Raw genomic sequence first — 55,598 nt, forward strand, 5'->3', positions numbered from 1 at the left:
CCCCGTTCCTGTCGAGCCCGCAGAGCAGGCGGCGGTCTACGGGGATGCGGCCTACGGTGCCGGGGAACTGCTGGAGCGACTGGACAACACCGATATCCACAATGGACTCAAGGTGCAACCCCCGGCAGCGGTGAAAGGTCACTTCCCCAAGGACCGCTTCGACATCGACCTCGACGGTCAGACCGTGACCTGCCCTGCGGGCAACACCGTGCCCATTCGCCCACGGATGAGCAAACGTCACACCGGACAGGCCTTATTCGGTGCCCTGTGCGCCCACTGCCCACTGGCCGCGCGCTGCACCGCGGCCAAGGACGGCCGCAGAATCACCATCGGCCCCCACGAAAGGCACCTGGTCGCCGCCCGCGGCCGTCAACACGACCCCGACTGGAAGGCCGGCTATCGAGCCACCCGCCCCAAAATCGAGCGCAAGATCGGTCACCTGATGCGCCGCCGCCACGGCGGACGACGCGCCCGCGTCCGAGGACTGCTCAAAGCAGCCGCTGACTTCTGCCTGCTGGCCGCTGCGGCCAACCTCGCACGCCTCAGCGTGCTCGGGATCCGGAGCACGACAAGCGGATGGACCACCGCAACCGTCTGACAGGCACCAGACCGCCTGTCACCGCACGCACGAGCCCGCCAACGAGGCGGCCAAACCGGTCAGGATCATGCCAAGCCCCCAACCGCCGATCAAGCTCGATGAGCAGGTCAGCGGCCATACCACCCTGTTCAACAAGCGCAAGCCGGTCGAGCAGCCCGCAAGACCCCGTTCGACACCAGCCACCTAGTGCGAATTTTCACGGTAGTTGGCCATTGAGCACGATAGTTGGCAGTGATCGGCGACCGGCCTTACAGCGTGCGGGACAAGTCCGCGAACTTCTGGCTGCTGGCCATCGCCGGGATGGGCGAGTCCTGGCGCAACTCCCACCAGGCCGATCCCACCTGTGGCCGTCACGGGGTCCGGCGCGGGCAGATCGACATCTCCGCGCGCCTGATCTGGGCCTTCGAACGGCTCGGCGGGGCCACCAAGGTCCGCTGGCCCCGCCCGGAATGCCTCGCCTGCAAATCCACCACCGCCGCCATTTGATGCCCCGGGTGGGAGACCACGCCGCGGGGATTAGTCGTTGTGTCCTGTGGTGGGACGCCCGTTGAGGGGTGAAAATCGGTGTTGGCTGCCCGCTGACGTCGTCGTCTCTGTGGTCGTGTGAGGCCGTGGGTTAGTCGGACGCTGGGAGCTGTTGCTGGGCCCTTGATTGTTGCTTCGAGCACGCGGATCAGATTCCTTGTTTGCCTGGGCTCCTGCGGGCAGTCGCTTGAGGTGCTGCTGGCCAGGGAGAGGCGATGTTGAAGCCGACGCAGGACAGTGAAGAGATCATCGAGCGGGTGGCCGCGCTGGATATCGGTAAGGCCGAGGTGATGTGTTGTGTCCGGGTGCCGGACCAGGCCCGTCCGGGGAAGCGGTTGCAGGAGGTCACGCCGTACTCGACGATGACCCGGTCGTTGCTGCTGTTGGCGGACCGGCTGGATGCGCTGGGAGTGACACGGGTGGTGATGGAGTCCACCTCGGATTACTGGAAGCCGGTGTTTTACTTGCTCGAAGCCCATGGGTTCGAGACGTGGCTGGTCAACGCCAAGGATGTGAAGCATCTGCCGGGGCGGCCGAAGACGGACAGGCTGGACGCGGTGTGGTTGTGCAAGGTCGCCGAACGCCAGATGATCCGCCCCAGCTTCGTGCCCCCACCACCGATCCGCCGGCTGCGGGATCTGACCAGGTACCGGCGGGATCTGGTCGAGGCGTGCACGGCGGAGAAGCAGCGGGTGGAGAAGCTGCTCGAGGACGCTCAGATCAAACTGTCGGTGGTGGCCTCGGACATTTTCGGGGTCTCCGGGCGGGACATGATGGCCGTGCTGGTCGCCAGTGAGCGGGATCCGAAGGTGCTCGCGCAACTGGCTCGCACGTCGATGCGCCGCAAGATCGCCCGGCTGGAGGAGGCCTTCACCGGGCATTTCACCGACCATCACGCGTTCCTGCTGTCCACGATGCTGGCACGGGTGGACACGATCACCGCCGACGTCGCCCGTATCGACGGCAAGGTCGAGGAGCTGATCGCCCCTTTCGCGGGGGCAGTGGACCGGCTCGATGAGATCACCGGAGTTGGCCGCACGGCCGCGCAGGTGGCCATCGCCGAGATCGGGCTCGACATGACGCGTTTCCCCACCCCGGGACACCTGTGCTCGTGGGCGAAGTTCACGCCCGGTGTCTCGGAATCGGCCGGGAAGAGGAAAGGTGCCGACAGCACCGGTCACGGCAACCCCTACCTGGCCCGGGTGCTTGGTGAGGCCGCCGTCGCCGCCAGCCGCACTAACACCTTCCTCGGCGAACGGTACCGCGGCATCGCCCGTCGCAGCGGCGCGAAGAAAGCCAATGTCGCGATCGGCCGCTCCATCCTCGTGATCATCTGGCACCTGCTCTCCGACCCCAACACCCGCTACCAGGATCTCGGCACCGACTTCTATCCCAGCCACACCAACACCCAGCGCAGAATCCGTAACCACATCGGCCAGCTCAACGCCCTGGGATACCGAGTCACTCTCGAACCCGCAGCCTGACCCCAACATCACCGGGCTGAACCCGGCTCCGCCGCGCTCCGCCGGGTGCTGACGCCTGCCCACTCACCTTCGATTTTCGGATCAGCGGAAACGATCCTCGGCGTCGGCGTCGATCGCGGCCAGTGCGGAGGCTCGGGTGGCGTGCAGGGAGAACAGCCCCGGCGCGGTGAGGATTTCCAGGGCGCGGCGGACCGCGCGGGTGTCGACGATCAGCTCCAGGGGAACCGCGGCGGTGTTGGTGCGTTGCTGCAGCGCCAGTAGCGCACCCACACCGCCGATCGAGCAGAACGGGACCCGGGACAGGTCCAGCACCAGGGCGTCGGTGTCCCGGCTGGGCTGATCGGCGAGCTCGTGATCGAGCAGAGCGAGCGAGTTGGCGTCGATCTCGCCGACGACGGCGATCTGCGTGCAGCCAGCATGGTTGCGGGTCACGGTCACGGCGAACCGGTGCGCCGCCACCGGAGGCCCCTTCAGCTGGGGCTGGGCTTGGGTACTCACGATGCGCCCCTGCTCCCGACCGCCTCGGCCCCGGGCGGGTGCACCGCGTTCGGGTGCTCGGCCAGGACCAGCGGCCATCCGTGTGAGAAGGGCAAGGTCTGGACCCGTGTCCCTCTCACGCTACGCGCATTGAGCCGGATGGACTACACCCATGCTGGGAAGCCCGCCGCCGGAACAGGATCGGTGGCCAGCGCCGGGTAACCGGGGCGCGCGACAGGCGGTCGCGGGTTGGCCCTGTGCGCGGGTCAGTGGGTGCGGGGGCCGGTGTGGCTGGTGAAGCGGAATTCGATGGTGACGGCCACGGTGTCGAGGTCGAGTGCCTGACGCAGCCGGGGCAGGGCGTGGGTGTGGAGTTGCTGGCGGATGTCGGTGAGGTCGGCGTCGTGTTCGGTGGCGATCACCAGCGCCAGCGCCGGGGCCTGCTGGGTGCCGGTAAGGGTGGCGCGGGCCGAATGCACACCGGGGTAGCCGCCGACCTCGTCGATCAAGGGGGCGACGGCGGTGGCGGCGGCGAGCTCGGTCCGGCCCCGGTCGGGATCGTGTTCGAGGCGCCAGGTGTGCGTTTTCGGTCGGCGGGCCAGTTGGGTGGCCAGCCAGCGCAGGCACAACAACCCCACGAGCACAGCGACCACGGTGGCGGTGTAGAGCACCCAGGTGGGTGGCTGTTCGGTGCCGGGCACGAGCGGGGAGTCCGGGTCGAGCATGCGCAGCCAGCCGGCATGGGTGGCCAGGGTGAACCCACCAACGGCCAGCAGCACCAGCCCGGTGATCGCGAGCAGAATCCGGTTGAGCCGGGCAGGACGGTTCACACTGGTCACGACGCGCTCCTCGTCGTGGTGACCTTGACGCGCACCGTGGGCCGGGTAGCGGGCGCGATCTGGTCGAGCCGGTGTTCCAACGCGGCGCGCACCGCGTCGGGGAGGCCTTCGGTGGTGGCGCGATCGGTGCGCACGGTGGCGGTGACCTTCCGGCGCCGCAGCGCCAGCCTGCTCACGCGCACCCCGTCGACCGAACTGGCGGCGGCACGCAGGGTGCGCCGCACACTCCGGCGCGACGCCCCGGAATCCAGGCCGACGCCCTCGTCGCTCAACGGAAGGACAGTGGCCTTGCCGGGCAGGACCGCGCCCAGCAGCACGACGAGCCCGAGCAACGCCGCGCCACCCCCGGACACCCCCACCGCGAGATCGCTCCACCGCGCGCCGTGCAACGCGTGCGCGATCGCGGCGTAGCTGATCAGCGGGCGTTGCCCGGCCAGCATCTGGATCGCACCCGTCGCGACCAGCACACACACAGCGAGCACCGCGAGAGCGGTCAGCGTGGCGGGCAGGCTGCGGCGGGAACGGCGAATCATCGCACCCCCCTTCGCCCCGGGGTGTCGCTGTGCAGGGCGGTGACCCTGATATCCACCCGTGTCACCGCCAGCCCGGTGAACTGGGCGATGCGCCGCATCAGGTGGGTGCGCGCCTGATCGGTGGTGCGCGCCACCGACGCCGGGTAGATCACCGACAGCCGAACCTCCAAGGACGCGGTGTCACCGGTGACGCGCGCGTGGACCTGCGCGGCACGCTCCACGCCCTCGCCGCCGACCGCGACGCCAAGCATCCGGTGCACGGTGCCGCCGACACCGTCGACCTCGGTGACCGCGCGGGCGGCGAGGCGTTCGACCACCCGGTCGGCGATCGTGGTCCGGCCCCGCACACCCATCTCACCCCGCTCGTGGTCACCGGCGGTGCTGGTGTGAGGTGTGGTGCTGAGGGCGGTCATGGTCAGCGCCGGTCGCGGCCGGTGAGCTGGGACAAGTCAAGCTTGCCGTCGGCGACCCGCCCGGCGAGCAAGCCGAGCGCGCCGAGGACCAGGACGATGAGGAAGGCGCTGAAGCCACCGAACGCCGCGGCCAGCCCCAACGCGATCCCGGACAACAGTCCAAGTGCGGTGAAGTTCACGGGAATCTCCTTGCTGTGCCGATCGGCCAAGGTCGAACCGGTCGAAAAAGTGATCAGTCTGTCGGCGGGCCAGGTGCGTCGCCGGGTACCGCGATATCGAGAACCGTGACGTGCACGGGCCGATCGAGGAGACCGACCGCGGCGCGGACGGCGGCGTCGATCTCGGTGATGGTGGCCGGGTAGCGGCCGATAACCCCGATGGTGACCTCGTCGGGGCCGATCCGCACGCCGCGGACGCGGCGGCCGGGCAGATAGGTGGCGATCTCGCCGAACCGGCCTCCGTCCAAACCCGCGACCGCCGGGATAGCCCGGACAGCGGCAGCGATACTGTCGGCGTCGATCTCGACGCCGCCGCTCACTGCACCCGCCCCGGCTCGGTGCCGGTGCCCTCCTCGTCGCCGGGGATGTGCACATCGTTGACAGCGATGTTCACCTCGACCACCTCCAGACCGGTCATCCGCTCGATCGCGGTGATCACGTTCCTGCGGACCGCTCGAGCCAAATCGACAATCGCGACCCCGTACTCCACCTGGATCTCCAAATCGACCGCGGCCTGGGTCTCCCCGACCTCCACCGACACCCCCTGCCCGGCGCTGGCCGACGCACCGGGAATGCGCTCCCGCAGCGACCCGAACGCCCGCGCCGCACCACCACCCAGCTCATGCACACCACTGACCTCACGCGCGGCCAAACCCGCGATCTTCTGCACCACCGTGTCCGCGATCGTCGTCGACCCCCGCGCCGTCACCAACTCACCACCCGACTTCTCCACGTCACCGCCATCACCGGCCGCGCGGCTGGTGCTCTTCTGAGTACTGGGACTGCTCATCACCTGCTCCTCACCATGCACAACAGTTTCCCCGGACTGGACACCCTCCCGCGGAACTAGCCACGGACCCGGCACCCGCACACCACCGACCGTGCGACCCGCCCGCAGCGGCCAAACCCGGCCGTGCCAGCCGTCCCGCCGCCGCAGAGGACACGGTCGATAACGGGGGGATACCCACTAGACCCACGGATACACCTGCAAGACCTAGCACGAGACCGCGCGGCAGCCGCTCAACTCCTCCTCCACGCCAGGCCCGGCTCCCCCGGCGGGCACAGAAGGCCAGCGCTGCCAGCTACGCAGCGCAGGCTGCATCAAACTCGGCCACCATCCCTGCACAATCCGGCCAAGTATCTGCTCAGAATTCAGTATCAACGCTGATGACGGGCCACTCGCTGGCCAACTAACATGAAAAGTCACAACTAGACGCTGTCGTTTGGCGGTAAGAGCGGCTAGGGGACGCAAGGGTGCATGGTTGCATGGTTGCCTTGCAGGACACAGCTTGTTTCGTGGACAATGCGGTAACTAACGAATACGTCTGCCGATGTGGTGTCGGCAGGTCGTTATGATGACGAAACCGTGATGTCCCAAGGCTGCCCGGCGCGAACCGCCAGAGGCTCGCCGTGACACAGCTCGGGCGCACACCAACAACCAAGGGCTTTCGCCCGAAGCTCACCGAGCGCGGCGAGCAGCGTCGGCTGGTACGGAAGGTATTCGAACTCGAAGCGACGAACCACGGTGTCCCGATCACCGTCGCGGCCCAGCACGAACGGATTCCCCCACTTCGATGCCCGATCGATCCGTACGAACAGGCCATGGTGCTTGGCCCACGCGATGAGATGCGGGTGCACGCCGCGCCGCATCGACACACAGACCGTCACTCCAGCGTCCAGCAGTTCCCAACGTGCAAGCTCGTCATCGGACCATTCCGTCATCACTGGTTGTGCCTCCTCAGGGTGCGGTGGCGGGTGGGGCGCGGCGCAGCCGTAGCGCGCCTCGACCCGGGGCGCCGTCAGGCGATGGCCCCGGGTCGAGGTGTGCTGAACTTCAGGCGGTCCACCCACCCCCGCGCCTGGAGCTCGGTTGTTTCCGTTGCACGAGTGGGTTCGTGCGCGGTGGCGGGGTGCTAGATGGTGGGGTGGAAGCCGGAAACCGCGCGGCACAGACGGTCCTGGGCGGCGGGACCGGTGACGCCGTCGCGGAGGCAGGTGGCGATCGTGGTGGCCACGCGATCGCGCCCGGAATGGCTCAGTGCCAGGGTCGCCAGCGCGGTGTTGCCGCGGCCGAGCGCGCTGGCCGCGACCACGGTGGCCAGCCGGGGACGGAGATCGACCGGCGCTGCGCGGTGGAGCGCGAGCCAGACCTGCTCGATCCGGAGGGGGTCGTACCGCGGATCGGGCACGACGCAGGAGGCGTAGACCGATCCGGTGCGCAGCGCGGTGAGCAGGGCGTAGGCGGTGACGTCGTCGGGCATCTCACCGAGATCAACGCGGTGGCGGACGGCGTCGACAAGATCGAGGGCGTGCTCCAGATCGGACGTGACATGGGGAATGACGGCTTCGGCGAACCGTGACAACCGGCGAGGCGCCCGATAGCCGTGGGGTTGGAAGGGCAAGCCCCAGTCGGGGACACGGTGGGTGTCGTCGATGCCGAACGCCAGTGCCCGGACCGGGCCACCCAGCATCGGGTGGGTGACCAGACCGGTGCGACCCGGCTCGCGGTCATCGGCCCAGCGGGCACCGGGCTGTACATGCGTCGTCCAGAACGTGTCCTGCACGACGAGGCCGCGTTCGGCCAGTGAGGTCTCCAAGGCAGCGATCGCGACCCGGTGCCGCTGCTTCGTCACCTCCGTGGTGTCGCCGACGGCGACCAGCGCGAGTTCGGCGCCCACCGGGACCGAGATGGACCGCAAGAGCCGATCGGTGACGTCCTGAGTGGACTGGCGACGCAGGCTGCTGAGCGGCAGCACGCCGATCGGCACCTCGGGCCAGGCGCTGGTGCTGAGGATGTCGATGGCGGTGGGCACGAGGCAGAGCACGTCCGAGGCCAGGGGATCGGGCAGTGACTGGTGCAGCAGGGCGATGAGATCACCGGGGCTGTGGCGGTGAGACATGGTCGTCCTCCAGGACTCGAAGCACGGCCAGCTGGGCTGGCACCCGCACGGGCGGTGGGGCGTACTCGTCGCCGCCGGCAGCGGGGTAAAGCGGGGCAAGCCCGCGCTTTTCGGGCTTGCCCCCGGCCCGCTGCCGGGGCAGAGTGCGACCGGCCCACCGCCCGTGCAGCGGATCCGCCAGCGCCCCACCCGCGCCGCTACGCCGTGCCGCCGCGCCGCTCGCGGTGGGCACCCACTTCCGCCCAGCCGTGATGGGACAGCGGATCGATGCGCGCGCGGGTTTCGCGCTGCAGCGCGACGCGTTGAACTCGGCAGGTGCGGGCGGCATGGCCGAGCACGGTGGTGGCACAGGCCAAGCCCCAGCACCGCCGCCGCCCGGCCAGGAGGTGGGCCTGTCCTGCCACAAGGCGGGTTACGGCTGGTCGGGGCGGTGCAGGCCCCAGGCGCGGTGCGCAGCGGCGACCTCGTCAGGCTCGGGATCGAGCTGGTATTCGGCGTCGGCGGACGGGTTCGGGCGCGTGAGCGCGGTGGGCTTGACGCCGTCGAAGGTGCCGTCGTCCATCTCGATCACCTGGAAGCAATGGCCCTCGGCGTGGACGATGTGGTCAGTGGTCGTGCCCACGGTGGGCCGCGGGTCGTACCAGGCGTTGACCTCGTCCGGGTCGCCGACGTAGCGGGCGAGCACTCTCGTGCCGGGCGGGACCAGGTCCTCCCGGCGCAGGTCGACGTAGTGCGGGTTCTGCCGGTCGACGGGGATGCCGGGGCGATCCAGATACAGGCCCATGCCGGGGCTGTATCTGGCCTCGGGCGCGTCCGGGTCGCCGGCGAACGCGATGTCGATCGAGCCGGGCTCGGTGAGGCTGATCTGCTCGCCGTCCCGTTCCGCGGCGAGAATCAGCTGGTAGCGGGTGATCCAGTTCTCCTGGACTCGGCCGATCCGGGAGCCCCGGACGGTGTAGGTGGCCCCGTCGTGCCGGATGCGGTCGCCGGGCGCGGCTTCGCCGGGGTCGCGGGCCAGAACATACCCCTCGGCGTCGCGGATGCCGCCCACGACCGGGCGGGGCCGCCGCTGGCCGCGCAGGTAGCCGTTGGCGTAGTCGACACCGTGCCGGGCCGCCCACTCGGCGATGACCGGGGTGGCCGCTCCCGCGATGCTCAGCGCGTTCTCGCCGCGCCAGCCGAGCGGCCAGTCGCGCCGCGGGCTGGCCCACGGCACGAGCCGCCCCTGACCGTCCCGCAGGCCAGCGAGCAGGTCGGCCAGTTCGGTCACCGCCCGGATTCCGGCTGGCTTGCCCGGATAGTCTGTGCCGCCGGGCACGCGGAAGTCGACCCCGCGCACGACGAGCAACCCGTTGCGCGCGGCCAGCGCCCATCGTCGGGTTCGGGGGCGCAGGTAGATCAGTTTCCCGTCGGCGAGCAGGCGCGCCTTGCCCAGCTCGATGTCCGGGTGGTCGGCCGCGAACGTGGCGAGGTCGATCCGGTGGGGAGCGGCGGCGATCGCGCTGTCCGTGTCCGTGGTGGCCGCGTCGTAACCGTCTCGGATCTGCTGTTCCCTTCGGCGATTGCGCCAGCGCGACCGCCGGGCCTCAGCGCGCAGGTGAGCCTGCTGGAACTGGACCGGGGTCAAGCCGGTGCCCTGGTGGGTCGGCTCGGACACCGCCGATGGTCCGGCCGAGGCGGCCGAGGGAGTGGTGCACATGATGAAACTCCTGAGCATGTAGCCGGACAAAGGGAAAAATCGGCGGGAGGCCGCGCGGTAGTACCGCGCGGAGCAGCTGACGCCCGGAGCGGAGTTCCCGCATCAAGCGGAACGTGGCTTGCTAGGCCAGGACGTGAGCCCGCAGCTGGATGAACAGCACCCGGTCGGCCTGGGTCACCGATTCGCCGGTCTCGTAATGAAAGTCGGGCCGGATAAACGGGTTGTATTTGACGGGTCGCCCGCTGACTTCGGCCGGATTCGTGTTGACGGATTTCACAATTCCGAGCGCGTAAGCACAGACAGAGCGGACACCCTCTTCCCGGATACGCCGCACACACGCGGGTTGGTAACGGAAACGCACGGCGGTTAAGGTGATGTCATCGACGTAGCCGATGACCCGACCGCTGCGCGGATTCACGACGGATAGCCTGCGCAAATGTAAATTGACGTGGACGCGTACCCGTTGCCCCGGCGCGATCTCGCCGCTCATAGTGGCGGCTGCGGATCTTCGATGCTGGTTGGCGCGGCCTGCTGTGACCGCAGGGCCTCGGCCTCGTGGCGTTGGGGCGGCGATGTGGTCACGGCGCGGTCAAGCAGGCGCACGAGGTCGTCCGCGATCGCGGGGACGATGTGGGCAGCGATCTGCTCGGTGATGGCGCAGGCCGTGCGCCACAGTTCGTTGAACGCCTCCTGGCTGGCGGCGTCCAGGCCGTCGTCGTAGCCGGGCAGGTTCGTGATCGCGTGAACGTCCTTGCCCTCAGCCGGGCCGAGGATCCAGGTGTCTGCTTCCCGGGCGAGCGTCAGCTGCGTGCCGTCGTGGAGGTCCACGGTGACGCGCGGGCCTCCGTTGTCGAAAGTCATGCCGGTGACCTGGCCGTACGGCTGCAGGAACGACGGGGTGTCGAGCGCGATCGTGACTTCGGTGACGGGGATGGTGAGTTGCGCGTGCACGGCGTTGTCCTTGCTGTTCGAGTGGATGTGGCAGGCAGCCGTTCAATCGGGGCGATGGTGTGCAGGAGTGGCCGCGGTGGCGGCGGGGTGAGCGACCGTGCGGGTGGCCCACCCCGCGGCGGGCCACCCGCACGGTCGGCGCGGCGGCTAGCGGAAGAGAAGGCTGCCGAGGTGCTGTCGCTGGTCGAGGATCTCGTTCACATCGGCCAGGGCGGGCCGTGCCCGCTGATCGAGGTCAGCCATGGTCCAGGCGAGTTTCAGACACCGTGACGCGGTGACGGTGGTGATCCCGCCCCGGTGCACAGCGTCGTCAAGCCGATCGGTGACCTCGCTGGGAACACCGACGGCGACCTGAGCGTCGGTGATCTTGCCGTTGTGCCGCTTGCGTGCGTCCCACCGGTGCGCTGCCCGGTCCTGTGCTTGGACCACGGAGGCACGCACGGCGTCGAACGAGGGCACCGGCGAGCCGGGCTCCAGAGACGACAGCCGCTGCACAAACAGGTCGGTTCGAGCGACCAGCCACAAGGGAATCCGCCGACGATACCGGGCCCGTTGGAAGGGGGTGCAGGTGCAGTCGTGCGCGGACGCGCACCCGCCGGGGCAGTCCCGCGCGGTGAACACCGCCCGGACCGCGGCGGGCAACTGGACGGTGCGATGCGCGCGAGCCAGGGCGACCTCGCGGTGGTCGAGCACCGCGCGCAGGGCCTCGATGGCGGGGCCGGGGAACTCGGGCAGGTCCTGCAGGTGCAGGACACCATGGTGCGCCAGGGTGACCGCACCGGGCCGTAGCGGTGCGCCCTTGCCGAGCAGCGCGGGCATGGAGGTGGTGTGGTGCGGGCAGGCTCGCGGCGGCCGCATGATCAACCCGCTGGCGGGAAGCTGTGCTCCGGCCAGCGAATGCAACGCGGTCACCTCCCGTGCGTGAGCGTCGGTGAGGTCGGGCATCAGCGCGGTCACCAGGCGCGGCAGCAGCGACGCCCCGGTGCCTGGTCGAGCGAGAAACAGGGTGTGGTGCCCGCCCGCGGCCGCGAGCGCGGCGGCCCGGACGGTACCGGGATCGAGCCGGGCCCAGGTGTCGGCGGCCCAGAGCTGGTCGACCGCGTCCTCGTCAACCTGTGCTGTGGGCACGGCTGCGGGGATCTTGCCGCCGGTGAGCCAGGTGATGACCTCGGTGAGGTGCGCGACCGGCACGATCGTGATGCCGGGTGCGTGCGAGGCTTCGGCAGCGTTCGCAGCCGGCACCACAAGGTGGGTGCACCCGAACTTCGCCGCGGCCATCGCGCGCGGCAGGACGCCCCGGACGGGCCGCACCCGGCCGTCCAGGCTCAGCTCGCCGATGAGCGCGGTGGCCAGGAGCCTGCGCGCAGGAACCCTGCCGGTCGCGAGCAGGATCGCCACGGCGACGGCCAGGTCCACATCCGACTGGGGATGCGCGGTCGAGCAGGTGACGTGGACGGAGCGCTCGGGCCACGGCTGTGCAGCGTTGCGCAGGGCAGCTCGCACACGATCGCGGGTCTCGCGCGAGACCTGCTGGCTGAGACCGTGGATGTGCAGTTCCGGCGTACCGGCTCCGAGGTCGACGCGAATATCAACGATCTGGGTGTCGAGATCCTTCAGGGCGACGAGGCGAGTGTGTGCTTGCACGAGGAGTCCTTTCACGACGGACGGAGAGGAAAGCGGTCGGGCGTCTCGGGACGGCGTGACGCGCAGAAGCGCCCCGGTGCACAGAGGTGAGGGGTTGTACGAGGTCAGGTGCGGCCGCGGCGAATGTGTGGGTGTTCTGTGGGTGCGCCGTGCGGCGTCGGGCTAGTCGTTCAGCCACCAGCCACGCTGGTCGCCGAGCTGGCGCAACCGGAACGCCGCGAAGTCCGCCACATCCTGCGGATCGGCCTGGCGCTTGCTCGACGGACCTGGGGAGTGGGGCACCGTCGCGACGTCGAGGCTTTCCAATTCGCCGAGGAGGGTTCGCAGAGCGTCCTTGTCGGTGCGCAACGGTGGCACCTCGTGCGGCTCCCACGCGTACGTGGCGACCACGGTGCCGTCGGGCTTGGTCGCGTGCATCACGTCCACACTCCAGTCGCTGACCTGAAACCGTAGTTCCACAGGGCGGCCGCCGTCATCGAAGACCGGCCTGCCGCCCAACACCTGGTCGTTGGTCTTGGTGTCCCATGCCGTCCCGGTCTCCGGATCGCGACGCACCCACTCGCCCGGCTGCGCCTTGCGGCAATCCTCGGGTGCGGGAAGCGGGAAACTCCAGGGATGGCCGTCGCTGACGCGGTTCTCGTACCGATAGCGCACGGCATAACGCTCGAGCAACGTGGACGTGAAGTACCCGCTCAGCGCAGTGCGCGCCAACGATTCCAGATGTGAGGGCGCGTGCTCGATCCCGACCACCCTCGCCGCTGCCCGAAAGAATCGGTAGGACGCCTCGGCCAGTTGCAACTGCTCGGGTCCGGCGTCGGCGAGGTGCACCACGACGCCGGTCGGTTCCAGGATCGGGTCGACGAGTTCGACGAACGCGCCAGCCCCAAGCCCATTCGCCGCTCGCCGGCCTACCACGATGTGCTTTCCCTCCAGGCGTTGTTTCCCGTCCGGGTCGCACACCCGATAGCTCCACTGACTGTCCATAGCGGACACTCCCTTTCGTTGAGGTAGTGGTGTGATCAACTGGTGAGCGGCTACTCGTCGGGGGTGCCGTAGAGAGCGAAGGCGCGATCACCGAGCAACTCGGCCAGGGCGAGCGCGTGGGCCGGGGCCGCGTCGATGCTGAACCGCACGATGTGCTCACTGGAGCGCCAGGTGGGCTGAAGGACTTGCGCGGTCGCGTAGAGGGGGCGGCCGAACTCTCCGACGGCGACGGTGTGCGCCCCCGGCTTCGGATCGGCCCCGAGGCGTGCGGCCACCGACTCCAGGACCGCACGCAGAACGTGCGCGTCCCGACGGCGTTGCTCGGCAAGGTTGCGCGCGCCCTCCAGGAGGTCACGCACCTTGGGCAGCAAACGGCGTCGCAAGTCCCGGGCGACCTGCTCCGGCGGGCGGGACCGCGCGACCGTCACGACCGGGCGAGTGGTGCCCGAGGGCTGATGAACAGCGAGGCCATCGATCAGCCAGGTCTCGAACACCAAGCGGTCGCCCGCGGGGTGCGAATCGACGGTCACCGAGACCCAGCTACCCTGCGGACCGACCAGAGCACCGTCCTCACCCGTGCACTGCGGCGGTGCACCACGCCACGGTTTTCCCAGCAGCGCCGCGACCTCACGTAGATAGTGGTCCAGATCGTCAGTAGACATGCCTACTCCCTTCCCGGAGTCTGGAAACAACGCAGCACCCCACCGCTGAGCCAGGCGCGGTGCGGGGCGCGTCCGCCAGAAAGCTCGACGCGGCCACGGCGGCACCCCTGAACCCAGCAGGGCACGACCCGCGCACGGCCGGCCGCCGTGGCGCCGTCGAGCTACGGTGTGCGGCGCCCCGCACCCGCCTGGTCGTCGACCGCGGTAGGCGTCGAAGCAGCAGTGGATGCCCGAGCTCGACGCTCGGCGCGGGCCGCGTCGACCCCGGCCTGCCATCGGCTCCACCGGCGCCCCGCCTGCTTGGCCTTGAAGTGCGCGATGTTGTTGGCCGGGATCCCCACCGGCGCCGGGCCGATCACCGCCAGCAGATCCGATTCCTCCTGGGAATGCCACCCCGCCGCCTCGATGGATTCCTCGTCGGGAAACACATCAGCGACCCGATCGACCGCGGGATCCAAACTGGCATCCTGCGTCCCGCCATACGAATAAACCCACCAGAAATTAGGTGGCGGATCAGGCTCAACCAGCTCACGAAAAACCGAAACCTCTTTCGTGTAAGCATAGAACCGGGTCCGAAGCCGAACACGCATCACCTCAAGCCATGCCGACAAATAATCCCGAGAGAAGAAATCTCCACTATCATGTATCCTGACCCATGCATCGATGAACTTCTTGTGCGCCAGCTCATCGATCATGGCGCGCTTCCATCCGGGGAGGTCGTCGAGGACGAAACGCAGATTCTCCTGATGGCGGGCCTTCACGTTAGGGAAAAGGTACGTTCCGTTTCTTGCGTAACAGGCTTGAGCGCAAATTCCCGCCGAAGGGCACGTATTGTAGTTGCGCCCATCGGGTAATTTTCCGGCGAAGGCTGGCAGTGACCAATTCCAGATGTCCAGCCGCTTCAATTCCCTGTTTTGCCGTAACAGAGTCACCGTGACCTCCGTCCTCATGCCACTCGATGCACATGGGGAGGCCACATCAAGATCCCGTCTCTTCCACCGTACACCGCCGAATGCGCCACTGGCCCGCCTGCGCGGGTGGGCGGCGTCGACAAGCACCGCCCACCCGCGGACCGGTCAGGACGACGACGTGGTGGACGGCCCCGGGCTGTCGAGATGGGATAGAACGTCCTTGGTACCGGTGACGAGGTGTGCACCGCCTTGAACCAGCTGATGCGGCCCGGCCGACTGAGCCGCCGTGATCGGACCGGGAACGGCCATCACGGGCCGGGCGAGGTCGGCAGCGTGCCGGGCGGTGTTCAGTGCACTGCTGCGGACACTGGCCTCGACAACCACCACAGCTGCCGCCAGGGCTGCGAGGAGTCGATTCCTAGCCACGAACCGATGCCTGGCCGGTGGGACACCGAAGGGGTACTCGCTGACGACCAGCCCCTGCGTGGTGATGCGTTCCAAGAGCGAGACGTGACCAGCTGGGTACCCGACGTCGAGCGCGCAGCCCAGCACTGCCATGGTGTCACCGTCGGCTGCCAGCGTACCGCGATGCGCGGCACCGTCCACTCCGTACCCGGCACCAGAGGCCACGGCGATCTCGTGCTGTGCGAGGTGGTAACTGAGCTCAGCGGCGACGTGCTCGCCGTACCCGGTCGCGGCACGTGACCCGGTCATCGCGACCGCATTCCGCGCTAGGTCATCAAGCCGCCGCGCACCCTGAACCCACAACGCGAGCGGCGGCGCCAGATGTGACATCCCGTGGGCATCGGCGTCGACCATGGCGGAGAGTTGAGCTGAGGGCCATTCCGGGTCTTCCGGGATGACGAGGCGGGCGCCGTAGCGGTCAGCCTCGGCGAGATCGCGCTCAGCAAGGTCGAGATGCCGACGCGACTGGGTTTCCTCACGCACACGAGCAGGACACTCGCCGTGGTGTACCAGCCGGGCGGCGTCAACCGGCCCGACCTCGGCGACAAACCGCGCGAGGAACGGCGCGGGTGGCTCTGCTACCCGGAGCAGGAACGCACGAGCCACACGGACATCCGACGTGGACGACATGATTTCTCCTTCTGGCGTAACGAAAAGAAGACGGTCAGGACGGAGTTGACGAGGACAGTGGCTATCCGGCGCGGCGCACGTCGTGCTGCGGCTGGCCCGACACGCCAACGGAGTCGGCAACTGCGGTACGGGTCGGTGAGGACGCCCGGAACACCCACGTCGTGATCCCGGCTCGGCGCGCGAGATCGGCGGTGTGGCTGGCGCCGGGGGAATCGTCGAGAATGAAGGCCAGGCACACGTCGGCTCCGGCGCGCACCATCTCCGCATTACGCACGAAACCCGCACGGCGGCCGAACTGCCGCCACCGAGCCGGATGCCGCTCGACGCGGCCGTCCCAATGAGTCCAGCACGCCTCACACAGTGCGTCCGCGCCACGCGGGCAGGCCCCGGACACCAGGACTGAGTCGGGATGCCACACCGCGGCGAGAGCCCGCCGGATGACCGCACGGTCGAACCAGGCGCGAGAACCAGTAATCAGAATCCGATGCACCACCGCATACCTCCGATCTCGGGGCGTCCCGCGCGGTGTGCGCGGGCGCCCGCGAGATCGCCGCCGCGGTGGGGGTGTCCTGGCCGGGGTGTGGCCGGACACCCCCACCGCGGTGGCACGCTGTGCCGCCCCGCGCATCACGCGGCGGGGCGACACCACGCAAGCCAGCGCCGTCCGACTTCGGCGGCTGCAGCGGCGGAGGCAGTCAGCCGTGGTCGGGGTCGATCACGACGGCAGTACCGCTGTCGGGCACATCGCGGGCAGCGGCCGCTCGGGACGCCAGCTCACCGGCACAGGCACCGGGGTCGGTGTGCTGGCGGACGATGTCGGCGAATTCCTCGGCGGACAGTGCTGCGTGCACCCCATCGGTGACCAGGACGAGGCGGCCGCGTCGCCGCAGCGTGCGGATCGTGGAGGGGCGGTCGTGGCTGAGCAGGCTCGCCGTGGGAACGAGGCGAAGCCGGGGCAGCATGTAGCCGTCAAACTTGTCGGCCAGCTCTTCTGGGGAGCACTCGGATGCGGGGACGGCGTGATCGGTGGTGAGCTGGGCTACCGCGCCGTCGACGAGCTCGTAGGCGCGGCAGTGCCCGACCCACGCCAGTTCCCAGCCGGCCGACAGGGAGTCTGCTCGGGCGACGAGGAGGCAGGCATTGCCCGCCTGATGGGCGGCGTTCTCCTCGGCGGCGGCGTTGACCGCGGCCAGCACTCCGTCGGTGGCGGCGGTCTTGGCCGCGACGTGGGCGGTGACCGAGGCGATGCAGTGGGAGACGTGGGAGTCGGTGACATCGTCGGTGATGGCCCACGCGGCGGCTCGGTGGTCGATGGTGTGGTGGGATGCGTGTCCGTCGCCGTTGTAGGAGCCGGAGAAGGTCGTGGAGTAGCCGGTACGCATGAGCGAAAACCTTTCTGTCGGCACAGTATTTGTGGAGGTATACGGAGTGGGAGTCCGGGTGATGCGTTGGTAGAGGACGCGCGAGATGGGGTCGGGCTCGACGCCGCACGTGGGCGGCGAGTGTCGCCCGGCTTGGTGCTTCCAGTAGATGGCTCCGTCGTGACGGCCCCAGATGTCGGCGGGAACCCCACATCGACGACAGACGAAACGTGGGCGAGGCCGCGGCGTCATTGCGAGCCAGGAGAACGCAGGACGCGAAGCTGGGCCGGGGCATGCGGGGTGAGTGCGCCGTTGTCCCACTGCACCGCGACCACGCCGCGCGAGCTGATGTAGCGAACGGTGCCGAGAATCCGAGCCCGAACATCATCGACGCGGCACACCCGGTCGCCTTCGTCCAGCGAGGGCTCACCCGTTGCAGTCTCGGCGAAGTCGGCAACAGCTTGGCCTCCGGGAAGGAGACGTTCGCGTTCCTGACGAAACCACGCCTCGAAGTCCGCGCCACCGGTGATTCCGGTATCGGCCATGCGGCCGAGGTAGGCGGCGAATTGCCACGGCGTCAGCTCCTGGAGACGTGAGCACAGAACCGGATGGGAACGGTTACCGGTGACACAGCGCAGCCAACCCCGCATCGCGTGGAAGCCGAAGGCGAGACGGGCGACGCGATCACTGTGCTCGGCGCGGTAGGACTCGGGTCGACAGGTGGCCTGCCACACCTCGCTCCACATCGCCTCGTGGTTCAACTCGTCATAGGGAACCGATGCCTCATCACGGACATCGTTGAGCCGGTACCACCGGGTCTGAGGCAACAGCCGGAACACAGAGCGCAGCTCGGCAGCGAGCTGCTGGCCCTGGGTGAACTGAGTCATGTCCATCAAGGACTCCTTATGGTTTGCTGCGAGTGCCGAATCGTTTCCTCACCGAGGGAAATCCCGTTGGTGGGTCATGGGGTCGGGGCTGCGCGGAGGGTCCGCACGCTGACGCCTTCCCGGTACTGGCCGAGGCAGCCGGTGCATCGGCGTGCGAGGCTGATGTCTCGTGGGTGAAACGGTTGGTTCGCACGGTGCATTCGCTTGAGCGTGTGTCCGCATTCCAGGGTGATCTCCTCGCACGCCATCCGGTGGTTTTCCACTTCGAGGAGGGTCACGGTGCGTTCGGGGCGGCCGTCGCAGTGATTGCAGTACATCGGTCCGGTCTCCCAGTACGCCTGCGGCGCGAAGAACAAACCGTTGAGGTACCGGTGTGTTTGTCCGGTCAGTTGCTGCGAGGTCACGTAGAAGGTGTGGACGTGTCCGCAATCCAGATGGATCCGTTCACGGTAGTAGTCGCGGGCCTCGCGGATGACCCCGTCGGCAACCATCCAGGTCGAGCCCACCAGGCCGAGTAAGCGGGCGTAGAGCCGTTCCGGATACCCGGCACGGAAACGGCGCTGGTACTCGGCGCGATCCTCGTCGTAGAGCCGCTCGAAGCGGACGAACAGCCGCGCCAGCGCGGCGATCCGTTTCTCGTGTGCGTTCATGCGAACCTCCTTGCGGGCTTCAGGTGGTACGTGCCTACGCGCTCGATTCGGCCGGTGGTCAGCCAGGAATCACAGGGTGGACGAGTCGAACAAGGTCTCGCCCGTGATGGCGGCCCAGTGTTTGGCGAAGCTGGGGCGCTCTTTGTCGTTGGTACCGGCCAAAGTCATGCCGATGAAGTGTTCGACTCGGGGGTAGACCTTGGTGGGTTCCTCGCCGCGCAGCCACAGACGGCCTCCATTGTCTGTGGCAGTGCCGACGTGAGTGCGCATCCAGCGCTGCGCCTGCGCGCGGGTGCCAGTGAAACTGGTTCGGACGGAACGCCAGCCGGGCCCCTTGCTGGTCGGATCTCCCTTGCGTGCAAAGAAAAGTCGCCGGACCTCGTACACTGTCCACTGTGCTTGGTTGAGCCTGCGCTCGAACCGCTGCAACGCGGTCGTGTTCCCGTCTTCGACAAGGCGCTCGTACAGGCTGTGTCGACCGAACATCTTGCTGCGTGGGTTGAAGAACAGCGCCCGGTACTCAGTAAGCAGCGCCTCAACAGCGCTGTCGGGAAAGCGCCGCATCCGTTTCATCAGTGCGGGCAGCGAGGCAGATGACCCGGCGAAAGGACAGAACGAACAAGCCGATTTCTTCCATATAATCCCAAATTCGTTGTACAGGCGACGCAGGCAGCGCACGCGCGACCAGTTCCATTCGATCAAGGGGTGCACCGGATCACGGGTCTGCGTCGCGTAGACGTCATCCTTCTCGGCACGGGGCCATTCGTCACGGTTGTACCCGATGACATGCGTGTATTCCCTTCCTGGGAACTCGGTCAGGATGAATCGATCGAGCACCCAACCCTTGAACAGCAACGAGCACTTACGGTCGGAGAGCTGAGGGGTGATCCCGTTGACCTCGTTGTGCTGCGCCAGCGTCCAGGGTCCTTTGTGGTGCATCACCTTCGGCCGGGTGGTGTCGTCGAGGATCTCGATCCCGTCTCGTTCCCGCGGGCCCCGACGGGCGAGTTGCACTAGCCGAACTCCGCGGTCGCGCAGCAACGGCAGGATGAACCGTTGCGAGTCTCGCAGAGTGTCATCGAATTCGGACCCGACTACGGCGTGAAGCACCACCATGTTCGAGGGATCGACGCCGTGCTTGTCGGGCTTGGTCAGGACCTCGGTCAGGTACGCGCCGCTCTCGACTCCGGCACCGAAAGACACGATGTCCAGTGGTGGCGCGTCGGTGTGGGCGAGATCGAACAGGGTCGGCGTAGTCATGGGCGGTCCCGAGCGGTGTCGGCTCGGCGCCGGGAGGGTGCGGAGGTGATCGCCCTGGGCGATGGAGGCTTCGCGTGGTGCTGAGCGGAGGTCGAATCGGAGTCGGGTGTGCTGGGCGGTGCCGTGGGGGTTAAGGGGGACTGGAGTTGCGCGCTGGTGGGTTGGGGGCGGCCTTGGAAGATCCCGACGTGGTAAGCGATCGCGACGGCGTGCGCTCGGTTGCGCGCGCCGAGTTTGCGCAGGATGTTCTTGACGTGAGTACGGATCGTTTCGGGGGATCGGACCAGGATGGTGGCGATCTGGTGGTTGTCCCGTCCCCGCGCGATCTCCTGCAACACGAGGAGTTCGGTCGCGCTGAGCTTGGTGGTGTTGTTCATCGTCGACCTCCGAAAGCGACAGGCACGACCGAGAGCGCTGCGGAGAGAGGGAAGCGAGGTCAGAAGAAGAGGGGTCCGGTCGGCCGCCGCGGCGCGTGCGACGGCCGACCGGACCCGAACCGGGAACCGGCGCGTCGGGGGCGGACGCGCCAGGCTCGGGATCCCGGTTCATTCCGGTGGTCTCGGGTCGTGCGTGGACGTCCGCGGATCACCAGGCCCTAGCGCAACGGCGGTCAAGGCCCCCAGCACAGTCCGGGTGCAGATGCTCTGGGCGCTGGGCCTTGACCGCCGGCGCGGGCCTGGTCGCGTGATGACGTCCACGCCGATACCGATGACCACCCCGCCGGGCCCGCCCAGTGACCGCCGGGGAGCAGGGGGTCAGGGTTGTTCCCAGCCAGTGCGTGCGGCCCACGTGGCGAGCGCGTGCGCGGCCTCGTGCGGGCTGCTGTAGGTGGGTTCCTCGGAGAGGGGCAGGTCGGGACGGATCGTGCCGCCGGTGAGATCCCGCGCGAGATAGCGTTCGTGTAAGCCATAGGTCGTGCGCCGCACGAAGCCGATCCCGAGCCCCTTGACCGAGATACGCCAGGCGCGGTCGAAGGAGTACGGCGTCGGAGAGGGGGCGGTGGCCGGATGGTGCTCGGGCCAGCGGTAGGCGGCCCACCAGTTGATGAGCGTGACGTCGATGACGCGGTCACCGGCGTTGATGATGTCGGTGACGGCGTCGCGAGCCACGGCGGCACCGACCAGGTCGGCCAGCCTGGCGTAGGCATCACGTGCCGCGGTGATTCGCGCGAGGATCGGGGCGGCCTGGGCGCGCAGGGTCTGCGCGTCCATCTGCCCGATCTCGCGGTTACGGGCCTCGTAGGCGTTCCGGTCGGTCATGCCGGGCACCCAGTGCGGTGCTAGGGCGTTGATGCAGTCGAGGCAGGTGTGACACCGGTAGATGTTGGGATGGGACACGGCGATGGAGATCCCCGTGCCGGTGTTGTCGCATCCGGCGGTGCCGCACTCGGCACCGATGGTGTTCGTGCTCATGACTCGCGACGTCCTTTCTCGGTGAGCTTGATTTCCAGGGAAATGGGGCTTGGGGGCGGAAACGTGGCAACCTGACCGGGTTCGCCGCTGCGGCGTGGATCTACGCAGAGCTGCGGCGGCGCGGTGAGGCAACTTCGAGCGCTGGGTGGCGGCCGGGGCTAGCCCGAGCCAGCGGTCGGCATGCTGAAGCGGCGAGGGAACTCGCCGCGGCCCTGGGCCCGCCCCATCAGGGACGGGACCAGGGCCGTGCGCGGTGGGGAGATGGTCGGTCAGAAATTCAGACCGAGGCCAGCACCTTTCCGAGGGTTGAGACCGTGCTCTGGTCGAGTTTGTCGATCTTTCCGTCGACGGTGCGGGACATGTTGCGTTCGGGCCGCGAGGCGTTGCGCACGGTCGCTTCGTGGTGGGTGAAGGTGTTGACCGCTTGCACCACACCCCACGCGGTGCCGCGCCAGGGGCTGACTCGGCTGTCGCTGGTCCACAGCCGAGTCAGGGCGGAACGCTGCTTGAGCGCGGTGGTGCGAGAGCGGCCGTCCTCCTGCGGCACCGGGGTATGGGCGTCCAGGAACGCCCGCCACGCCCGGTCGGTCACGGTCGTTGCGCACAGTGCCTTGACCTCCGCAGCGAAGTCCTCGGCCACGGTGTGCACCATCGCCAGGGCGTCGCGCGCCTCGACGATCCGGAACCCGCTGTTCGCACTGTGCCGGACGGAGAACTGCTGGCCGTGCTCGCGCAGCCCGGCCGCCATCGTGTTATCGCACACGACATTGGTCACCACACGCTTGTACGTGGTGGACAGGCTGCCGTCGTGGCTGGTGCAGGCGAGCAGATTCGGCCGGAACTCCACCCCTTCGGGCGTGGTGATGGTGTCCGGGACCTCCACGCTCACCCACGCCTGCTTGCGCTCGCGCAGCAGCCCGGCGGAGCCGATGGCGAGCCCGTCGTCCAGGATCAAGCCGACCTTGTGCAGAAGCCAGTCCTGGTACTGGTGGATGTCGTAGGTGTCAGTGTGGATGCCGAGCACGTCACCGTTATCGGACGCGGTGACGGCGATCGTGTTGGGCACCTGCCGGAGGCCGAACTTCCCCTGAACGAAGACAGGTTCGGGCTCGGCGGTCCAGTCGAACAGGCGACGCCGCACGTCCGGCAGCGGGATGGCACCGGGGTAGTGATTGGGCTCGCTGCCCTGATCCGACGCGCGGTAGTGCCAGGCATGCCCGCGCTTGTCGGTGAATCCGATCAGTACGTTGGTGTTGAGCCACTGACTGGTCTCTCGGGACATCACGAACCGTCCTCTCGTGAACATCGGGAACCGCGGGCGCCTCGAGCGCGGAGCAGAAGCGCGTCCAGGGTGTCCGGCGGGTGCCGGGATCGTGCGTGGACGACTGCGGATCACCAGGCCCAAGCGCCGGCGGTCAAGGCCCCCGCAGTGCGAACGGACACGAAGGCGGGGACTGGGCCTTGACCGCCGGCCGCTGGCCTGGTCACGTGGGGGCGTCCACGCCGAGCCCGGCGACGGGAAGACGACCCGCACCGGTCAGCGGTGTGGCGGGGACGGCGTCGTCCTCAACGCCACGACAGCCCTGCCTGGAGCTATGTGCCCCGGAGCCCGTGCGCGTGTCGGTCCGCTACCAAAGCCCGTTCACCGCCAGCGGGGCCGAGGTGCGGCGACGTGCCTGGGAGCGAGTTGGCGATTCTGGCCAGGGCGCGGGCACGGTAGGGTCGCCGCGACGTTGCCGCTGCCGATCGACCTCTGCGGCGTGATCCACTCGCGCTTGATGCCAAGCACAGTCGTGTTCGGACGGCCGAACACAGCGCAGGCGCCCAGCAGGCACATGACAGTGCGGGCAGGCAACCGTGGCAGGGCATGTTTCGCCGAGTGTGCTCAGTCCGCAAGTTGGGCAGTCCCGCGATACCAAGGGACGACCCGCAAGATCGATCAGTACACCGCGTGCGAGCATCTCTTCGACCTCACGGGTAAATCGCGGTGGGGCAACGGGCTGTGTCCGGGTAACCGGAGGCTTCGACATGCTGGTGACCTTCCTGTGCAGCCGAGTATCTGGGTGGGAGGCGAGAACTCGAGGCGAGAGCGCGGGAACGGGCCGTCCCTGCACGGTGGAGGCGGCCCGTTCGGCTCGGACTGGTCTGGCGGTGAGGTAGTGACGTCAGTCGACGGTCACCACCGCGCGGCATTTCTTGGCGGCGTGCACCCAGCCGGAGCCGATCAGCCCGTCCTGGACATCCCAGCGCTCGAACTGGGCCAGCTTGGCCCGCGAGCCGACACCGCACTGGCACCACATGTGGCCGTGGACAGGACGCTCGTCGCCGCACAGCAGGAAATGGGGGGCTGTTCGGAACGCGCGGACCGGCCCGGTGATATGCATGCCGTCTACGGGACCGAAGCGGCCGAAATACGGCGGGCGTCCCGCCGCCTCATACGCGGCCTGGATCGCAGCAATCCGTGCTCGCATTTCATCGCTGGTGACCTTCTGCTCGGCCAGGAAAGGGCGCCATTGGCGGCCGTCGTACATCTGCCAGATGCCGTCGAAATGCCGACGCGTGTCGGTGTCATCGTCAAGCTCGGCGACAACGCTTTCGCGGGCGGGGCGGGTGTGCGCGATCGTGTTGAGGACGATCACGGCACCACGATGAGCCCCCAGGCCCCCGGGAGTCTCCTCGGCAAATTCACGGACCAGCATGGTGTGTTCCTTGCGCATCCGGACGACTTCGTCTGCAATGTCCTGCTCGGTCATGACTGCGTCGAGCAGCTGCTCGGTCCCCAACGGCAGCGGGTCACCATCGATGCGGCACTGGCCGACGTAGGCGTTCATCTCGCGCCACCCGAATCGATCGAGGTCATTCGGCGCGAAGCGGGTGGCGCCGCCCACCCCCTCGTTCTCCAACCATCCGATCATGCCCAAATGGGGATGGTGGAGCTCAGCACGAAAGGCGACTCCGCGGCCGTGCTCGAGCTCGGTGCGGTTGCGGTAGGCGAGTGTGGTCGGGGCCTGGATACCGGTGTGTGGCCACAGAACGAGCCGATCACCGGACTGGACATGATCGTTCGAAGCGGCGTTGTTCATAGCGAACTCCTGATCTGGTGGGCCAGCGGGAGGTTTGGATACGGGTGGCCGCAGGGCAGCGACGCCTACCGGACGCACGGTGCTGGTAGAGGCCAGCACCGTGGCCGGTGATCGCGGAGACAGCATGCGCCGGTAGTGGAGCGGTGATTACCGTGCAAGGTGGTGGTGTGGCACGGGGGAGTCAGGACCCGGATGCGCGGTAATAGCTGTCGTAGTAGTCACGCCAGAACTGCCCGCGCGGTGAACGGCGGAAGTCAGCCCACAGCGAGCGATCCCACCAATTCAGAAGGCAGTAGGCGGGCTCGCCTGGCCAGTACTCGACGGCGAACGCAGCAAGCGAGGCTGCCCGCGCTGGGGACAGACCGCGCTGCAGGCCGCGCCTTTGTACTTCCCTGAAGGGATGGGCTCCGGCGACTGCCGCTGGCTGGTTGGTGCGTCCATTGGCCAGGAAGTCGGTGACAGGTGTGTCGTGCAGGTCATGACGTTCCTTGAAGATGGAGCGGACCCGCATGAGGGCGAAACCGAGCAGATTATCGCCACGCCACAGGTTGGGGTCAGTGATCCGCGGATCGTCCGCGGACAACGCGACACCCCACACCTGATCGTAGGGCGACGCCTCCACCAGGACCGCGTCCTGTGTAGACAGGAGAACGTCCCGGCAGTGGTCGTGAGCCAGGAACTTCGCGAGGTTGCCCGCAGTGACGATGTCGAGACGGTGGCGCCGCCAGAGGGCTTGATCAAACCCGGAAACGCTGCGGCCCAACGACTTCGCAATGCGGGGGTGCGATGCCCGCAGTATCCGAGCTTCGGACGCGGTGTCGCCAAACAGCCGGGCCTTCGCGGCCATCATGTAATGCTCAGCCGTGGCATAAGCGATGCCGTCCACGGTGAACGGGCTGTGCTTCCATTGGCTCAGGCAGCCGAGGTCAAGCGCGTCGGTGGGTCGGGACCGTGCACCCCAGAACGGCAGGTACCGCGGCTTCGCGCCACGCCAGACAAGATCGGCCAGCGTATACCGGTTGAGGTCACGCGGAAGGGTACGGAGTTCGTCATCGAGGGAAGTAGGCTGATACGAGGACACGAGGTGCCTCCTTCAATGTAGTGCGGTGGCAGGTTTCGGTGCCGACGGCCGCGCTGAACCGCTTAGGTCTGGGATAGGTAGGGGACTAGCTATCGAGAGGTGCGCACAGCCGGCCGCGAAGCGGTAGCGCCGACACCGAGAGGTCGCCCCCGTGACAGTGCGGTCCCTGAAAGACGACGACGTGTCGAGACCGGCACTGCACCGCGTGCTTCCTCACGCCTGCGCAATTCTGACAACGGCAGCGGACGCCCCTGGCCATTGCGGGTTTCCTTGAGAATCGCGAAATCCCCGTGAACTGCCCGAAAATCTTCCTCTTGGCGCTCGTACCACGCGAACCGATCCGGAAACACCCGAAGTAGATTCCGCCAGTGCTCGTGCCCACCTCGCACGCAGAGTCCGGCGCAATTATTGTGTAAGAATCCTGAACTGTACAGCCGAGGTGGCGTGAGACCGACCCTCCGGCACCATGCAAGCAGATCCTCCTTGCTCAACAGCGGATGCCTCATCAGAGGAAATTCGACGTGCCACGGCTTCCAGCCGCCTACGACTCCCGGGATTCGACGTTGTTCGGTAGCTTCGAGGCCGACATACAAGACGGTGTCGCGTGGGTCGGCGTTCTGCTTGAGCCAAGCGCGACAGGGCTTCTGCTTCAACACCTTGGAACATGGAGCAAGTCGAGCATTCCCGAGAAAATGCTGCTGCCAGAACAACTCGAAAGGCTTACGGCCGTCGCACACTCTCGTGATCGGTATCCCGAGCCGGGCAGAAGCCTCGTCATTGAATCTATAAAGGTCCTCGTCTTCGATCAAAACATCTGCGAATAATAGAGTAATAGCATCATTGGGGTAACGTCGAACAACGATCTCCGCGCTCGCCCAGGAGCCTATTCCTCCAGACCATTGGATAACTCGATGCATTACACCTCCTCCGTTACCGGAGCTCCGGAGACTCGATGTCGTCGCCGAGGCCCGACCGCGGCGTGGACGCCCGCGACTTCACCAGGCCAATGCGGCGCGCAGTCAAGGCTGCGATCGGACAGCGACGGTGCAGGCCGGACAGCGCCTTGACGGCGTCGCCGCTGGCCTGGTCGCGTCAGCGCGTCCACGCAGCGGTGGTCCGAGATCACGCAACCAAAACGAGGCACTTCGGTAACGCACGCGGTGCGCGGCGAGCGCGATCACTGATCAAAATGGACGGTCAGCCTCGACCGCGTGCGCGACCGGCAGCCCACCGGCCGGGTCAAGCTCGGCTTGCCGATCATCGTCAACCCATGAAACTCACACACTCTGCGGACACACGTTCGGGTTCTGTTCGTCACCTTCACGTGGCCAACCGGGCGGCGTCGACCTTCACACGCACGAGAAAGACGGCAACATCACCAGCTGTGACTACGAACGACGCACCAGACCCCGCCAGCACGCTGGCCGATGCCCAACGACGCTGGCGCAGCGAGCCACCGATCACCCTGACCATGCCGCGCGGGGACGCCTGGCTGCTGCTGACCGCGGCACAACTGCGCCGTCGCGACTTCGACATCGCCTACAACCTGGTCGAGGATCTGCACCGGGTCGGCAGGGTGATACAGGACGCCGTCTGCACCCCCAGCGACCCGGACCTCTACCGGCTGGCCGAAGCCGGGTGGAACCCCGCCAGTGACACGGCGCTGGCCAGCGGCGAACACACCCAGCACACCACCCGATACGCGTACCTCATCGACGACAGCCACAACGGCGACACCTGGGTAGAGAGCAGCAGCACGGACGACCGCCCGACTGCCGGTGTTGAGCAGGTCCACGACCTCGGCCCAGCCGATTACGCCCGCCGCGTTCTCACTCGCTGGTTCGCCCAGCTCCACCGCGACGACTCCTACGACTGGCAAGACGACTCGTGGTTCCGCTGCAGCATCTGGGACATCGACCACTCCATGGACTACCGCTGGGGCAGGCGCCCCGCCGAACCCGCCCCGGAGCTCGTTGCACGGTGGTTGAAAGCCAACGGCTGCGCCCCGCACGCCGTGGAAGTCCGCACCCCCACCCAAGCCGCCCGCGACATCGAAGGCAGCCATCACCATCCCGCGCCCGCGCAGTAACCCCGGGCACCGCGCCATCGTCCAATGCAGGTCGCCCGGCCTGAAAGGCTGCGGCGATCTGGTGCAACACTGGCGCCACCATGGGCGATCCGCGACGGCGGTCGTCACCACAACCGAAGGGACACGGCAGTGGCTCCAGGGGTGACCGGCAACGAAAAGAAGTTCAGGGCGCTGGTGGAGGACTTCGTCACCACCACCGCGGACCTCGGCGGCACCATCGACCCCGAAGTCGTGGCGACCGAGCTGCACGAACGTATCCGGGCCATCGCCGTGCAGCTCGGCGTCACCGAAGCGACCGTGCTGCGCAACTACATGCCCGACGACTGGGGCCGGGACATGGCCCGCCAGACCTACCGGCAAATCCAGGAACGCGACGCCCACATCGACGCCGAACCCGACCAGGAACTACCACTGCACGCCGTCGGCCGGCTGATCGCCGCGCTGGGCCAGGCCCAGCTCTACTACACGGTCAACGACGGCGCCAACGATCCCACCTGCAGGTTCAACGCGAAAGAAGCCAGCGAGGCCGTCACCGGCCTCGGCCTCGCGCTCACCTCGCCCCCAGCCGACAGCCTCATGGTGACCGTCGGCGGCAACATCCTCGCCTGGACCCAATCCGCCCTCAGCGTCTTCCGCGACAACCTCCAGCAACAGCACTGGACCAGCTGCCCGTGCGGCGAAGACTGTGGCCAGCAGCAGCGCGATGCCGCCGTGCTCCGCGCGGTCCGCGACGACCTCACACTCCTACCCGAAACAACACTTGCTTAGTCCGGAAAAGAGCACGACATCGAAGGCGGCTGGCAGGTCTTTGGCCACCACACGCCCGGCGGGAACGGTCGCCCGTCCTTTGACCTGACGCCGCCTCGAGCCAGCATGTCGACGAGTGGGGTCCGAGGGGCAGCGGTACAGGACCGCCCCGTTAAAGCCCTAAACCCCGGTTACGCTGAAAAGTTGGCGTGATGTCCGCACGAGCCTGGCGGGCCGGCGGGCCGTTGGCGATGGTCATCGGCGCGTCGCCTGGTGTCGATGCCGGTGAGACTTGGCTGGCGGGAGGGGCGTTCAGGCGTACCAGCAGATGTCGGTCCCGTCGGTCCACTTCTCCCGGTCGCCCAGGCCCAGCCGCGGCGGATGCGGCCAGAGTTCGTCGGGGATCCAGGCACCGCCTTCGGCTATCGCTTGGTCGACGGCCTCGCCCACCGTCGGCACGGGGATGGCCAGCAGCCGCGAATCCGGTTGTGGAGGTGGCGGTGGCGGGTTGAGCCATCGCTCGTAGAGCGCGTGCGGTTCCAGTTCGGGCCCGTACGGTTCCTCGTCGATGTCTGCCCGCCAGAGCTTCAGGGCGGCGTCGACCACGGGGTCGTTGAAAGTGCCATGGTCGCCCATGCTGGGGTGATCGCCCCAGCCTCGCCGGATGCTACATAACGTCACTGACGCGTGGTCGAATCTGACTGTGTGCTACCAGGGCTGTCGGCGCTCACGTAATTCGTGAGCGCCGACACAGGGCGTCGCCGAAGGGATCGGCGCCGAGCCTTAGACGCTAGACGGGGCTCGAAATCCGAAGGTGCTCGGCGCAGCTGCGGCAGACCAGATCGCCGGATCGTGTCGCGCGCCTGAACGCGGGCCGACTGGCCCCAGTGGTAACAATATGCACATGACCAGCTACCGCAAGGTATCTGAGGTGGGGCCGCATTAGCAGATCCGGATGTTCGTGGACGAGTGGATCCAGGAAGGTGACGCCAGGCCGGTCACGTGGATCCGGGCGCAGGCTCGTCGGCGCGTGCTCAACGCCCGCGCCGACGAACTGGAGTCGGTCTACCCCAGCAAGTCGCGGGCCTCGCTGTTCGCGTGGGCTGGCAAGCAGCTTGAGGAACTAGCGGACGACGCCCCGTGGCCGGAACTGCCCGCCGTTGCTCCAGACGTGCAACCGCGCCAGGGCCGCCGTGCGAAAGCGCACGAGCATGCGTGCCCCACCTGCGGTGCCGGACCATCCGAGCCGTGCCGCGGCCGCCGCGGTCCGCGTGCTTCGGTGCATCAGAGTCGCCTCGACGTGTCGAGTTCGTGACCGCGGGTCCAACTGCACGATCCGCTGCAGTACCGGTCCGCGCGACGAAGCCCATAAATCGGAAACAAAAGTTGACTATCTTGCCACATGGAGGCATATTGGTCTTAGAAGGTCAACTAACGTGGTCCAGTCGGGAGGGATCGCGTGGGGCCTTCGGAGCGGTAGTCCGGCAGACCCCCAGCCGGTTCACACCGCTCGGCCCGGGAGGCGGTCGCAGGGGAGGGCACCGCTTCCCGGGCCCCTCGGGGTTCGTCCTGCGACATCAGTCGGTCAGTCCTACAAGGTCATCTGCGTGAGTTCGGCTGGCGTTAGCTCTTCGCCGGGGAGTGGTCTGCGGCGGGCCCTAGGTCTGCGTGCGGGCCGATAGGGAAGATCATTCATGGGTCGGCGACGGCGTGAGAGCTCGCCGGTAGTGCGGCGGTTGCCTCGCCGAGCGTGCGCCACTCGCCGAACACGGTGAGGACGGTGAGCCGGTAGGTTCCTGCGGGGAAGGGGCGTGAGGCGCACCAACGGCGCAGGAGGTCAACACCGTTCGCGTCGAACCGCTGCCTCCCGGGCCAGGGGGCGTACCAGACGCCGATGGCGGACCAGTGGCCGGCGTGCTGCATATCGACGCACCACGCCACGTCATCGGGGTTGAGGGCGCTACGGGTATCCACTTGCGATGGCTCATCCATGGGTTTGAGTCGCAATCGGCATCGCAAGCTCCCTGCTGGTGGATGGCCTGGTGCCGGTCGAGGACGCGTTCGACGGACGCCCCCGACCGCGCTGTGTCGCCTTCGGACTTCCCCTCCGGGCGACAGCACCAGTGCCAGCATTGGAACACATGTTCGATCAAGCTGGCAACTTCGACATGGTGTCTGACCTGCAGTAATTGCGTGATCACGGTGCCCCTGGATGGCTCATCAACCGGGCGAGGGCACCTCGCTGCTCACGAGTGAGATTCCGAGCCGCCTCGGGCTCCTAGCGGGCTCGCTCGTGTCGGCGCGGGTCGTCCTCCTTCGGCAACTTTTCCGGTTATCGATATATGGGTTGGGTGATGCGGGCGAATCCTTCGCGCACCGGGTCCCGCCCGGCAGGGGTGGCTGCCATGCCCGGGTCGGGGCGGGGGCCGCTATCGGATTGGCGGCTGAGCCACAGCAGGTAGCCGTGAACGGTGGACGTCGCTTCGCGCCGCACCGGGTCCTGAACGTGGGGCGGCTGGTGGTCCCAGTTTCCTGGAGCGGTGTTCCTGGTGCGGTAGAGCGCTTTCGCGGCTTCTTCCAGGCCAGGGTGGTAGATGGTCACGGCCTTCCACTCCTCGGTTGGATTTCGGTGGTGGGTGTGCGCAGTCATTGCGGTTCTGTGGGTCGGGGGTGGTCGAACAGTGCGCCGAGGTCGCCGAGACCCTGGCCGGCGGACAGGTCGGCGACGGTGAGGCAGATGCTGAACGCGTCAACGCCGAGGCGCTGGGCCGTGTGGTCGCGGCCCAGCGCCTCGGGCCGCGGTCAGGCGCTGCCGGTGCGGGCGACCTGGTAGATGAATTCCCGGAAGTCGGGCTGGCTGGTGTAGACGTTCGGCGAGAGGCCGCATTGCTGGTCGGCGTTACGGCTGGCGCCGCCCACGAGCTGGAGCACGCCGTTGATGTTCTTGTAGGCGGGGCCGCCGGAGTCGCCGTAGCACGAGCCGTCCGTGCCGCTGGGGTTGTCGGTGCAGATCTCCCCGGCCGACATGGAGGATTCGGCGCAGCGGGAGGGAGCGGTCACCGAGGTGTCGAGTTGCTGGAGCTGGATGGGCAGCGTGGTGCTGTTGCTGTCGGGTTCGGTCTCACCCCAGCCGTAGAGGCTGATCTTGTCGCCGGGTCGGGCTGGGGTGCGGGCCAGCTGCACGGTGGGCTGCTGGAGCAGGTGGTCCAGCTTGAGCATGGCGATGTCGGAGACCGGCCTCTTCTCGGGGGCTCCCGGCTTCTTCGGCGGGTCCTGAGCCCAGTTCCAGTCGGGGTGCACCACGATCTTGGTGACCCACGCGGTCTCCCCACCTTGGGTCCGGTTGGTGCCGCCGACGCGGACCTTGAACTTCTTGTCGGCGGTGGGGATTGGGGGCGCGGTCCAGCCGAAAACCTGGTGCGCGACGGGGGATCCGGCGGGCGGGTCGGTGACGCAGTGCGCGGCCGTGACGACCCAGCCGCGGAACACCAGCGCGCCACCGCAGGTGTGGTAGTCGATGTACTTCTCGCCGTGGCTGGCCGCGTCGTACTGCAGCGAGGTGATCCCGGGCGGCGCGGCAGCGGCCGGATGGCCGCCGATGATGTAGGGCTGCACCTGCGCCGGTGAGCCGTCCGCGGCGAGCGCGGTGACACCGGCTGCAACGGTGGTGACGGCGGCCATGGCCGCGCCCAACAGCAAGGTCTTTCTCTTCACGGGACTTCTTTCCTCTTTTCGCTCTGTTGCACGTTTGTCTACTTCGGACGATGTGCTGCCGATGTGGGCTGGCGCGCCGTACGGCTCACGGCCTTGGGGTTCTGCCCGGCGGGTACCGCGTTGAGGTGGCGCGCCAACCTGACCCTCCGGGCGGGTGGCGCGGAGGGCGTTACCGCACGAGTCGTAGTCGTGGGGGTTGAGGGATGTACTGCGGCGGCGTTGTCGGCCTCGGCGAGCAAGGAACGGTCACCGCAGTCATGGAAGGTTGTTAGTCGAACAGCAGTGGAATTCCGAAGATGAGGGCGAGTACGCCGAAAAGGACCAAGGCGTGCCCGATCGCGCGCTGCGGTCGATGGGGGTACTTCTTGCGTTGCCGGTGTCCCACGATCACTGATACGGCCGCGGCCAAGAACACGAGCCCGAGCATGATGTCTAACGGCACGCCGGACCAGTAGGTTTCGGTCATGATCAGAACCGGTCCTGGAACCAGAGGGAGCTTTCAAGCCACCGCTTGTTGCGCGGCTTGCGGATCATGGTGGCAATGACGGCAGCCAGGAGCAGGAACGCGATTCCAAGCCAGATTGCTTTCTTCATTTCTTACCGACCTTGATCCACGCGATGACGCCCAGCATGATCACCGCACTCAGTCCTGAGTACACCCACACCCATGCCCAGTCGATCACGCTGGAACCCCGATGCCCTTGTCCGTCCGGCCCCGGTGATGGATATCGAGGTGCCGCACGTACGTGTCCACGTTGTACAACAGGGAAATCCGCTTTGACATCCACTCGGCGATAGCCACACTCCGATCATGGCCGCCGGCGCAACCGACGACGAGCTTGACGAAGTGGGGTCCGGGAAGCCGGCGATAGCGGGCGACGTCCTTTCCGATCTCCCTGGCTGTCCGCGTGGCCCACTTCTGCGCGTCCTGAAAGGTCAAGACGTAGTGCTGCACGGGCTGGTCCAAGCCGGAGAGATCCCGTAACTCAGCGGTCTTGAAGGGGTTCCGAATCCAGCGCGCGTCCAACATGTAGTGCGCGGGCGGGGCTGGCCGATACTTGAAGCCGAAGCTGTGGATGACGACGAGCGGAGGAAGGCGGTTCACATCGTCACCTCAGCGGACGTGAGCGCGGGTGATTGGTCGTTACGGGGGTCATCCGTCGCACGAGGTGGAGGGAAGCTCCCGGCGACCAAGTGGGCGCCCAGCCGGTAGGTCGCGTACTCGTAGGCCACCCGATACATGACCCTATGACGCTTCACGTCCAGATCCGCCAGGAGCGCATGCCACCGGTTTAGGTTGGCCCAGGTGAAGGCATCGACGGCCGCGTCGGTGGCGGCCTCCCACGCGGGCAGCTTGGCTACGGCGGCTTCGGCGCTCTCGATCGTCAGGCCGTACTCGATACAGCGGTTGAGCAGCATCGCCGCTTCGATGAAGGCCGCACCCCGGCAGGCCGTGGCCCAATCGAGCACGTAGACCAGGCCCTCTCGAAGGAGAAAGTTCTTCCAGTAGAAGTCAGTGTGGAGTAGGACATCACCGTCCAGCAGATCAGGGTCCGAGGGGTACCGAACGAAGTCCCTCCACCGGTCGGTCGCGGTGGGGAGGATGCTTCGCTTGCACTTGAGAGTGGGAATTTTCCGAACAGAGCGCAGGATTCGGCGCATGTCCTTCGCTTGCGTGAAAAGCGGGTAGCGCGCATCACTGATGTAATCGAAGAGAAGGATATTCCAACCGGCGCGGACGATCCGGGAGCGATAGCCAGGAGTCACACGCCGCACGAACGGGTTGATCCGGCGCTCCAGATCCAATCTATCGACCTGATCGTGGACCTCGGGGAGGCCCTTCACGAACAGGCGCTTGCCGTGCGGCAGATGTAGAGTCCCCAGCAACGGCGAACGGCCGTCGCCCGTCGGCTCGAACGCGGTAGGTGCACCGAATCTGTCCATGAATACCTGCTGGATTGGCTGCGGCAGTGCGAACCAATCCATTTTCGGGAACCCCATGACTTCCTTTCTTGCAAGCGCATCGTGTGATCGTTTAGTTTGTGGTCTCGCTCAAGAATGACGTCGCGAGGCGAGCACCCTCTAATCCCTACTGAGCTTTGCGGCATCAGGCCCTTTGCTCGGAAATTCCTCTTGGCGTCCTGCGGGGTACGGAGGTAATCGGACTTCATCGGTTGGGGAAGCCGGTTGGGCGAGGGGTGTCGGGGTTGCCGCGTCCGCACCCAACCGGCTGAGCCTTTCAGGAATTGAATCGGTACTGTGCCCACTCGACTGTGGCATCGGTGATCTCGACAGAATGACCACGATGCAGATGCAGGCCGAGGATAGAAGTTGCCAGTGCGGTCTTGGTCCGGTTCGACAGGTTGGACCATGCCTCGGCCTCGTCGGCGAGCTGTTCGGCCGACTCGGGGGTGTGCCCGGCGACGATCAGGTGAGGGATGAGACGAGCTACGTCCACGACCGCCGAGCCCTTGAACGTGCCGGTCCAGTCCACGAACTTTACCGTGCCGTTCACGAGAATGTGCTTCGGGCACAGGGCATTGTGGACCGGAAGAGACCCCACCATCGCGTCGATGGCTGTCAATTCAAGCTGTTTGAATGTCAAGTGGTGCTTCTTGAACCACGCCCGTACCGGATCGGGATCGTTCTCGGGGACCTTGAACTTTTCCCAGGGCCTTTCCGCGTTCCAGGCATCGGCAAGGGAGTGCGCCACGAACGGTAGTTCGTAGCCGCGGCGGTGCAGGCCGTTGAGGGTGTGCATGACGGCCCAGGCATCCGGCGAGCCGGGCGAGAGGTCCGCGCGGCGGCCGTCCAGCCAGTCGAACACGCTGACGCGCCAGCGGTCCTCGGACGGAACCTCGTAGGAGATCCCGGGGGCTACGGTGCGCGGAAGATGCGGGACGACAAGGGCCTCAGCCTGGTGGAACGGGGCCAGTTCTCGGTCAAGTACGACACCTTTGGCGAAGTACTTCCGGCCGTCCACGAATGTCAGGCACGCGGCCAGATCCGCGTTGCTGCCACCATCGACCGATTCAGCCTTGAGCACCGCGCTTCCGACTCGGCGCTCGACCGCTTCACGCACGGATTCCGGGACCGCTTCCCATTCTCGTCGGATCATGATTCCCTCTTCTCTTGTCCTGGCAGGATGATCGAATTTCCCGTGGCGTCCTTGCGCTCGATGCCGATTTTCAGGAAGAGGTCGTGCGTTCTCCGATTAAGGATGCGCCACACGTGCTCGCGAGTAGCACAATTCGCTTGGAGGATGTTGTACCAAGCATGATCGCTTTCCTGCCTGATTCGGCTTTTCTTGATGTAGGTGAGCTGTATTAGGTAGAAGCCCACCATGTCTCTGCCTGATATTTCCCACCAATAATCAGCGCCATGAGGAAGCCGAGGGAGCTGTCGGCCCCAGTGGTAGCATGCCCGGATAGCTTCGTCATATCTCAAGCAGCCCCCTCGATGGTGTTCAATTCTGGCGGATCGGTTTTGATCCATTCGGATTCCGGGACGAGAAGGTCCTTCGAGAGCATCAACGTTTGCCCCGTGTAGTGGTACGTGTGGATATTCACGATGATGACCGGAAACTGGCGGCTGTTGTAGTCCCACTCGTACGGACCGACGTAGCCGTACCGTATGCGGCCGTTGTAATTTCTCTTGGTCCACACGAACCACCCGGGACGCGGGCGACCATTCGTAGGTTTTGCTTTCGTGCATCCCGGTTTACCCTTCTTCTCGGTGAACCAGTGGTTCTTCGCGTAGATAGCTTTCGGCCTAGTCGGTTGCATGACGAGGGGGCCTGTTCCGCTCGGCCAGGCGGGATTGAATCCAGCGGCCGAGGTAGGAAGACCGAAATTGCAGCTCGTTCAGCCACTCCTTGAGCTGCATCAGCGATGCGGTGCTCATGGCCTCGTCGTAGGAGACCAGAAGGAGCAAGCCGCCGGCCGGAATGGCGATGGCGCGTCTGTCATCGGCAAGGGTGATCACCTCGGGCAGTTCGTCCCGTCGAACCGTCACAGGGTCGAGCTGTTCCCACCGTTCTTGCTGACGCTCGTCCATCTCGGGCCCATCCCGTCGTCTCGTCCAGCAGGGGGCGACGGGGGAGGAGCGTCGGCACCGCATACGGCCGATAGCGGGACGTGGCTCCTCCCCCGCCTGCGGACCTCGTGCTGCACGGAGACGCCTACCCGCTACCGCGGGGGAGACGGCCGTAGTAGGTGTCTCCGAGTCGGCGCTGTGCAGCACTTGGCCCGCACCACAGGCCACGGTCCCCCGCACACGAGGACCTGTTGACCTGTAGCTAAGGTGATCTCCGCACCGTGCGTAGGCGGTTGATCACTAGCTTCAGACCGTACGCTTGAAACTTGCAAATCAGAAGTACGCCAAACGAGTGAACTTTGAAAGTTGCAAGCTGCCGCCTGCTGGGCCGGTCCTACGGGGGTCACCAGCACACTTGGGCGGTAAGGTTCGCCGCATGGCGACGGTGGACGCGATTCAGGCATTGCCCAAGCGGCTCATGGGCGAGCATCTGAAGATGCTGCGCGAACAGGCCGACCTGACGCTGGAGTACGTGGCCGGAAGGCTCGGCAAAACGAGTGGAACGCTCAGCAGGCAGGAAAATGGCTACACGCTTTGCACGTGGGATGCGCTGAATTCGCTACTTTTGCTGTACGGAGCTTCCGACGAGGACACAAAGGAAGCGCAACGACTTTGGAAGCTGGCTAAGCAGCCGCGTGAGAAGCTGAACGTTTCTGGTCGAAATAAGCTATTTCCAACGTTGACCACGTCTGAGAGGTATGCGCGGGTCATGTCGGAGGTAACTCTGCTTCTCGTGCCAGGTCTCTTGCAAGCCGAGGAGTATGCGCGCGAGATTTTCCGGATCGGTGTTGGGGGTACCGATGAAGCTCTGGTCGCCCAAGCACTGAAGGCCCGGTCCGACCGTCAGAAGGTTCTTATCGAGGGTGACCAGGTGCCGCAGTTCAATGCGTACTTGGATGAAGCGGTGTTGCATCGAACGGTTGGTGGCCCTGATGTGATGACTGCTCAGTTCGATCGCTTGATTGAGCTTGGGAAGAGGCCGAATATCTCGATTCGTGTGGTTCCGTTCTCTGCTGGCATGCACGCGTTCAATAACGGGAACGTCATCATGCACGAGTTCGGTGGTAACAAGCCACCGTTTATCTATCATGAGCATATGTTTGGAGGTGTTGAGACAGAAGACAAAGACTCGGCTGTTAAGGTGGTCGCTCAATTCGACCAACTTGCAAAGATGGCAGCAAGTGAGAAGAAGTCTGCCGAGATGTTTCGGCATCACCGTAGATTGGTGAAAGGTTAATGAGCGAAAGCCTGCCCTGGCGAACAAGTAGTTACACGGGTGGGGGGACAGATGATCAGGCGTGCGTCGAACTAGCTGTGCTGGAAGAGCAAGGTAAGACCCTAGTTCGTGACACTAAGAACCGACGAGGCGGGATTCTAGATTTCTCGTCCGAAGCGTTCGGCGCACTGCTTAACCGAATCAAGGCTGGAAAGGCTGATTATCTGCACAGCTAAACAGGGTCAATAGGAAGGCCCCCGGAGGGACGCACACTCTCTTTCTGGGGGTCTTTCTATGTGCAGTTTTTCGTATCCGCCTGGTCGGAGAGCCGACCGTTCCTCTTGAAAGATGCAAAAGTGCTGCATTGGGGTCTCTGAGAGGTGCAAGTGTCATTGCAGGATGACGGTGCTGGACGCTCTTGCGAGGATGCTTTGTGTTCGGACGGGTAGCCCGAGTCGGTTCCAGTGGAAGATCACCAGATAGCTGATGATCTCGCGGAGTCCCCGTTGCAGCGTTCCCTCGCGGGCGGCGCACCCCAGCGTTTGGCCGGCTTGGCGGTACGCCTCGGCCCAACTTGCGATGGAGGCGAGCGGGCCGTTGGTGCCGAGCAGAGGACCGTTCGGTGTGGTGTCGGTGAGCATCAGGTGCTTGAGGTCGTCGGCCATCGCGGTCACGTTGGCCGTTGGGATGTCGGTGGGCAGGGGCCGCTCCTGGGCGACGCGGTGCCAGACGTCGCCTTGTTCGTACCATTCCAGTCCGGCCGCGCGCATCAGGATGCTGCACAGCAGTAGCGACAGCTCGCGGCGGCCGAGTGCTGCTTCGGCGTTGCAGAGCAGGTTGAGGATGCTACGGCTGTCGTCGCAGAACAGGTCGTGGGCGATGTCCATGCCTGGGGTGCCGCCGAAGGCGGCTGTTTCGGCTTCGTAGATGCCGGGCCACCAGCCACTGATCAGGCCGTCCGCGGCTAGTTGGTCAAGGTCTGCAGTGAGGTCGGTTGTCATGGCGTGCCCGGCGGGGCCTGGTCGGAGCCGGATCCGCCAGCAGGGGTGTTTGCGCATGAACCACCACGCGGCAACTACGCCGCCGGTTTCGGCGCGGAGCAGCAGCGGCGCGAGGTGTTCGGCGACGGTGGGCTCGGCAAGGTTCCAGTCGGGGAACCGGACATAGATTTGCCACCAGCCCGGTGTGGTGTGCTCGGCGAGGGCACGCAGACCGGCCTGCCGGTAGACCTCGACGGCGTCGGCCAGCTCTGCGGAGTCGAGCCCTGCTATGGGGGCGGCCTCGCCCAGCGGCGTGCCGGTCAAGACCTTGACGATGGTGCCCTCGAGTATTTGTGCGGGGGGCGAGGCGTGTGCAGTGTCGGCGTCTTCTGCGGTGGGGAGTGTTAGGCGATCAGCAGGCATGCGTCCCATCCGGAGATCGGCGGTTCGTTGCGCGCGGCGGTGTGGAGGGCGAGGGCGACGCCTGCGGCGCCATCGAGGAGCCCGGTGTCGCGGTTGTGGTCATGGTCGGCGTGCTGGGTGAGTGATTCGGCGAGACGTGGCAGTTGTCGGCCGATCTCCGGGCTGAGCGCGTCGTGTGCGGCTCGCCAGGCGGTTTGGTGTAGTCCGGACCAGCCGTGGCAGAGGCCGGTGTCGGTGACGTGGGCGAGTTGGGCGGGGTCGGACAGGCACGCGGCCAGCGCGTGTTCTGCCATCGTCTGCCGCGCCGTGTCGCCGGTGGCGAGGGCGGCGATCTGTTGCGCGCGGGCGATGCCCGGGGTGCCGTAACACCAGCTGGGCCGCAGCGGGCCAGGCTGCCGCGTCCGGCCGGTGCGCAGCTCGTCCTGGGTGATCCATTGCGGCCACCAGGGTCCGGGCTCGTCGTCTTGGCGCCAGGCGTCCAGGTGGGCGCAGATCGTCGCGATGGCCTCGGCGTGCCCGTCCACACTGGTGCCGCGCCGGAGTGCGGCGCCGAGGAAAGCCAGAACTCCGGAGATGCCGTGGGCGAGGCCAAGGTTCGTATGCCCGCCGGGGGTGGGCAGCTGGGGATCCGGGTGATGGGAGACCCACCACCCCGGTTGCTGATGGTCGGCGCGGGAGGGCCGGGTCAGTCGGACGAGGTAGTCGAGGATGCGTTCGAGCGCGTCGTTTCCGGGCGTGTGCTGGAGGAGGAGTTGCCCGATTCCGGTCAGGCCGGAGAAGAGGTCGTATTCGGCGAACGTCGCGGTGTCGCCGCGGTCGGTGCGCGCGAGCGCGGCGTCGACCCGTCGGTGGGCGAGCAGGGCGACGTGAGTGCCCAGAGCGCTCAGGGCCGGGCCGTAGCGGCGAGTGTGGTCGGCTTGCGCGGCATGCAGGATGAACGAGATCGCCGGTGCGCCGAGATAGAGACCGGTGTCGTCGGCGGCGCTGACCGCGCGAGTGGTCGCCGTGGCCACCCAGGCATGGGCAGTACTCCACGAGCCCAGACCGAGCAGGGCGCGCTCGATGTGCAACAGGGCACCCCCGGCAGCCCCATGGGCAAGGGATTGCTCTCGTCCGCTCCGGTCGTCGGCGTCGAGCGTCGGGGTGGCGAGCCTCGCGGCGATGGCTTCGGCGAGGCGGGTGGGCTGGCCGACGGTACGCGTGGTCACGATGTGCCCCGGTGGCTGAGAGCGATGCGGCGCTGGGCGATGGCGCGGGCGAGACGGTGGGTGACGCGTTCCGCGCCGGGATCGACGCTGACGGCGCGCAGATGGTGGTCGTGCAGCAGGGTCCGCAGCAGGAGCGCGGAGTCCCGGTCCCGCAGGCACCGGTCCCGGTATGCGGCGAACGCGGCCCGCCGCTGGTCCCACGCGTTCAGCACGGCGCGGCCACCCGGAAAGCTCCCTGGCGGCGGCACCCCGGCGGCGTCGGCCAGTTGCAGCGCGCTGTCACCGAGTGCACGGTCCAGTTTTCCGTGTTCCTGGGGCAAGAGGTCGAGCAGACGGAGGTGCCCTTCCTGCGGAGTCGCGGCAAGCGAGGCGGCCAAATCCACCATGGACGCTGCGGCGATCGCCTGGTTGGGCATCCCGGTATGAGTCGTCCACCGGAGTTGCGCGAGGGCGGCTGCGGAGTCGGTGGCGAACACGTCTTCCACCGAGTCCTCGGTCGCCGCGCCGTGTCCATACACACCTTGTGGTGGCTGGTAGCTGCCGAGGTTGAGATCCGCGAGCAGGCCGGACTCGCGCAGCCGTGCCGCCCAGTCCGCGAGGCGGGCGGCGACGGGCCCATATTCCTCGGCGGCACGCAGTCGCAAGCACAGCACCAGGTGCTGGCCACTGTCGGGGCGAGCGCTGTCGTAGTGGCGCCAGAACCACCACCGGCGCACCCGGTTCTCGGCATCGGCGAGCAGGCTGGGCAGGTGGTCGGTGAGGATGTCGTCGAAGCGCAGCGGGTGTGCGTGCAGGTGCGCGCGCAGCACCGGCGAGCGCCCGGGGAGCAGGACGTCGGAGCAGGTCACGATGTGCCGTGACGGCACCTGCGGGCGTGGTGGCTCCTCCGGTTGCGGGACGGCACGCAGCGGGACGAGCAGTTCGCACGCACGGCCAGCCCACGCGAGCTCGTCGTGCGTGCCGGACTCGCGGAGTTCGACCTGGCCGGTGCGGTTGCGGTCCAGGCGCGTGCGTAACAGCGCCTGGTCACGCTTGTCGTGCAGATCCAGCGGCAGGCGCAGCTCGCCTTCGCACAGCACGACGGCGGCCGGAACGCGCCACCGGTCGCGCCACGCGCTCAGCGCGTGTTCCCAGGTCGCTGTGCTGGTCGTGGCTGGGACATCGGCAGTCTTCAGCAGCCATCGGGCTGGGCAGAGCACGGTGCGGCCATGGCGGATGCGGGGCAGGAACGGCAGTTCGCGGGCGACTCCGAACCCGAAGGGGCCGTAGACGCCGCAGCGGGCGGAGGCCACTTCGGCGAGAAACCGCGCCAGGGGCGGGGTCTGCGCCGACGTTTCCAGGGCGTGCGGCACGTGCGGCTGGATGCGCTGTCCGGTCGAGATCCGCACCAAGGACAGCTGTGCCGCGTCGGCGGCCACCGCCAGATCGTCCAGCCGGATCACCGTCTCGTCGTGGCCGCGGTGCTCGGCCAGGGAGATCACCCGCGGCAGCAGTTGTGGTGCGCGGGTGATGTTCTCGTTGTGCACACGCCGGGGCGGGAACGACAGTTGCGCGGCGATGGTGTGCTCGCCGCTGGGCGTGTACGTGGCGGCCAGGAGCTGCTGATCCGCATCGGAGAGCAGGTGCGCGAACCGGCCGGCCATGCTGTTGGCGTGCATCGGGGCCCCGGTGACCCAGAGCTGGAACCGTCCACGCTCCAACGCTTCGGCGGAGGCGGCGTGGAGGTGGAAGGCCAGTTCGACCCGTGCGGGCGGGACCATCCTGGTGTGGTCACCGACGGCCAGATCGCGCATGACCTGCTCGGTCAGCGCGATCTCGACGCGGCCCTCAGCAGTAGCGTGCTGGATCAACGCCTGCAAGGTGATGTCGCGTTCGGTCACGACACGCGGGGCGTGGGGGCGCGGCGCGCCGAGGAACCCGGCGGGAAACCCCAGGCCGGAGTCAGCGACCACGTCACGCACGGGCACGACCGCGCCCGTGCCGTAGCGGTCGAGGAAGCGGGCATGGAAGTCCTTCCACGTGGGGTCGCCGAAGGGGTAGGGCGTGAGCCGCAGCAGCGCGGTCGCGGCGGCCTCGGCCTCGCGCAGCACCACATCGGGCACGGTGAAATCGCCCTCGAACGCCAGGTCCACGGCGAGCACTTTCTCCGTGCTGTCGTGCACCGCGCGCATCCGCGCGGCGGCACCCTGCAGCGCCGGCCCGTAGTCGGCCGGACTCGTCCCCAACCGGGGCCCGGACAGCTCCTCGCCGATCGCGTCGAACTGTTTCAGCAGGTCTGCCAGGTCGGGAAGGTCCTCGACACCGGCGGACTCAAGCTCGGTCACGAGATGGGCCAGGGGATCAACGGTGGTCATCGGGGCCCGCAAGCTGGTGAGCAGAACACCGCTGGAGACCAACTCGGCCAACAAGCCGTGGACTCTCTCGGGCGCGACAGCGGGGAACTGCTGCCCGATCCGCTGAGCCAAGGCAGCGGCACGGACCGGTTCGGCGGCACCAACCAATGCCGCTTCCACAGCCCGGGTACGGCGGATCGTGGCATCCAACGCCGCGCCGCGGTGAGGCTGCTGTTCATCGGGCCGGGCCGGGACAACGAACCGGTCGCCGCGCGGGAACCCGGCACCGTTGACGACCACGGACAGCCGCGGCAGCAGATCGGGGCGCCGCTCCAGACGATCGATGATCGCGTCCAGCCACCGCGCATCCGTCCGCGCCGCGACCCGATGCCCCGACCCGAACCGCAGAGCCGCCGTAGCGCCCGGCGACGCGGCGGCCACCCCAGCGAACAAGCCGAACGGGGTGGCGCGCCGCTGCCAGCGTCGGAGATAGGACGAGGTTGTGACGAGCACACGCCGCACCTGGCGCGCATCGGCCGCTTCGCCGCGCACGATGGCCTCGATCTGCTGGGACAGCACCGGGCTGGCCACCCGCAGCGCCGCCCGGACCTCGTCGCGTCGCCACAGCCCCGCCAGCCACCCCCGGACCTCACCCGGGACGCCGTCGGCGTCAAGGTCGAAGGTGTCGGGCAAGTCCAGCCCGCCTGGATCGGTGCTCGCCCGGACCAGCGCCACACCCAAGCTCCGGAAGAGGAATTTCCGCGCTCCCACTGCCCGACGCCCCCGTCCCATCTTCAGTCGCTACCGCACCGAGCCCCGGCGTCAGAACGGCGCCTGGGCGACCTGACTGGTGCAGGCGCTACCGCAGGTGGTGTTGCCGCAGTTGTCCTCGGTGTCACACGACATCTTGGCCAGCGGCAGGCTGTCCTCGATCACGCGTAGATCGAGGGCGAACTCGTCGCCAACCTCGGCAGCGGGCCGAGGCATGACGGCTTGAGTCATAGCGATCACTCTCCTCTCGGTAGTTAATCCTGATTACCCTGACCAGCGGCGGTGGCCGCTGCCGGCCAGGAGACCGTGATGCGGTGGTGCCGCTTGTCGATGACCAAGCCCTCCGACAGCCGCTCGTCCGGGGTGTCGGCTGGCCAGACAGCGAAGGACGGGCCGGGACCTCGGCGTTGCTCCCGATCCCAGATACGCACCTGCTCGGCCATCGCCTCGGCCAGCACCGCGGCATTCGGGCCGAACGCGTGCGCGCCGAACTCGGAGATACCCGGCCCGGCACGCCGGGTCGTCACGTAGGCGACCGAGCCACCGTCGACGGCCGCCAGGTCGAACCACTGGTGACCCTCATCAACCAACACGGCGCGCTGGTCGGGGTCGGCGCGCAGGCGACCGAAACCGGGAAACACCGTGGCGAGCCAGAGTTGCAGCGTGTCGAACGACTCCCTACCCCCCACCGTCACCCCCGACCACACCTCGGCACGGGGCGTGTCCAGAACACCGTCCAGCGCGGGGGCCTGCTCACCCGGCCAGCCGTCGTCGAACCGGAGCCCAACCTTCTCGCCGCGCAGCGGCAGCAACTGCTCGCGATTGGCACCGACTCCCTGCATCTTGACGAAGCCGCAGATCATGGCCGACCGGCTCACCAGACGGTCGCCCTCGCGCTCGAGCGCCAGGGAACGGGTCAGCCCGCGCATCCGCAAGGGAACAACGATCCGGCCGCCCGGCGCGAGCTGGTCGATCCAGGCCGGTGGAATATCCCAGGCGCCGACGGTGACGATGATCCGGTCAAACGGCGCGTATTCAGCCGCCCCGTTCTCGGCGTCAGCGCAGACGACGTTCACACGCGCATAGCCAGCCGCGTCCAGTAGACGGCTGGCACGGTCGGTCACCTCGGGGTCGATGTCCACTGTGGTGACCTGTCCCTCGGGACCGGCGAGCCAGCTCATCATCGCGGCGTTGACACCACCGGATCCGATCTCCAACGCGGTCATGCCCGGTTGGATGTCGGCCTGCTCCAGCATGAACGCCTGCAGCTCCGGCGCGGACACCGTGCTGATCGCCACGCCCTGCTCGTCCCGCTTCATGTGCACGGCGGCCGTGGCGGAGTAGACCTCCTCCAGCGAGGCGCCACGGGTGAACCAATCCCGGTGCACCGCACGGAAGACCTCAGCGACCCGATCGCTGCGGATCGCCCCCATCTCGCGCAGCGTGCTGATCATCGCCTCGCGCAACGACTCCGCCTGCTGGGCCTCGGAGATCTCAGCGCTCGACGGTCGGACTGTGCTCATGCAGTTATCCTTTTCAGGCATAGATTTTTTAGGCATTGGTTGTTGATGAAACGGCGACTGCCGACCAGATGTGGTGCGCGGTAGAGCCGCACTCACCGGCCAACCTCCGTAGCGTTCTGGCTTCTCGCGGCCGTCACCGCCTGCGGCCAGCAGATCGAGATCCGGCTGCGCGGTTTATCGACGACGCGTCCCCCAGGAAGCAGCCGGTCGTCGGGAGTGCCGCTCGGGCAAACGCGGAATTGCGGCCCAGGGCCGCCCCGGTGGTCACGCGCCCAGATCCGCAGCTGCCCGGCAACGACCTCGGCGAGTTCAGCGGCGTTTGGCCCGAAGGCGTGGACACCGAACTCCACCTCCTGGTCGTCGGCCGTACTGCGGGTGGTGACGTAGGCGAGGGTGCCGCCGGAGACGGTACCCACCGCAGCGATATGCCGGCCTGGCGGGCAGATCAGGCCAGTGTCGCGCTCGCGGTCCACCACGACCCGGCCAAAACCGGGCAGCGCCGTCGCCAGCCACATCTGCGTGGTGGCCCACGGCTCGAACCGCCCGATGGTGGCCCCGCTCCACACCTCCACGCGTGGAGTGTCCAGGGCTCGTTCCAGCACGCTCGGATCAACGGGGAACTCAGCCGGGGGCACGTCGTCGAGGTGCACGCTGACTTCGCCACCGCGCAGGACCAGCCGCGTGCTCTCGTGCGCTCCGGCGCCCTGCAGCGGCACGAACCCGAACAACGTCGCCGACCGGCTGACCAAGCACCCGCCGGTCTTCTCGAACGCGATCGTGCGCGACAAGCCCAGCACCGACAACGGCACCAGCAGGCACCCACCCTCGGCCAGCTGATCGACCCAGGCGGGCGGGATCTCCCAGGCACCTGCGGTGACCAGGATCCCGTCGTACGGGGCGTACTCAGGCACTCCGCCGTCGGCGTCGGCGAGCACGACCTGCACCCGCGAATACCCGGCTTCGTCGAGCAGTCGGCGGGCCCGGTCGGTGATGTCGGGGTCGATGTCGACCGTCGTGACCTGACCGGTGTGACCGACCAGTTCGGCCATCAGCGCGGCGTTGCAGCCGCCGGAACCGACCTCCAGAACGCGCATCCCCGCGCCAATCTCCGCTTGTTGGAGCATATGTGCCTGCAACTGCGGCGCCGACACCGAACTGGTCGCGTTACCGTTCGCATCGCGCTTGGTCACCACCGGCCGATGCGGGTGATACACCTCGTCCAGGCCAACCTCCGGAGCAAACAGCTCCCGAGGAACCTTCCGCATCGCCGCCTCGATCGACGCCGAGGTAATCGTGCCCTCGGCGACGAGATCGTCGACTACCTTGTCGCGCGCCCGGCGCGCGCGAGCAGAGTTTCCGGGTTCGTCGTCGATGGTTGTGTCAGTCACAAAGTGTTCTTTCCTTGCGGTCGTTCGCTGGAAGCCGTCGGCCTCGTGGGGACATCGTGGAGGTCTTGACATATCGTATCGGCGTGATCACGCTCCGAAGATCGGTTCGGCGGACTCCATTTCGGTGATCTCCTAGGCGGCAATGCCCCGCGGCTCGCTGCCCGGGTGCGAAGACCCAGTTGACGCTGTGCGGACGGTTCAACCGCGCCGCGAAAGTCGTGCGGTTTCGCGCGTAGCCATGTCCGGCCTTGCGAGCGCCTCAATGGCGCTCCGTCGGCGGGTCCTCGGCTCCACAGGGGTGGCGTGATCTCCGCACCGTTGAGCCTCGCGCTCCGGCGAGTGATCGACCAGACCATCCGCTACCCGTGTCGCTGGTCACCGACCGCAGTGCTGGACATATCCTGGACAGGTGGTGTCCAGCGCTGCACTCTCCGTTGCGGAGGTCACGGAGGGTCTCAAACGCCTGCGACAAGGGCATGGGCTGGCGCGCCCGACCGCGCTACTCACCGCGTTTCCCGATCGTGTGCGGGAGCAGCTCGCGCGCGGCGACGTGAGCGAACCTGGTTCGGTGGAGGAGGTCCGGAAGCTCGTGTCGGTGCTGCGCCGCGCGATCGACGACCTTGCCGACGACGAGCGTCTCCACGTCGAGGTTGACTTCAACCTCGTCCCCGAGCACCGCTACCCCACCCTGACCGAGCGACAGGAGTCGTTGGCACGCTTGCGGAAATGCGCGGCGAAGACCGTACGCCGGCACGCCGACCGCGCGCTGGACACACTGGCGTATGTGCTCCTGAGCGCCGAGCCACTCACGGTGTCCCAGGACCGCGGCGCCGCAGCGCCGCCAGGTGGAGACCAGGCTCGGGCGGTCGGGCGGTCCGCGCCGTGGTGGGAGGATCTTCGGGCGTTCTGGCGTCTCTCCGGTGAAGCGCGGGTGGACATCGTGTGCTCGGAGATCCCGGAGAACGAACGCCCCGAGTACGCCTCGCCGGCCGATCGCAATTACCTGCGCTACGCCAAGTTCGCCGACCTCGACACGCTGATGTACCTCCGGACCCGATTCGCGCAGCTGGCGCCGACGGTGACCATCCGGGACTTCGCTCCCTCGGAGTACTACGACACGCAAGCCGATGTGCTCGTCGTGGTCGGCGGGCCGCCCTGGAACGCGACCTACCGCGAGTTCCTGCCGCAGTTGCCGTTCTACTTCGAGCCCCATCCGCTCGGGGAAGACGACCCCCTGGTCGTGCCCGACCTGCACGGGTTGACCCTGGGCCCGCGGTGGACCGAACGGCAGGAACTGCTCGAGGACCTGGCGGTGTTCACCCGCCTCACCCTCGCCCACGGCACCACCGTGTTCCTGCTCGGCGGCTGTTTGACCCTCGGCGTGCTCGGCGCCGCCCGCTGCCTGCTCGAAGCCGAACGCGGGGCGCGCAGCGTCGGCTACCTCACCGAGCAGGTCGGCGATGACGACTTCGTCCTGGTGACCGAAGCCCGGCGCGTCGGCGGGATCACCGACGTGGCCGATTTGACGATGGTCCACCCGCTGTTGCTGCTCGCCCGGCGCAACAACAACCCGTTCCGCGTGGCAGTCGACAACACCGACCGCTACCTCGGCCTCCGCCCCGCATGAGGACACCGCATCCGGTGATCACCGCCTCCGACATCCGCGGTTACGTGGTCAACCTGCCCCGACGGCCAGACCGCCGCGCCTGGATCGAGCGGTCCCTTCCCGCAGACCTCGCGGTCACGGTCACCTCTGACTGGACCGGCCCCTTCGACGGCCATGCCCTGTCCTGCACGATGCTCGAAACCGCAGGGTACAAGCTGTTTCCCTGGCAAATCGACTCCGACAACCCGTGGTGGAGCCGCCCGCTGAAGTACGGGGAGATCGGCTGCACGCTCGCGCACCTGGCCTGCTGGCGGCACGCCGCCGGCACCGGGACCGAGCCGTTCGTGCTGATGCTCGAAGACGACGCGGTCCTGGGCCCCGCCTTCCTGGACGAGCTGCTGCGCGGGCTGGAACGCCTCATTTCTCAGACCTGGTTCGACCTGCTCTACCTGGGCCGCTACCCCCTGGAACCCGACCAGTCCGCGCTGCCGGGATTCCTCTCACCCGGCTACAGCCATTGCACCTTCGGCTATCTGCTCACCCGGCCCGCGCTCGACATCCTCCTGGCCACCCAGCTCGAGCATGCCCTCGTGCCGGTCGACGAGTTCCTGCCCGCGCTCTACCTCGCCCACCCGCGCCCCGACCTGCGCGCCCGGTTCCCCCGGCAGCTCACCGCGTTCGCCTTCGACCCGCCCCTGGTCGGCCAACGTCCCAAGGACGAGGCCGGCAGCGACACCGAAGACTCCGCCTTCGTCGATCCCTGACACTCAGGTTCGCTGCGCCGCGCCTGTACCGAGCGCGGCGGTGGTCACGGTGTCCGCGAGCTGGGCATCGACTGCCAGTGCTGGAGCAGGCCGCGCAGACGGCGGCCCGGCCATTCCACTGCGGGGGTGTGGATGTTCACGCCGGTCACGACATGCTCCGGTGGCACATCCTTGGTCACCACCGCGCCGGCGGCCACGTAACTGCGGGGCCCGATCCGGACCCCGCCCACCACGCGGGCCCCGTAGCCGACCACGGAGTCCGGCTCGATCACCGGCGGCTCCTCGTCGGCACCCCACCAGCCCTCGTGCGGGCGGGTGTACTCGTGCACCAGCTCGCCCATCACGGTGGAGCGCTCCCCGATCGTGGTGCCGTCGCACACGAACCCGGCCACGCACGCGTCCGCGCCGACCGTGACGCGATCGCACACGTACGCCCCGTACACCATCCGGGTCCGCTCGCCGATCGTGCTGTTGTAGCCGATGCGCACCCGGTCCTCGATCACGCAGCCCGCGCCGATCCGGACCCCTTCGTAGACCACGACCTGGTTGGCCACCAGGCACTCCGGCCCGATCGACACCGGGTCGCCGATCAGCACCGACCCCGGCTTGCGTTGTTCATCCCGTAGGCGCGCCTCCTTCGGATAGCCGAAGACGCACTGCTCGCCCACGACGCTGCTGTCGTCGATGTGGACCGGCGCGTACAGCGAGGTGATGTTCACGCCTGCCCCTGATCGCTGCCCGCCAGCCAGGCGACGGTGACGGCGATCGCCTCGTCTTCACGCTCCCGCGTGTCGAAACCGTGGTCCGAACCGCGGATGGTGTGAAAGTCCGTGTCCGGTTTGACCGCGGCGGCTTGCCGGGCGATCTCGTAGGAGACCGCAGTGTCCCGGTCACCGTGCACGACGCACGTGGGAACGTTGCTCGCGGTCAAGGTGTCCAGCGGCCGGTAGCGGGCGAACTCCTCGAACATCACGCGCCCGAGTTCGAACTCATCATCAACTACCAAGAAGCCCTGCGTGGACAACAACTTCTGCTGATCGGGACCGTAGTTTTCCTTGCCCCACGGCAATTCGGGATGGACAAACGTCCGCTGCAGGTCCAGTAAGGGATTCCACAACACCAGCCGGTCGAGGCGCTCACCCAGCCACGGCAAGGACAGCGACGTCGGCACCGCCCCGAAACTCGACGCCACGATGGACAACGAACCGGGGAACCGATCGGCCACGTACTCCACCGCGGCCTGCAGATCGAGCATCTCCCCAGCGATCGTCGCGCCCCGCTGCGTGCCGCCGCTCCCGCCATGCCCCCGGAACGAGAACCGCAGCACGGTAAAGCCGACGTCCGCGAGCCGGTCGGCGAGCCGGACGAACATCCCGCCCTCGGTCATGTTCGCGTTGATCCCGTGAGCCTGGATGACCGTGCCGCGCTCACCCCGCTCACCAGCCAGGTGTACCGCCGCCTCCAGCCGCAGGCCATCGATCGACGTCAACTCAACCCGGTGCATAACTCACTGCTCCCTCGCCACGCTTCATCGCGATCACGGGAATTCGGCCCCTCTCCAGTCTCGGTGACCATGCCGCGCTGCTGATCATCCTCGGATTGGTGCCCGCGCGGCAGCCCGAGGGGACATCACCCGGCTAGGGCGACGGATTACGGGCCTGTTGCCGGTCGGCTAGCTCAGCGGCGCGGGTGTGCCCAAGCGGGCCAGGAGCTGGTGCGGAAGCGTGCCATGTGCGGGTCGAACCGGTCGTGCGCCCACTCGGCCGGGTCGTCGAGCGCAAGCCAGCGAACCCCATGCGCCTCGCGCGGGTCGGCCTCGATCCGCATGTTCTGGTCGCCGGCAAGCACGAACCAGAACGTCACGTCGGTGTGGCTGTGCTCGCCCCGGGTCTTCACCACGGTCAAGAACAGCGGTTCGTTACCGAACCGGGGATGGAACTCGCCCTTGAACCGCAGTTCCTCGGTCGTCTCCGGTATTCCCCCGATTTGAGTCCTGAGTCGGCACTTGTGGCTGGTGACCGTGTGGGTGTCACACGAGTCGGGCGAGATTGTCCCGGTGGGTCGCTGGCGGTGTGACTCTTGCCGTATGGCCTTCGCATCCCGAGCACAGCGTGCTGCCGTGACGACCGTCGCCGTTCTGACTGCTGCCGGGGGTTTTCCGGCTGTCCCCGCGGCGGCGCAGACGCGTGGACCGGAGGTGGCGGCGCCGGTGATGACGACGTTCGACCGGCCGGGCCGGGATCTGACGTTCACGGTGCCCGCAGGGGTCACCGAGGTCACCGCGGAGCTGGTCAGTGGCGGCGCCGGTGGAAGCGCAGGCTCCACCAGCCTCCAGGGCCGCGGTGGTTATGGCGGGGGTGGGGGCGGAGGCTCCGCCACCGCGGTCTGCCAGCTGAAGGTCAAGCCCGGACAGGTCCTCGAGATCTACGTCGGGGGCGGAGGCAAAGGTGGCGGCGCCTACGACGCGCATGGCAACCCTGGCTTCAAGCCGGATTATGACTCCAGCATCTTCTCCCTCGGCTGGAAGTCCTTCCAGGGCTCCACCGAGGATCGCCGCCTGCTAGGGGACGTATGGGCGGAAGGTGGATGGCCCTCACCCAAGGCCAACGTGGCCGGCAGACGCTTCCCGCCAGGAGCAGGCGGCGGCGGCGCGGGTTGTTCCTGGTTTGATCGCGCGCAGCCACTGGTCCGGCTCCTAGGACACGCACTATTCCCAACAGCGGCACCAGCGGCCCCGACGACGTATGCGGGTAAGGCGGGCAGTTGGGCTCAGGTGGGCACCGATACCGCTGGAGGAACGGGCGGCGCTGGCGGCGCGGCCGGTTCCGTTCCCCCCTCGTGCCCGGCCCAGGCGGGCAGGGGAGGTCAGGGAGGCAACGGCGCCGCCCCCGGCGCGACACTCGGCACGAGCGGCTCCAACGGCCATACCGGCTGCATCGTCATCACCTACACCCCATCCCGATGAACCTGCCCCGGGGGCTGAGAGCCTGCGCCAGTATTGATCACCGCGTCGCGGCCGGTTCACACGTTGGTGGGGAACCCGCGGGATAAGGGGGCTGTGCGGGCGGTGGGCGGATCAGACTGTGCCGGTGACTTCCAGTGCCTTTTCCAGTGGGGTATTCGGACCGAGTGCACCCGCCCGTCCGCGGATCCCGCTGGTCCGGACGGCTTCCTGGTACCAGCCGTGATCGCCGTCGTCGCAGGTCTCGATCAACCACGTTGGCTACGGCCCGTCGCCGTCGTGACCATCGCAGCCACGCCGGAGCGCGTTCTCGCAGTGAGCTGGAGCAGTTCCATCCATGCCCGACCGTCTGGTTTCCGGGCGCCGATCAGTGATGAAGGAGAGTCCGACCGATGAGCAGCGAACGACAGACACGAGGACTCGACCACAGCCGGCCCGAGCAGCAGCGCCGCCCGGCGGGCGTTCCCGCGCGAGTACGACGCGGTATCAGCGTCGTGGCCGCCGCTGCGGCTCTCACCGTCGTCGCAGGGGAAGCCGCCGCGGCCACCGCTCGGGGCTCGCAACCGAGCCCCGAGCCGGGCTGTACCGCTCCCTCAGGCAAACAGCCGAACGGCAAACAATGGCCCGCCGAACCCCCCATGGTGATCGATCCCGGCGCTAAGTACACCGCGAGGCTGAGGAGCACCTGTGGCACGGTGACCATCAAACTGGATGCCGCCCGCGCTCCGCGCACGGTCAACTCCTTCGTGTTTCTCGCGAATGAGCAGTATTTCGACCACACCGAGTGCCACCGGCTCACCACCGAAATAATCTTCTTGTTGCAGTGCGGCGACCCGACAGGAACCGGAAGCGGTGGCCCCGGCTACCGATTCCCGGATGAGAACCTGGCCGGCGCTACTTACCCCGCCGGGACCGTCGCCATGGCCAGCACGGGACCGGACACCAGCGGCAGCCAATTCTTCCTCGTCTACCAAGACAGCCCGTTGCCCCCGAAGTACACCCCGTTCGGCCACGTGACCGGCGGCCTGAACGTACTGCGAAACATCGCTGCCCACGGTACCCGGGACGGTTCCGATGATGGTGCCCCCGCCGCAGAGGTGGTCCTCAACTCGGTCACCACTGCACAGAGCTGACCGGAACCGACTCCGGTGAGAGTTTACGCGCTGAGAGGCTCATATCCCCGAGTGAGTCCTGAGTGGACGATGGACTGCCGGTGCTGCTGGGTGCAAGGGTGCGCGGTGGAGTCGCCGAGGGTGTGACCGCTGGTTCCGGTTGGCTGCGCAGTGTTACCACTCGACCGTGACGGCTTTTCATGCGTTTCCCTGATCGACCCAGCGGTCTCGCGGCTCCGAGAATCGGCGAGGTCGGCGTGAACGCGGCGATGGTTCATGACTGCAGGGAGCTGGTTGGTGATGGGACGTAGTGTGGTGCGCGCGGCGGTGGTGACGGTGGTGGCAGCCGTGTCGATGCAGGTCGCACCGGCAGCAGCGGCCACGGTGGAGGTGCCCTGCACCGGCACGGTCGGGGACGCGGGCAAGTTGGCGGCGGCGGTCAAAGCGGTCAAGCCCGGTACTCCGACCACCATCGAACTGAAACCGGGCTGTGAATACAACATGAAGGGCAAGCCGGCGCTGGAGAGCCGCAAGGGGATGCGGCTCACGATCGAGGGGCGGGAGGCGACCATCGCCGATCCCAAGCTAGTGGTGCGCCCCGGTGGAGAACTGACTGTGCGCGGGTTGACGCTGCGCGGGGAGCCGCGGAACGCCCGAGAAACCGGCAACGCCATCGTGAACATTGGTGGCACGGTCGCCGTGGACCGCAGCACCGTCAAGGACTTCTCCCCCACAGGGGGCGGCATCATCCACCAGGTACCGAGAGCGGGCGGCAGGCTGACCGTGACCCACAGCACGATCCGTGACAACACCTCTTCATCAGACTCTGACAGTGGAGGAGCAGCGCTGGGAGCAGCTATCACCGTTCAGAGTGGTAACGCCACCATCGACTCCAGCATCATCAGCGACAACCACACCAGGGGCGCCACTGGCGGCATCGTCATTGGCGAAAGCGCCGTCGGCACCATTAAGGACAGCACCATCACCAACAACGGTGATGACCGCGGTATCGCCGGCGGCATCTTCGTCGGATCTTCCGCCACGGTGACCGGCAGCAAGATCACCAACAACAAGGCCAAGCATGGAGGTGGGATCTCCAACCGCGGTGGCACGACGACCGTGCAGAACAGCGTCATCGCCAACAATTCCGCCGCCGAAACAGGTGGTGGAATCTTTCACTGGGCGGGCACCGTCAGCATCGACGGCCAGAGCAAGATCGCTGGCAACACCGCCCGGGACGGCGGGGGGATCGGCCAGCACGATACCAACAGCAAGTCCGCGCTCAAGATCCACCAAAGCTGGGTCTCCGGCAACACCGCCGAACACCTGGGCGGCGGGATGTACCTGACCAACAGCTACAACACCGCTACCTACGAACTGTCGCAACTGTGGCTGGTGAACAACACAGCAGGTAAAGACGGCGGCGGGATCTACGCCGACACCTCGCGCCCCTTCGACAAGACCTTCATCGAAGAGTGGAAAGGCAACAAACCCAACCTCTGCGCCGGCAATCGCGGCCCCCTCTGCGAGGACTAACCGCACCCCACCCAACGCGACCCGGTCGGCGAGGTTTCACCGTCGTGGAGGACTGGGCTTTTTGTGGGTATCGTGCTTGACTCGACTCATGCCCACAAAAAGCCCAGTCGAGGACGAGGTAGTCGCCGCGGTCGGGCGGCTGCTGCGCCGCGGGTTGCCGGTCACCCCGGCCGCCGCGGAGCCGGTGCTGCTCGAGTTGCGCGGGGTCATCGCGCGGGCGGTGGATCCCGCCGACGAGGCCAGCCGCACCGCGGCGTTGGACGGCACGCTGCGCGGGCTGCTGGCCCGCTTCCCGGACCCCCGGTACGCCCCGGCGGCGCGGGCGCTGTTCGGGCTACCGCCGGCCGAGCCGGGCCAGAACCTCACGGTGCGCCGCGACCGGGCCGCGGCCGAGGCGGGGCACGAGGTGCACCACTTCCGCAAGCGGGTCGAGCCCAAGCTGATCGAGAAGGTCGAGTGGGAACTGCTCGCGGACTCCGACCGGTTCACCCGCTCCCCGCTCATCGCTCCGAGGCTGGCGCCGGCCACGACCCGGCAGCCGGTGCAGGCCGACCCGTTCGCGTGGGAGGTCGCCGAGCACGAGGAGCAGCTGTGCCGGTTGTGGTCGGCGCTCTACGCCGCCCGCGCCGAACTCCTGGCCGTGGAGCGGCTGATCAGCCTCCAGGCCGACCGGATCGACATCGGCCACACCGCCGTGACCGCGGCCTGGCGGTGGGCCGCCGCTCGCGCCGAGGCGATCGGCTACACCGCCGCGTTCGCGCCCGGCGCGGAGGTGTCGGTGGACCAGCTGCTCGCGCTGGCCGGGTGGACTCCGGCGCTCACCGAGGCGCAGGCGTCCCGGCTGACCGAGGCCGCCGCGGGCGGCGTCAGCCGCGAGCAATTCGTCGCGGCCCTGCACGGCGAGACCGGCCTGGGCAACACATGGGTGGACGGGTTCGTCGCCCGGCCTGCCGAAGAGAACACCTGCGAGCAGAACGGATCGTTTACGTGATCACCACCAATTCCGCGCTGGCCGCCGCGATCGAGACAGCGGCCTCCGGCGAGCCGCGGCGGTACGTCATCACCGGTGGCCCCTCCTCAGGCAAGGACGACCTGATCGCCGCCGTACACGCCGCCGGGATCCCGTGCATGACCGAGGAACCCGGTCGGGAGATCTACCGCAAGCACCGCGAACGGCTGGGCCGTCACCTGCGGCGGGAAGATCGGCGCGAGTACTCGCTGGAGGTCCTCTCCGCGTTCATCGCCGAGTACACCGGACATAAGCACGGCATCCGCTTCTACAACCGCGGCATCCCCGACAGCTACGGCTGGGAAGCGTTCTTCGGCCTCCGCCCGACCCAGCAGCTAGAGGAGGCCACGAGGCTGTACCGGTATGACGCGATCTTCGTGCTGGACCCGCTGGACACCTTCGAGGATCCCGACGACATCGTGTGGGCCAAGGAGCGCGAGATCCGCCGGGTGCAC

62 protein-coding genes and 1 pseudogene (1 of these 63 only partly in view) are annotated in these 55,598 nt (G+C 67.3%); 15 read left to right on the forward strand and 48 right to left on the reverse strand.

Features of this window, described 5'->3' with window-relative positions:
* The 3 genes and pseudogenes from FXO23_RS31010 to FXO23_RS31020 all read left to right on the forward strand — a co-directional run.
* Positions 1-598 (forward strand): transposase (locus tag FXO23_RS31010; protein ID WP_218952194.1); only part of this gene is annotated, 598 nt, incomplete at its 5' end.
* A gap of 231 nt (positions 599-829) precedes the next feature.
* A pseudogene (locus FXO23_RS31015) lies at positions 830-1,084 on the forward strand (acyl-CoA desaturase); the annotation flags it as partial.
* Between the two features lie 254 nt (positions 1,085-1,338).
* Positions 1,339-2,607 carry an IS110 family RNA-guided transposase gene (locus FXO23_RS31020; protein ID WP_158889041.1) on the forward strand — a complete coding sequence of 423 codons (1,269 nt, stop codon included), beginning with the start codon at positions 1,339-1,341 and terminating at the stop codon, positions 2,605-2,607.
* Between the two features lie 81 nt (positions 2,608-2,688).
* Here FXO23_RS31020 and FXO23_RS31025 read toward each other — a convergent pair whose 3' ends face one another.
* From FXO23_RS31025 to ybiA, 28 genes are all read right to left on the reverse strand, one after another.
* Positions 2,689-3,105 (reverse strand): STAS domain-containing protein, encoded by a 417-nt coding sequence (locus tag FXO23_RS31025; protein ID WP_158889042.1) that lies wholly within the window; start codon positions 3,103-3,105, stop codon positions 2,689-2,691.
* A gap of 245 nt (positions 3,106-3,350) precedes the next feature.
* Positions 3,351-3,923, reverse strand: a complete 573-nt coding sequence (locus FXO23_RS31030) for an Asp23/Gls24 family envelope stress response protein (protein ID WP_158889043.1) — start codon at positions 3,921-3,923, stop codon at positions 3,351-3,353.
* The gene (locus FXO23_RS31035; RefSeq protein WP_158889044.1) at positions 3,920-4,456 is read right to left on the reverse strand and encodes a DUF6286 domain-containing protein; all 537 of its coding nucleotides are present in this window, start codon (positions 4,454-4,456) and stop codon (positions 3,920-3,922) included. The genes FXO23_RS31030 and FXO23_RS31035 overlap by 4 nt, the downstream gene beginning before the upstream one ends.
* Positions 4,453-4,869: an Asp23/Gls24 family envelope stress response protein gene (locus tag FXO23_RS31040; RefSeq protein ID WP_158889045.1), complete on the reverse strand. Its 417-nt coding sequence runs from the start codon at positions 4,867-4,869 to the stop codon at positions 4,453-4,455. The genes FXO23_RS31035 and FXO23_RS31040 overlap by 4 nt, the downstream gene beginning before the upstream one ends.
* A 2-nt stretch (positions 4,870-4,871) precedes the next feature.
* Complete coding sequence (locus FXO23_RS50840) at positions 4,872-5,048, reverse strand: hypothetical protein (protein WP_179956925.1); 177 nt, start codon at positions 5,046-5,048, stop codon at positions 4,872-4,874.
* A 53-nt stretch (positions 5,049-5,101) separates the two neighbouring features.
* Positions 5,102-5,407: an Asp23/Gls24 family envelope stress response protein gene (locus FXO23_RS31045; protein WP_158889046.1), complete on the reverse strand. Its 306-nt coding sequence runs from the start codon at positions 5,405-5,407 to the stop codon at positions 5,102-5,104.
* On the reverse strand, positions 5,404-5,877 hold the full coding sequence (locus FXO23_RS31050) for an Asp23/Gls24 family envelope stress response protein (protein WP_158889047.1): 474 nt from the start codon (positions 5,875-5,877) through the stop codon (positions 5,404-5,406). The genes FXO23_RS31045 and FXO23_RS31050 overlap by 4 nt, the downstream gene beginning before the upstream one ends.
* A gap of 560 nt (positions 5,878-6,437) precedes the next feature.
* Positions 6,438-6,809, reverse strand: a complete 372-nt coding sequence (locus FXO23_RS31055; protein WP_218952195.1) for a DUF4326 domain-containing protein — start codon at positions 6,807-6,809, stop codon at positions 6,438-6,440.
* Between the two features lie 191 nt (positions 6,810-7,000).
* Complete coding sequence (locus FXO23_RS31060; RefSeq protein WP_158889048.1) at positions 7,001-7,987, reverse strand: DUF4192 family protein; 987 nt, start codon at positions 7,985-7,987, stop codon at positions 7,001-7,003.
* A gap of 197 nt (positions 7,988-8,184) precedes the next feature.
* Positions 8,185-8,391: a hypothetical protein gene (locus FXO23_RS31065; protein WP_158889049.1), complete on the reverse strand. Its 207-nt coding sequence runs from the start codon at positions 8,389-8,391 to the stop codon at positions 8,185-8,187.
* 8 nt (positions 8,392-8,399) lie between these two features.
* The gene (locus tag FXO23_RS31070) at positions 8,400-9,686 is read right to left on the reverse strand and encodes a hypothetical protein (RefSeq protein WP_158889050.1); all 1,287 of its coding nucleotides are present in this window, start codon (positions 9,684-9,686) and stop codon (positions 8,400-8,402) included.
* 121 nt (positions 9,687-9,807) lie between these two features.
* Positions 9,808-10,176 (reverse strand): hypothetical protein, encoded by a 369-nt coding sequence (locus FXO23_RS31075; RefSeq protein ID WP_158889051.1) that lies wholly within the window; start codon positions 10,174-10,176, stop codon positions 9,808-9,810.
* Positions 10,173-10,637, reverse strand: a complete 465-nt coding sequence (locus FXO23_RS31080; protein ID WP_158889052.1) for a hypothetical protein — start codon at positions 10,635-10,637, stop codon at positions 10,173-10,175. Before FXO23_RS31080 ends, FXO23_RS31075 begins: the two co-directional genes overlap by 4 nt.
* A 147-nt stretch (positions 10,638-10,784) precedes the next feature.
* Positions 10,785-12,281, reverse strand: coding sequence for an ATP-binding protein (locus FXO23_RS31085; RefSeq protein WP_158889053.1), 1,497 nt, complete (start codon positions 12,279-12,281; stop codon positions 10,785-10,787).
* Positions 12,282-12,443: 162 nt separating this feature from the next.
* On the reverse strand, positions 12,444-13,265 hold the full coding sequence (locus FXO23_RS31090; RefSeq protein WP_158889054.1) for a hypothetical protein: 822 nt from the start codon (positions 13,263-13,265) through the stop codon (positions 12,444-12,446).
* A 50-nt stretch (positions 13,266-13,315) separates the two neighbouring features.
* Positions 13,316-13,927: a hypothetical protein gene (locus tag FXO23_RS31095; RefSeq protein WP_158889055.1), complete on the reverse strand. Its 612-nt coding sequence runs from the start codon at positions 13,925-13,927 to the stop codon at positions 13,316-13,318.
* A 161-nt stretch (positions 13,928-14,088) separates the two neighbouring features.
* On the reverse strand, positions 14,089-14,877 hold the full coding sequence (locus FXO23_RS31100) for a GP88 family protein (protein ID WP_158889056.1): 789 nt from the start codon (positions 14,875-14,877) through the stop codon (positions 14,089-14,091).
* A 126-nt stretch (positions 14,878-15,003) separates the two neighbouring features.
* Positions 15,004-15,933 carry a DNA-processing protein DprA gene (gene dprA / locus FXO23_RS31105; protein ID WP_158889057.1) on the reverse strand — a complete coding sequence of 310 codons (930 nt, stop codon included), beginning with the start codon at positions 15,931-15,933 and terminating at the stop codon, positions 15,004-15,006.
* A gap of 61 nt (positions 15,934-15,994) precedes the next feature.
* A complete protein-coding gene (locus FXO23_RS31110) occupies positions 15,995-16,423 on the reverse strand; it encodes an SLOG family protein (protein ID WP_218952196.1) in 429 nt (142 codons plus the stop codon).
* Positions 16,424-16,628: 205 nt separating this feature from the next.
* A complete protein-coding gene (locus FXO23_RS31115; protein ID WP_158889058.1) occupies positions 16,629-17,315 on the reverse strand; it encodes a hypothetical protein in 687 nt (228 codons plus the stop codon).
* 227 nt (positions 17,316-17,542) lie between these two features.
* Positions 17,543-18,187 carry a hypothetical protein gene (locus FXO23_RS31120; protein WP_158889059.1) on the reverse strand — a complete coding sequence of 215 codons (645 nt, stop codon included), beginning with the start codon at positions 18,185-18,187 and terminating at the stop codon, positions 17,543-17,545.
* A gap of 68 nt (positions 18,188-18,255) precedes the next feature.
* Positions 18,256-18,831: a hypothetical protein gene (locus FXO23_RS31125; protein WP_158889060.1), complete on the reverse strand. Its 576-nt coding sequence runs from the start codon at positions 18,829-18,831 to the stop codon at positions 18,256-18,258.
* Between the two features lie 69 nt (positions 18,832-18,900).
* Complete coding sequence (locus tag FXO23_RS31130) at positions 18,901-20,091, reverse strand: hypothetical protein (RefSeq protein WP_158889061.1); 1,191 nt, start codon at positions 20,089-20,091, stop codon at positions 18,901-18,903.
* Positions 20,088-20,468: a LuxR C-terminal-related transcriptional regulator gene (locus tag FXO23_RS52550; RefSeq protein ID WP_158889062.1), complete on the reverse strand. Its 381-nt coding sequence runs from the start codon at positions 20,466-20,468 to the stop codon at positions 20,088-20,090. Before FXO23_RS52550 ends, FXO23_RS31130 begins: the two co-directional genes overlap by 4 nt.
* 378 nt (positions 20,469-20,846) lie before the next feature.
* Positions 20,847-21,503: a hypothetical protein gene (locus FXO23_RS31140; protein ID WP_158889063.1), complete on the reverse strand. Its 657-nt coding sequence runs from the start codon at positions 21,501-21,503 to the stop codon at positions 20,847-20,849.
* A gap of 277 nt (positions 21,504-21,780) precedes the next feature.
* The gene (locus FXO23_RS31145) at positions 21,781-22,785 is read right to left on the reverse strand and encodes a DUF932 domain-containing protein (RefSeq protein WP_158889064.1); all 1,005 of its coding nucleotides are present in this window, start codon (positions 22,783-22,785) and stop codon (positions 21,781-21,783) included.
* Positions 22,786-23,668: 883 nt separating this feature from the next.
* Positions 23,669-24,586 (reverse strand): hypothetical protein, encoded by a 918-nt coding sequence (locus FXO23_RS31150; RefSeq protein WP_158889065.1) that lies wholly within the window; start codon positions 24,584-24,586, stop codon positions 23,669-23,671.
* A 181-nt stretch (positions 24,587-24,767) separates the two neighbouring features.
* Positions 24,768-25,667: a riboflavin biosynthesis intermediates N-glycosidase gene (gene ybiA, locus FXO23_RS31155; protein ID WP_246258085.1), complete on the reverse strand. Its 900-nt coding sequence runs from the start codon at positions 25,665-25,667 to the stop codon at positions 24,768-24,770.
* 1,384 nt (positions 25,668-27,051) lie between these two features.
* Between ybiA and FXO23_RS31160 the strand changes: the two genes are divergently transcribed.
* Together FXO23_RS31160 and FXO23_RS31165 are read left to right on the forward strand one after the other, a co-directional pair.
* On the forward strand, positions 27,052-27,756 hold the full coding sequence (locus FXO23_RS31160; RefSeq protein WP_158889066.1) for a hypothetical protein: 705 nt from the start codon (positions 27,052-27,054) through the stop codon (positions 27,754-27,756).
* A gap of 141 nt (positions 27,757-27,897) precedes the next feature.
* The gene (locus FXO23_RS31165) at positions 27,898-28,524 is read left to right on the forward strand and encodes a hypothetical protein (RefSeq protein WP_158889067.1); all 627 of its coding nucleotides are present in this window, start codon (positions 27,898-27,900) and stop codon (positions 28,522-28,524) included.
* 291 nt (positions 28,525-28,815) lie between these two features.
* Here the strand turns inward: FXO23_RS31165 and FXO23_RS31170 are convergent, their stop codons facing one another.
* Positions 28,816-29,139, reverse strand: coding sequence for a hypothetical protein (locus tag FXO23_RS31170; protein WP_158889068.1), 324 nt, complete (start codon positions 29,137-29,139; stop codon positions 28,816-28,818).
* Between the two features lie 319 nt (positions 29,140-29,458).
* Here FXO23_RS31170 and FXO23_RS31175 point away from each other — a divergent pair, with 319 nt between their 5' ends.
* A complete protein-coding gene (locus FXO23_RS31175) occupies positions 29,459-29,818 on the forward strand; it encodes a zinc finger domain-containing protein (protein WP_158889069.1) in 360 nt (119 codons plus the stop codon).
* A 1,017-nt stretch (positions 29,819-30,835) separates the two neighbouring features.
* Here FXO23_RS31175 and FXO23_RS31185 read toward each other — a convergent pair.
* The 10 genes from FXO23_RS31185 to FXO23_RS31225 all read right to left on the reverse strand — a co-directional run bounded on the left by FXO23_RS31185 (position 30,836) and on the right by FXO23_RS31225 (position 36,273).
* On the reverse strand, positions 30,836-31,105 hold the full coding sequence (locus FXO23_RS31185; protein WP_158889071.1) for a hypothetical protein: 270 nt from the start codon (positions 31,103-31,105) through the stop codon (positions 30,836-30,838).
* Positions 31,106-31,305: 200 nt separating this feature from the next.
* Positions 31,306-32,217 carry a S1 family peptidase gene (locus FXO23_RS31190; RefSeq protein WP_246258090.1) on the reverse strand — a complete coding sequence of 304 codons (912 nt, stop codon included), beginning with the start codon at positions 32,215-32,217 and terminating at the stop codon, positions 31,306-31,308.
* A 268-nt stretch (positions 32,218-32,485) separates the two neighbouring features.
* The gene (locus tag FXO23_RS31195) at positions 32,486-32,683 is read right to left on the reverse strand and encodes a hypothetical protein (protein ID WP_158889072.1); all 198 of its coding nucleotides are present in this window, start codon (positions 32,681-32,683) and stop codon (positions 32,486-32,488) included.
* Positions 32,684-32,685: 2 nt separating this feature from the next.
* A complete protein-coding gene (locus FXO23_RS52330) occupies positions 32,686-32,811 on the reverse strand; it encodes a hypothetical protein (protein ID WP_281356636.1) in 126 nt (41 codons plus the stop codon).
* An 85-nt stretch (positions 32,812-32,896) separates the two neighbouring features.
* Positions 32,897-33,322, reverse strand: coding sequence for a RapZ C-terminal domain-containing protein (locus FXO23_RS31200; protein ID WP_158889073.1), 426 nt, complete (start codon positions 33,320-33,322; stop codon positions 32,897-32,899).
* Complete coding sequence (locus FXO23_RS31205; RefSeq protein ID WP_158889074.1) at positions 33,319-34,218, reverse strand: phosphotransferase; 900 nt, start codon at positions 34,216-34,218, stop codon at positions 33,319-33,321. Before FXO23_RS31205 ends, FXO23_RS31200 begins: the two co-directional genes overlap by 4 nt.
* A gap of 238 nt (positions 34,219-34,456) precedes the next feature.
* Positions 34,457-35,335, reverse strand: a complete 879-nt coding sequence (locus FXO23_RS31210) for an aminoglycoside phosphotransferase family protein (RefSeq protein ID WP_158889075.1) — start codon at positions 35,333-35,335, stop codon at positions 34,457-34,459.
* Positions 35,332-35,562, reverse strand: coding sequence for a hypothetical protein (locus tag FXO23_RS31215; RefSeq protein ID WP_158889076.1), 231 nt, complete (start codon positions 35,560-35,562; stop codon positions 35,332-35,334). The genes FXO23_RS31210 and FXO23_RS31215 overlap by 4 nt, the downstream gene beginning before the upstream one ends.
* A 98-nt stretch (positions 35,563-35,660) precedes the next feature.
* Positions 35,661-35,882 carry a hypothetical protein gene (locus FXO23_RS31220; protein WP_158889077.1) on the reverse strand — a complete coding sequence of 74 codons (222 nt, stop codon included), beginning with the start codon at positions 35,880-35,882 and terminating at the stop codon, positions 35,661-35,663.
* 106 nt (positions 35,883-35,988) lie between these two features.
* Positions 35,989-36,273: a hypothetical protein gene (locus FXO23_RS31225; protein WP_158889078.1), complete on the reverse strand. Its 285-nt coding sequence runs from the start codon at positions 36,271-36,273 to the stop codon at positions 35,989-35,991.
* Between the two features lie 415 nt (positions 36,274-36,688).
* Here FXO23_RS31225 and FXO23_RS31230 point away from each other — a divergent pair, with 415 nt between their 5' ends.
* On the forward strand, positions 36,689-37,549 hold the full coding sequence (locus tag FXO23_RS31230; protein ID WP_158889079.1) for a helix-turn-helix domain-containing protein: 861 nt from the start codon (positions 36,689-36,691) through the stop codon (positions 37,547-37,549).
* Positions 37,549-37,764: a DUF397 domain-containing protein gene (locus tag FXO23_RS52730; RefSeq protein WP_158889080.1), complete on the forward strand. Its 216-nt coding sequence runs from the start codon at positions 37,549-37,551 to the stop codon at positions 37,762-37,764. The genes FXO23_RS31230 and FXO23_RS52730 overlap by 1 nt, the downstream gene beginning before the upstream one ends.
* Positions 37,765-37,917: 153 nt before the next feature.
* On the opposite strand, the gene FXO23_RS31240 is transcribed toward FXO23_RS52730, so the two are convergent.
* The 6 genes from FXO23_RS31240 to fxlM (FXO23_RS31265) all read right to left on the reverse strand — a co-directional run bounded on the left by FXO23_RS31240 (position 37,918) and on the right by fxlM (FXO23_RS31265) (position 46,226).
* Positions 37,918-38,832: a thiopeptide-type bacteriocin biosynthesis protein gene (locus FXO23_RS31240; protein WP_246258095.1), complete on the reverse strand. Its 915-nt coding sequence runs from the start codon at positions 38,830-38,832 to the stop codon at positions 37,918-37,920.
* Between the two features lie 80 nt (positions 38,833-38,912).
* Positions 38,913-40,139, reverse strand: coding sequence for a lanthionine synthetase C family protein (locus tag FXO23_RS31245; RefSeq protein WP_246258097.1), 1,227 nt, complete (start codon positions 40,137-40,139; stop codon positions 38,913-38,915).
* On the reverse strand, positions 40,136-43,207 hold the full coding sequence (locus FXO23_RS31250) for a lantibiotic dehydratase (protein WP_218952197.1): 3,072 nt from the start codon (positions 43,205-43,207) through the stop codon (positions 40,136-40,138). The genes FXO23_RS31245 and FXO23_RS31250 overlap by 4 nt, the downstream gene beginning before the upstream one ends.
* An 87-nt stretch (positions 43,208-43,294) precedes the next feature.
* Positions 43,295-43,474, reverse strand: a complete 180-nt coding sequence (locus tag FXO23_RS31255; RefSeq protein WP_158889083.1) for an FxLD family lanthipeptide — start codon at positions 43,472-43,474, stop codon at positions 43,295-43,297.
* Positions 43,475-43,497: 23 nt separating this feature from the next.
* Entirely contained in the window at positions 43,498-44,766 is a 1,269-nt protein-coding gene (gene fxlM / locus FXO23_RS31260) for a methyltransferase, FxLD system (protein ID WP_158889084.1), read from the reverse strand.
* Between the two features lie 92 nt (positions 44,767-44,858).
* Positions 44,859-46,226 carry a methyltransferase, FxLD system gene (gene fxlM / locus FXO23_RS31265; RefSeq protein ID WP_158889085.1) on the reverse strand — a complete coding sequence of 456 codons (1,368 nt, stop codon included), beginning with the start codon at positions 46,224-46,226 and terminating at the stop codon, positions 44,859-44,861.
* A 496-nt stretch (positions 46,227-46,722) separates the two neighbouring features.
* On the opposite strand from fxlM (FXO23_RS31265), the gene FXO23_RS31270 reads away from it, so the two are divergent.
* Together FXO23_RS31270 and FXO23_RS31275 are read left to right on the forward strand one after the other, a co-directional pair.
* Entirely contained in the window at positions 46,723-47,781 is a 1,059-nt protein-coding gene (locus tag FXO23_RS31270) for a hypothetical protein (protein ID WP_158889086.1), read from the forward strand.
* A gap of 14 nt (positions 47,782-47,795) precedes the next feature.
* Positions 47,796-48,524 (forward strand): glycosyltransferase family 25 protein, encoded by a 729-nt coding sequence (locus FXO23_RS31275; protein ID WP_158889087.1) that lies wholly within the window; start codon positions 47,796-47,798, stop codon positions 48,522-48,524.
* Positions 48,525-48,568: 44 nt separating this feature from the next.
* Here the strand turns inward: FXO23_RS31275 and FXO23_RS31280 are convergent, their stop codons facing one another.
* From FXO23_RS31280 to FXO23_RS31290, 3 genes are all read right to left on the reverse strand, one after another.
* Positions 48,569-49,243: a DapH/DapD/GlmU-related protein gene (locus FXO23_RS31280; RefSeq protein WP_158889088.1), complete on the reverse strand. Its 675-nt coding sequence runs from the start codon at positions 49,241-49,243 to the stop codon at positions 48,569-48,571.
* Positions 49,240-50,013, reverse strand: coding sequence for an alpha/beta hydrolase (locus FXO23_RS31285; protein WP_246258099.1), 774 nt, complete (start codon positions 50,011-50,013; stop codon positions 49,240-49,242). Before FXO23_RS31285 ends, FXO23_RS31280 begins: the two co-directional genes overlap by 4 nt.
* 188 nt (positions 50,014-50,201) lie before the next feature.
* Positions 50,202-50,429, reverse strand: a complete 228-nt coding sequence (locus FXO23_RS31290; protein WP_158889090.1) for an NUDIX hydrolase — start codon at positions 50,427-50,429, stop codon at positions 50,202-50,204.
* Between the two features lie 214 nt (positions 50,430-50,643).
* Between FXO23_RS31290 and FXO23_RS31295 the strand changes: the two genes are divergently transcribed.
* From FXO23_RS31295 to FXO23_RS31315, 5 genes are all read left to right on the forward strand, one after another.
* Positions 50,644-51,489, forward strand: a complete 846-nt coding sequence (locus FXO23_RS31295) for a glycine-rich domain-containing protein (RefSeq protein ID WP_158889091.1) — start codon at positions 50,644-50,646, stop codon at positions 51,487-51,489.
* A gap of 389 nt (positions 51,490-51,878) precedes the next feature.
* Positions 51,879-52,619 carry a peptidylprolyl isomerase gene (locus FXO23_RS31300; protein ID WP_158889092.1) on the forward strand — a complete coding sequence of 247 codons (741 nt, stop codon included), beginning with the start codon at positions 51,879-51,881 and terminating at the stop codon, positions 52,617-52,619.
* Between the two features lie 279 nt (positions 52,620-52,898).
* Positions 52,899-54,134 carry a right-handed parallel beta-helix repeat-containing protein gene (locus tag FXO23_RS31305; RefSeq protein WP_158889093.1) on the forward strand — a complete coding sequence of 412 codons (1,236 nt, stop codon included), beginning with the start codon at positions 52,899-52,901 and terminating at the stop codon, positions 54,132-54,134.
* Positions 54,135-54,222: 88 nt separating this feature from the next.
* Positions 54,223-55,125 (forward strand): hypothetical protein, encoded by a 903-nt coding sequence (locus tag FXO23_RS31310; protein WP_158889094.1) that lies wholly within the window; start codon positions 54,223-54,225, stop codon positions 55,123-55,125.
* Positions 55,122-55,598, forward strand: partial view of an AAA family ATPase gene (locus tag FXO23_RS31315; RefSeq protein WP_158889095.1) — the 5' portion only. Its footprint extends 129 nt past the window's final position; 477 of the gene's 606 nt are visible here — the first part of the coding sequence; it begins with the start codon at positions 55,122-55,124; its stop codon lies off the right edge, out of view. Before FXO23_RS31310 ends, FXO23_RS31315 begins: the two co-directional genes overlap by 4 nt.

Source organism: Amycolatopsis anabasis (assembly GCF_009765355.1).
Taxonomy (GTDB): Bacteria; Actinomycetota; Actinomycetes; order Mycobacteriales; family Pseudonocardiaceae; genus Amycolatopsis; species Amycolatopsis anabasis.

Bases quoted from the DNA above. Each gene is read 5' to 3' on its own strand.
- FXO23_RS31020 (WP_158889041.1), top strand. From the start codon at position 1,339: ATGTTGAAGCCGACGCAGGACAGTGAAGAGATCATCGAGCGGGTGGCC.
- FXO23_RS31035 (WP_158889044.1), bottom strand. From the start codon at position 4,456: ATGATTCGCCGTTCCCGCCGCAGCCTGCCCGCCACGCTGACCGCTCTC.
- FXO23_RS31040 (WP_158889045.1), bottom strand. From the start codon at position 4,869: ATGACCGCCCTCAGCACCACACCTCACACCAGCACCGCCGGTGACCAC.
- FXO23_RS31050 (WP_158889047.1), bottom strand. From the start codon at position 5,877: ATGAGCAGTCCCAGTACTCAGAAGAGCACCAGCCGCGCGGCCGGTGAT.
- FXO23_RS31055 (WP_218952195.1), bottom strand. From the start codon at position 6,809: ATGACGGAATGGTCCGATGACGAGCTTGCACGTTGGGAACTGCTGGAC.
- FXO23_RS31060 (WP_158889048.1), bottom strand. From the start codon at position 7,987: ATGTCTCACCGCCACAGCCCCGGTGATCTCATCGCCCTGCTGCACCAG.
- FXO23_RS31070 (WP_158889050.1), bottom strand. From the start codon at position 9,686: ATGTGCACCACTCCCTCGGCCGCCTCGGCCGGACCATCGGCGGTGTCC.
- FXO23_RS31075 (WP_158889051.1), bottom strand. From the start codon at position 10,176: ATGAGCGGCGAGATCGCGCCGGGGCAACGGGTACGCGTCCACGTCAAT.
- FXO23_RS31090 (WP_158889054.1), bottom strand. From the start codon at position 13,265: ATGGACAGTCAGTGGAGCTATCGGGTGTGCGACCCGGACGGGAAACAA.
- FXO23_RS31095 (WP_158889055.1), bottom strand. From the start codon at position 13,927: ATGTCTACTGACGATCTGGACCACTATCTACGTGAGGTCGCGGCGCTG.
- FXO23_RS31100 (WP_158889056.1), bottom strand. From the start codon at position 14,877: ATGAGGACGGAGGTCACGGTGACTCTGTTACGGCAAAACAGGGAATTG.
- dprA (WP_158889057.1), bottom strand. From the start codon at position 15,933: ATGTCGTCCACGTCGGATGTCCGTGTGGCTCGTGCGTTCCTGCTCCGG.
- FXO23_RS31115 (WP_158889058.1), bottom strand. From the start codon at position 17,315: ATGCGTACCGGCTACTCCACGACCTTCTCCGGCTCCTACAACGGCGAC.
- FXO23_RS31120 (WP_158889059.1), bottom strand. From the start codon at position 18,187: ATGGACATGACTCAGTTCACCCAGGGCCAGCAGCTCGCTGCCGAGCTG.
- FXO23_RS31125 (WP_158889060.1), bottom strand. From the start codon at position 18,831: ATGAACGCACACGAGAAACGGATCGCCGCGCTGGCGCGGCTGTTCGTC.
- FXO23_RS31130 (WP_158889061.1), bottom strand. From the start codon at position 20,091: ATGACTACGCCGACCCTGTTCGATCTCGCCCACACCGACGCGCCACCA.
- FXO23_RS52550 (WP_158889062.1), bottom strand. From the start codon at position 20,468: ATGAACAACACCACCAAGCTCAGCGCGACCGAACTCCTCGTGTTGCAG.
- FXO23_RS31140 (WP_158889063.1), bottom strand. From the start codon at position 21,503: ATGAGCACGAACACCATCGGTGCCGAGTGCGGCACCGCCGGATGCGAC.
- FXO23_RS31145 (WP_158889064.1), bottom strand. From the start codon at position 22,785: ATGTCCCGAGAGACCAGTCAGTGGCTCAACACCAACGTACTGATCGGA.
- FXO23_RS31150 (WP_158889065.1), bottom strand. From the start codon at position 24,586: ATGAACAACGCCGCTTCGAACGATCATGTCCAGTCCGGTGATCGGCTC.
- FXO23_RS31170 (WP_158889068.1), bottom strand. From the start codon at position 29,139: ATGGGCGACCATGGCACTTTCAACGACCCCGTGGTCGACGCCGCCCTG.
- FXO23_RS31175 (WP_158889069.1), top strand. From the start codon at position 29,459: ATGTTCGTGGACGAGTGGATCCAGGAAGGTGACGCCAGGCCGGTCACG.
- FXO23_RS31195 (WP_158889072.1), bottom strand. From the start codon at position 32,683: ATGACCGAAACCTACTGGTCCGGCGTGCCGTTAGACATCATGCTCGGG.
- FXO23_RS52330 (WP_281356636.1), bottom strand. From the start codon at position 32,811: ATGAAGAAAGCAATCTGGCTTGGAATCGCGTTCCTGCTCCTGGCTGCC.
- FXO23_RS31205 (WP_158889074.1), bottom strand. From the start codon at position 34,218: ATGGGGTTCCCGAAAATGGATTGGTTCGCACTGCCGCAGCCAATCCAG.
- FXO23_RS31210 (WP_158889075.1), bottom strand. From the start codon at position 35,335: ATGATCCGACGAGAATGGGAAGCGGTCCCGGAATCCGTGCGTGAAGCG.
- FXO23_RS31215 (WP_158889076.1), bottom strand. From the start codon at position 35,562: ATGGTGGGCTTCTACCTAATACAGCTCACCTACATCAAGAAAAGCCGA.
- FXO23_RS31225 (WP_158889078.1), bottom strand. From the start codon at position 36,273: ATGGACGAGCGTCAGCAAGAACGGTGGGAACAGCTCGACCCTGTGACG.
- FXO23_RS31230 (WP_158889079.1), top strand. From the start codon at position 36,689: ATGGCGACGGTGGACGCGATTCAGGCATTGCCCAAGCGGCTCATGGGC.
- FXO23_RS52730 (WP_158889080.1), top strand. From the start codon at position 37,549: ATGAGCGAAAGCCTGCCCTGGCGAACAAGTAGTTACACGGGTGGGGGG.
- FXO23_RS31255 (WP_158889083.1), bottom strand. From the start codon at position 43,474: ATGACTCAAGCCGTCATGCCTCGGCCCGCTGCCGAGGTTGGCGACGAG.
- fxlM (WP_158889084.1), bottom strand. From the start codon at position 44,766: ATGAGCACAGTCCGACCGTCGAGCGCTGAGATCTCCGAGGCCCAGCAG.
- fxlM (WP_158889085.1), bottom strand. From the start codon at position 46,226: ATGTCAAGACCTCCACGATGTCCCCACGAGGCCGACGGCTTCCAGCGA.
- FXO23_RS31300 (WP_158889092.1), top strand. From the start codon at position 51,879: ATGAGCAGCGAACGACAGACACGAGGACTCGACCACAGCCGGCCCGAG.
- FXO23_RS31305 (WP_158889093.1), top strand. From the start codon at position 52,899: ATGGGACGTAGTGTGGTGCGCGCGGCGGTGGTGACGGTGGTGGCAGCC.
- FXO23_RS31310 (WP_158889094.1), top strand. From the start codon at position 54,223: ATGCCCACAAAAAGCCCAGTCGAGGACGAGGTAGTCGCCGCGGTCGGG.